At 47.3% G+C, this 54,626-nt stretch carries 70 protein-coding genes, 2 rRNA genes and 2 other annotated features; of the genes, 1 reads left to right on the top strand and 71 read right to left on the bottom strand.

The features are described 5' to 3' along the window. Nucleotides 1-382: 382 nt before the first annotated feature. From MUN34_RS15025 to MUN34_RS15035, 3 genes are all read right to left on the bottom strand, one after another. Complete coding sequence (locus tag MUN34_RS15025; RefSeq protein ID WP_026826929.1) at nucleotides 383-988, bottom strand: KinB-signaling pathway activation protein; 606 nt, start codon at nucleotides 986-988, stop codon at nucleotides 383-385. Between the two features lie 3 nt (nucleotides 989-991). Then, nucleotides 992-2,023: an Mrp/NBP35 family ATP-binding protein gene (locus MUN34_RS15030; protein ID WP_247858215.1), complete on the bottom strand. Its 1,032-nt coding sequence runs from the start codon at nucleotides 2,021-2,023 to the stop codon at nucleotides 992-994. 180 nt (nucleotides 2,024-2,203) lie between these two features. Next, entirely contained in the window at nucleotides 2,204-2,836 is a 633-nt protein-coding gene (locus MUN34_RS15035; RefSeq protein WP_247858217.1) for a M15 family metallopeptidase, read from the bottom strand. A gap of 100 nt (nucleotides 2,837-2,936) precedes the next feature. On the opposite strand from MUN34_RS15035, the gene MUN34_RS15040 reads away from it, so the two are divergent. Beyond that, entirely contained in the window at nucleotides 2,937-3,227 is a 291-nt protein-coding gene (locus tag MUN34_RS15040) for a hypothetical protein (protein ID WP_026826926.1), read from the top strand. Nucleotides 3,228-3,318: 91 nt separating this feature from the next. Here MUN34_RS15040 and rpsI read toward each other — a convergent pair whose 3' ends face one another. From rpsI to MUN34_RS15380, 68 genes are all read right to left on the bottom strand, one after another. Beyond that, on the bottom strand, nucleotides 3,319-3,711 hold the full coding sequence (gene rpsI / locus MUN34_RS15045) for a 30S ribosomal protein S9 (RefSeq protein ID WP_014969171.1): 393 nt from the start codon (nucleotides 3,709-3,711) through the stop codon (nucleotides 3,319-3,321). A 24-nt stretch (nucleotides 3,712-3,735) separates the two neighbouring features. Continuing rightward, nucleotides 3,736-4,173: a 50S ribosomal protein L13 gene (rplM, locus tag MUN34_RS15050; protein WP_012369041.1), complete on the bottom strand. Its 438-nt coding sequence runs from the start codon at nucleotides 4,171-4,173 to the stop codon at nucleotides 3,736-3,738. Nucleotides 4,174-4,328: 155 nt separating this feature from the next. Continuing rightward, nucleotides 4,329-5,078, bottom strand: coding sequence for a tRNA pseudouridine(38-40) synthase TruA (truA, locus tag MUN34_RS15055; protein WP_247858218.1), 750 nt, complete (start codon nucleotides 5,076-5,078; stop codon nucleotides 4,329-4,331). Then, nucleotides 5,078-5,869, bottom strand: coding sequence for an energy-coupling factor transporter transmembrane component T family protein (locus MUN34_RS15060; RefSeq protein WP_026826924.1), 792 nt, complete (start codon nucleotides 5,867-5,869; stop codon nucleotides 5,078-5,080). The genes truA and MUN34_RS15060 overlap by 1 nt, the downstream gene beginning before the upstream one ends. Beyond that, complete coding sequence (locus MUN34_RS15065) at nucleotides 5,866-6,723, bottom strand: energy-coupling factor transporter ATPase (protein WP_026826923.1); 858 nt, start codon at nucleotides 6,721-6,723, stop codon at nucleotides 5,866-5,868. The genes MUN34_RS15060 and MUN34_RS15065 overlap by 4 nt, the downstream gene beginning before the upstream one ends. Continuing rightward, nucleotides 6,711-7,541 carry an energy-coupling factor ABC transporter ATP-binding protein gene (locus MUN34_RS15070; RefSeq protein WP_026826922.1) on the bottom strand — a complete coding sequence of 277 codons (831 nt, stop codon included), beginning with the start codon at nucleotides 7,539-7,541 and terminating at the stop codon, nucleotides 6,711-6,713. The genes MUN34_RS15065 and MUN34_RS15070 overlap by 13 nt, the downstream gene beginning before the upstream one ends. A gap of 95 nt (nucleotides 7,542-7,636) precedes the next feature. Continuing rightward, a complete protein-coding gene (gene rplQ / locus MUN34_RS15075) occupies nucleotides 7,637-8,008 on the bottom strand; it encodes a 50S ribosomal protein L17 (protein WP_012369036.1) in 372 nt (123 codons plus the stop codon). A gap of 33 nt (nucleotides 8,009-8,041) precedes the next feature. After that, a complete protein-coding gene (locus MUN34_RS15080; RefSeq protein ID WP_012369035.1) occupies nucleotides 8,042-8,986 on the bottom strand; it encodes a DNA-directed RNA polymerase subunit alpha in 945 nt (314 codons plus the stop codon). Between the two features lie 137 nt (nucleotides 8,987-9,123). Next, nucleotides 9,124-9,519 carry a 30S ribosomal protein S11 gene (gene rpsK, locus MUN34_RS15085; protein WP_012369034.1) on the bottom strand — a complete coding sequence of 132 codons (396 nt, stop codon included), beginning with the start codon at nucleotides 9,517-9,519 and terminating at the stop codon, nucleotides 9,124-9,126. Between the two features lie 16 nt (nucleotides 9,520-9,535). After that, entirely contained in the window at nucleotides 9,536-9,901 is a 366-nt protein-coding gene (rpsM, locus tag MUN34_RS15090; RefSeq protein WP_012369033.1) for a 30S ribosomal protein S13, read from the bottom strand. Nucleotides 9,902-9,920: 19 nt separating this feature from the next. After that, a complete protein-coding gene (gene rpmJ, locus MUN34_RS15095; protein ID WP_003156543.1) occupies nucleotides 9,921-10,034 on the bottom strand; it encodes a 50S ribosomal protein L36 in 114 nt (37 codons plus the stop codon). A 33-nt stretch (nucleotides 10,035-10,067) separates the two neighbouring features. Then, entirely contained in the window at nucleotides 10,068-10,286 is a 219-nt protein-coding gene (gene infA, locus MUN34_RS15100; RefSeq protein WP_012369032.1) for a translation initiation factor IF-1, read from the bottom strand. Between the two features lie 150 nt (nucleotides 10,287-10,436). After that, nucleotides 10,437-11,189, bottom strand: a complete 753-nt coding sequence (gene map / locus MUN34_RS15105) for a type I methionyl aminopeptidase (RefSeq protein ID WP_012369031.1) — start codon at nucleotides 11,187-11,189, stop codon at nucleotides 10,437-10,439. Then, entirely contained in the window at nucleotides 11,189-11,836 is a 648-nt protein-coding gene (locus tag MUN34_RS15110) for an adenylate kinase (protein WP_026826920.1), read from the bottom strand. The genes map and MUN34_RS15110 overlap by 1 nt, the downstream gene beginning before the upstream one ends. 72 nt (nucleotides 11,837-11,908) lie before the next feature. Continuing rightward, nucleotides 11,909-13,198, bottom strand: a complete 1,290-nt coding sequence (secY, locus tag MUN34_RS15115) for a preprotein translocase subunit SecY (RefSeq protein ID WP_012369029.1) — start codon at nucleotides 13,196-13,198, stop codon at nucleotides 11,909-11,911. Beyond that, entirely contained in the window at nucleotides 13,198-13,638 is a 441-nt protein-coding gene (gene rplO / locus MUN34_RS15120; RefSeq protein ID WP_012369028.1) for a 50S ribosomal protein L15, read from the bottom strand. The genes secY and rplO overlap by 1 nt, the downstream gene beginning before the upstream one ends. A 36-nt stretch (nucleotides 13,639-13,674) precedes the next feature. After that, a complete protein-coding gene (gene rpmD / locus MUN34_RS15125; RefSeq protein WP_012369027.1) occupies nucleotides 13,675-13,860 on the bottom strand; it encodes a 50S ribosomal protein L30 in 186 nt (61 codons plus the stop codon). Nucleotides 13,861-13,878: 18 nt separating this feature from the next. Then, entirely contained in the window at nucleotides 13,879-14,379 is a 501-nt protein-coding gene (gene rpsE, locus MUN34_RS15130; protein WP_012369026.1) for a 30S ribosomal protein S5, read from the bottom strand. Between the two features lie 22 nt (nucleotides 14,380-14,401). Continuing rightward, nucleotides 14,402-14,752 carry a 50S ribosomal protein L18 gene (rplR, locus tag MUN34_RS15135; protein ID WP_012369025.1) on the bottom strand — a complete coding sequence of 117 codons (351 nt, stop codon included), beginning with the start codon at nucleotides 14,750-14,752 and terminating at the stop codon, nucleotides 14,402-14,404. Nucleotides 14,753-14,789: 37 nt separating this feature from the next. After that, nucleotides 14,790-15,326 (bottom strand): 50S ribosomal protein L6, encoded by a 537-nt coding sequence (rplF, locus tag MUN34_RS15140; protein ID WP_026826919.1) that lies wholly within the window; start codon nucleotides 15,324-15,326, stop codon nucleotides 14,790-14,792. Nucleotides 15,327-15,357: 31 nt separating this feature from the next. After that, nucleotides 15,358-15,756 (bottom strand): 30S ribosomal protein S8, encoded by a 399-nt coding sequence (gene rpsH, locus MUN34_RS15145; protein ID WP_012369023.1) that lies wholly within the window; start codon nucleotides 15,754-15,756, stop codon nucleotides 15,358-15,360. A gap of 31 nt (nucleotides 15,757-15,787) precedes the next feature. After that, a complete protein-coding gene (rpsN, locus tag MUN34_RS15150; protein WP_026826918.1) occupies nucleotides 15,788-16,057 on the bottom strand; it encodes a 30S ribosomal protein S14 in 270 nt (89 codons plus the stop codon). A 14-nt stretch (nucleotides 16,058-16,071) separates the two neighbouring features. After that, nucleotides 16,072-16,611: a 50S ribosomal protein L5 gene (gene rplE / locus MUN34_RS15155; RefSeq protein ID WP_012369021.1), complete on the bottom strand. Its 540-nt coding sequence runs from the start codon at nucleotides 16,609-16,611 to the stop codon at nucleotides 16,072-16,074. A gap of 31 nt (nucleotides 16,612-16,642) precedes the next feature. After that, nucleotides 16,643-16,954: a 50S ribosomal protein L24 gene (gene rplX, locus MUN34_RS15160; RefSeq protein ID WP_014969156.1), complete on the bottom strand. Its 312-nt coding sequence runs from the start codon at nucleotides 16,952-16,954 to the stop codon at nucleotides 16,643-16,645. Nucleotides 16,955-16,988: 34 nt separating this feature from the next. After that, the gene (gene rplN / locus MUN34_RS15165; RefSeq protein ID WP_012369019.1) at nucleotides 16,989-17,357 is read right to left on the bottom strand and encodes a 50S ribosomal protein L14; all 369 of its coding nucleotides are present in this window, start codon (nucleotides 17,355-17,357) and stop codon (nucleotides 16,989-16,991) included. Between the two features lie 48 nt (nucleotides 17,358-17,405). Then, nucleotides 17,406-17,669, bottom strand: a complete 264-nt coding sequence (gene rpsQ / locus MUN34_RS15170; protein ID WP_026826917.1) for a 30S ribosomal protein S17 — start codon at nucleotides 17,667-17,669, stop codon at nucleotides 17,406-17,408. Nucleotides 17,670-17,700: 31 nt separating this feature from the next. Further along, a complete protein-coding gene (rpmC, locus tag MUN34_RS15175) occupies nucleotides 17,701-17,904 on the bottom strand; it encodes a 50S ribosomal protein L29 (protein WP_012369017.1) in 204 nt (67 codons plus the stop codon). Further along, complete coding sequence (gene rplP / locus MUN34_RS15180) at nucleotides 17,891-18,328, bottom strand: 50S ribosomal protein L16 (protein WP_012369016.1); 438 nt, start codon at nucleotides 18,326-18,328, stop codon at nucleotides 17,891-17,893. The genes rpmC and rplP overlap by 14 nt, the downstream gene beginning before the upstream one ends. 33 nt (nucleotides 18,329-18,361) lie before the next feature. After that, nucleotides 18,362-19,018 carry a 30S ribosomal protein S3 gene (rpsC, locus tag MUN34_RS15185; protein WP_012369015.1) on the bottom strand — a complete coding sequence of 219 codons (657 nt, stop codon included), beginning with the start codon at nucleotides 19,016-19,018 and terminating at the stop codon, nucleotides 18,362-18,364. Nucleotides 19,019-19,030: 12 nt separating this feature from the next. Next, nucleotides 19,031-19,363: a 50S ribosomal protein L22 gene (gene rplV, locus MUN34_RS15190; protein WP_012369014.1), complete on the bottom strand. Its 333-nt coding sequence runs from the start codon at nucleotides 19,361-19,363 to the stop codon at nucleotides 19,031-19,033. A gap of 20 nt (nucleotides 19,364-19,383) precedes the next feature. Further along, on the bottom strand, nucleotides 19,384-19,662 hold the full coding sequence (gene rpsS / locus MUN34_RS15195) for a 30S ribosomal protein S19 (protein WP_012369013.1): 279 nt from the start codon (nucleotides 19,660-19,662) through the stop codon (nucleotides 19,384-19,386). A 63-nt stretch (nucleotides 19,663-19,725) separates the two neighbouring features. After that, nucleotides 19,726-20,556, bottom strand: coding sequence for a 50S ribosomal protein L2 (gene rplB, locus MUN34_RS15200; protein WP_012369012.1), 831 nt, complete (start codon nucleotides 20,554-20,556; stop codon nucleotides 19,726-19,728). A 32-nt stretch (nucleotides 20,557-20,588) separates the two neighbouring features. Then, entirely contained in the window at nucleotides 20,589-20,873 is a 285-nt protein-coding gene (rplW, locus tag MUN34_RS15205; RefSeq protein ID WP_014969151.1) for a 50S ribosomal protein L23, read from the bottom strand. Then, complete coding sequence (gene rplD / locus MUN34_RS15210) at nucleotides 20,873-21,496, bottom strand: 50S ribosomal protein L4 (protein ID WP_012369010.1); 624 nt, start codon at nucleotides 21,494-21,496, stop codon at nucleotides 20,873-20,875. The genes rplW and rplD overlap by 1 nt, the downstream gene beginning before the upstream one ends. 29 nt (nucleotides 21,497-21,525) lie before the next feature. Further along, nucleotides 21,526-22,152: a 50S ribosomal protein L3 gene (gene rplC, locus MUN34_RS15215; protein ID WP_012369009.1), complete on the bottom strand. Its 627-nt coding sequence runs from the start codon at nucleotides 22,150-22,152 to the stop codon at nucleotides 21,526-21,528. Between the two features lie 68 nt (nucleotides 22,153-22,220). Further along, on the bottom strand, nucleotides 22,221-22,529 hold the full coding sequence (gene rpsJ, locus MUN34_RS15220) for a 30S ribosomal protein S10 (protein WP_014969149.1): 309 nt from the start codon (nucleotides 22,527-22,529) through the stop codon (nucleotides 22,221-22,223). A 317-nt stretch (nucleotides 22,530-22,846) separates the two neighbouring features. Continuing rightward, nucleotides 22,847-24,034: an elongation factor Tu gene (gene tuf / locus MUN34_RS15225; protein WP_026826916.1), complete on the bottom strand. Its 1,188-nt coding sequence runs from the start codon at nucleotides 24,032-24,034 to the stop codon at nucleotides 22,847-22,849. 117 nt (nucleotides 24,035-24,151) lie between these two features. Next, a complete protein-coding gene (gene fusA, locus MUN34_RS15230) occupies nucleotides 24,152-26,230 on the bottom strand; it encodes an elongation factor G (RefSeq protein WP_147512551.1) in 2,079 nt (692 codons plus the stop codon). 124 nt (nucleotides 26,231-26,354) lie between these two features. After that, nucleotides 26,355-26,825: a 30S ribosomal protein S7 gene (gene rpsG, locus MUN34_RS15235; RefSeq protein WP_014969146.1), complete on the bottom strand. Its 471-nt coding sequence runs from the start codon at nucleotides 26,823-26,825 to the stop codon at nucleotides 26,355-26,357. A gap of 49 nt (nucleotides 26,826-26,874) precedes the next feature. Then, nucleotides 26,875-27,297 (bottom strand): 30S ribosomal protein S12, encoded by a 423-nt coding sequence (gene rpsL / locus MUN34_RS15240; protein WP_012369004.1) that lies wholly within the window; start codon nucleotides 27,295-27,297, stop codon nucleotides 26,875-26,877. A gap of 125 nt (nucleotides 27,298-27,422) precedes the next feature. Next, nucleotides 27,423-27,674 (bottom strand): ribosomal L7Ae/L30e/S12e/Gadd45 family protein, encoded by a 252-nt coding sequence (locus tag MUN34_RS15245; RefSeq protein ID WP_012369003.1) that lies wholly within the window; start codon nucleotides 27,672-27,674, stop codon nucleotides 27,423-27,425. An 80-nt stretch (nucleotides 27,675-27,754) separates the two neighbouring features. Further along, nucleotides 27,755-31,354: a DNA-directed RNA polymerase subunit beta' gene (gene rpoC / locus MUN34_RS15250; RefSeq protein ID WP_282104424.1), complete on the bottom strand. Its 3,600-nt coding sequence runs from the start codon at nucleotides 31,352-31,354 to the stop codon at nucleotides 27,755-27,757. A gap of 20 nt (nucleotides 31,355-31,374) precedes the next feature. After that, nucleotides 31,375-34,932 carry a DNA-directed RNA polymerase subunit beta gene (rpoB, locus tag MUN34_RS15255; RefSeq protein WP_026826913.1) on the bottom strand — a complete coding sequence of 1,186 codons (3,558 nt, stop codon included), beginning with the start codon at nucleotides 34,930-34,932 and terminating at the stop codon, nucleotides 31,375-31,377. Nucleotides 34,933-35,162: 230 nt separating this feature from the next. Then, nucleotides 35,163-35,759, bottom strand: coding sequence for a class I SAM-dependent methyltransferase (locus tag MUN34_RS15260; protein ID WP_247858219.1), 597 nt, complete (start codon nucleotides 35,757-35,759; stop codon nucleotides 35,163-35,165). Nucleotides 35,760-35,842: 83 nt separating this feature from the next. Beyond that, nucleotides 35,843-36,208 (bottom strand): 50S ribosomal protein L7/L12, encoded by a 366-nt coding sequence (gene rplL / locus MUN34_RS15265; RefSeq protein WP_012368999.1) that lies wholly within the window; start codon nucleotides 36,206-36,208, stop codon nucleotides 35,843-35,845. Between the two features lie 76 nt (nucleotides 36,209-36,284). Then, nucleotides 36,285-36,791, bottom strand: a complete 507-nt coding sequence (gene rplJ / locus MUN34_RS15270) for a 50S ribosomal protein L10 (RefSeq protein ID WP_012368998.1) — start codon at nucleotides 36,789-36,791, stop codon at nucleotides 36,285-36,287. 50 nt (nucleotides 36,792-36,841) lie between these two features. Next, nucleotides 36,842-36,996, bottom strand: a sequence feature (ribosomal protein L10 leader region). A gap of 54 nt (nucleotides 36,997-37,050) precedes the next feature. Continuing rightward, complete coding sequence (rplA, locus tag MUN34_RS15275; protein WP_034769418.1) at nucleotides 37,051-37,737, bottom strand: 50S ribosomal protein L1; 687 nt, start codon at nucleotides 37,735-37,737, stop codon at nucleotides 37,051-37,053. Nucleotides 37,738-37,853: 116 nt separating this feature from the next. After that, nucleotides 37,854-38,279 (bottom strand): 50S ribosomal protein L11, encoded by a 426-nt coding sequence (gene rplK, locus MUN34_RS15280; protein WP_012368996.1) that lies wholly within the window; start codon nucleotides 38,277-38,279, stop codon nucleotides 37,854-37,856. 149 nt (nucleotides 38,280-38,428) lie between these two features. Next, nucleotides 38,429-38,980: a transcription termination/antitermination protein NusG gene (gene nusG, locus MUN34_RS15285; protein ID WP_026826909.1), complete on the bottom strand. Its 552-nt coding sequence runs from the start codon at nucleotides 38,978-38,980 to the stop codon at nucleotides 38,429-38,431. 19 nt (nucleotides 38,981-38,999) lie between these two features. Then, nucleotides 39,000-39,170: a preprotein translocase subunit SecE gene (secE, locus tag MUN34_RS15290; protein ID WP_014969138.1), complete on the bottom strand. Its 171-nt coding sequence runs from the start codon at nucleotides 39,168-39,170 to the stop codon at nucleotides 39,000-39,002. A 44-nt stretch (nucleotides 39,171-39,214) separates the two neighbouring features. Continuing rightward, entirely contained in the window at nucleotides 39,215-39,361 is a 147-nt protein-coding gene (gene rpmG, locus MUN34_RS15295) for a 50S ribosomal protein L33 (RefSeq protein ID WP_012368993.1), read from the bottom strand. Nucleotides 39,362-39,518: 157 nt separating this feature from the next. Continuing rightward, the gene (gene sigH, locus MUN34_RS15300) at nucleotides 39,519-40,160 is read right to left on the bottom strand and encodes an RNA polymerase sporulation sigma factor SigH (RefSeq protein ID WP_026826908.1); all 642 of its coding nucleotides are present in this window, start codon (nucleotides 40,158-40,160) and stop codon (nucleotides 39,519-39,521) included. Nucleotides 40,161-40,349: 189 nt separating this feature from the next. Then, nucleotides 40,350-40,880 carry an NYN domain-containing protein gene (locus MUN34_RS15305; RefSeq protein ID WP_026826907.1) on the bottom strand — a complete coding sequence of 177 codons (531 nt, stop codon included), beginning with the start codon at nucleotides 40,878-40,880 and terminating at the stop codon, nucleotides 40,350-40,352. Then, nucleotides 40,877-41,641, bottom strand: coding sequence for a 23S rRNA (guanosine(2251)-2'-O)-methyltransferase RlmB (gene rlmB / locus MUN34_RS15310; RefSeq protein WP_026826906.1), 765 nt, complete (start codon nucleotides 41,639-41,641; stop codon nucleotides 40,877-40,879). The genes MUN34_RS15305 and rlmB overlap by 4 nt, the downstream gene beginning before the upstream one ends. 91 nt (nucleotides 41,642-41,732) lie before the next feature. Then, on the bottom strand, nucleotides 41,733-42,137 hold the full coding sequence (locus MUN34_RS15315; RefSeq protein WP_026826905.1) for a Mini-ribonuclease 3: 405 nt from the start codon (nucleotides 42,135-42,137) through the stop codon (nucleotides 41,733-41,735). Then, nucleotides 42,134-43,531, bottom strand: a complete 1,398-nt coding sequence (cysS, locus tag MUN34_RS15320) for a cysteine--tRNA ligase (protein WP_247858221.1) — start codon at nucleotides 43,529-43,531, stop codon at nucleotides 42,134-42,136. The genes MUN34_RS15315 and cysS overlap by 4 nt, the downstream gene beginning before the upstream one ends. Continuing rightward, a complete protein-coding gene (cysE, locus tag MUN34_RS15325) occupies nucleotides 43,485-44,168 on the bottom strand; it encodes a serine O-acetyltransferase (RefSeq protein ID WP_034769411.1) in 684 nt (227 codons plus the stop codon). Before cysE ends, cysS begins: the two co-directional genes overlap by 47 nt. A 45-nt stretch (nucleotides 44,169-44,213) precedes the next feature. Further along, nucleotides 44,214-44,432 (bottom strand) — a binding site (T-box leader). Beyond that, on the bottom strand, nucleotides 44,433-45,878 hold the full coding sequence (gene gltX, locus MUN34_RS15330; protein WP_026826903.1) for a glutamate--tRNA ligase: 1,446 nt from the start codon (nucleotides 45,876-45,878) through the stop codon (nucleotides 44,433-44,435). 45 nt (nucleotides 45,879-45,923) lie between these two features. Next, the gene (ispF, locus tag MUN34_RS15335) at nucleotides 45,924-46,406 is read right to left on the bottom strand and encodes a 2-C-methyl-D-erythritol 2,4-cyclodiphosphate synthase (protein ID WP_247858226.1); all 483 of its coding nucleotides are present in this window, start codon (nucleotides 46,404-46,406) and stop codon (nucleotides 45,924-45,926) included. A gap of 2 nt (nucleotides 46,407-46,408) precedes the next feature. Continuing rightward, complete coding sequence (gene ispD / locus MUN34_RS15340; RefSeq protein WP_026826901.1) at nucleotides 46,409-47,092, bottom strand: 2-C-methyl-D-erythritol 4-phosphate cytidylyltransferase; 684 nt, start codon at nucleotides 47,090-47,092, stop codon at nucleotides 46,409-46,411. A gap of 58 nt (nucleotides 47,093-47,150) precedes the next feature. Continuing rightward, on the bottom strand, nucleotides 47,151-48,239 hold the full coding sequence (locus MUN34_RS15345; protein ID WP_247858223.1) for a PIN/TRAM domain-containing protein: 1,089 nt from the start codon (nucleotides 48,237-48,239) through the stop codon (nucleotides 47,151-47,153). A gap of 131 nt (nucleotides 48,240-48,370) precedes the next feature. Then, a complete protein-coding gene (radA, locus tag MUN34_RS15350; protein WP_026826899.1) occupies nucleotides 48,371-49,747 on the bottom strand; it encodes a DNA repair protein RadA in 1,377 nt (458 codons plus the stop codon). A 79-nt stretch (nucleotides 49,748-49,826) separates the two neighbouring features. Continuing rightward, on the bottom strand, nucleotides 49,827-52,274 hold the full coding sequence (clpC, locus tag MUN34_RS15355) for an ATP-dependent protease ATP-binding subunit ClpC (protein ID WP_026826898.1): 2,448 nt from the start codon (nucleotides 52,272-52,274) through the stop codon (nucleotides 49,827-49,829). After that, a complete protein-coding gene (locus MUN34_RS15360; RefSeq protein WP_247858224.1) occupies nucleotides 52,274-53,347 on the bottom strand; it encodes a protein arginine kinase in 1,074 nt (357 codons plus the stop codon). The genes clpC and MUN34_RS15360 overlap by 1 nt, the downstream gene beginning before the upstream one ends. Beyond that, nucleotides 53,340-53,768, bottom strand: a complete 429-nt coding sequence (locus tag MUN34_RS15365; RefSeq protein ID WP_026826896.1) for a hypothetical protein — start codon at nucleotides 53,766-53,768, stop codon at nucleotides 53,340-53,342. The genes MUN34_RS15360 and MUN34_RS15365 overlap by 8 nt, the downstream gene beginning before the upstream one ends. 16 nt (nucleotides 53,769-53,784) lie before the next feature. Then, entirely contained in the window at nucleotides 53,785-54,240 is a 456-nt protein-coding gene (locus tag MUN34_RS15370; RefSeq protein WP_026826895.1) for a CtsR family transcriptional regulator, read from the bottom strand. A 138-nt stretch (nucleotides 54,241-54,378) separates the two neighbouring features. After that, nucleotides 54,379-54,494 (bottom strand): 5S ribosomal RNA (gene rrf / locus MUN34_RS15375). Nucleotides 54,495-54,542: 48 nt separating this feature from the next. Continuing rightward, nucleotides 54,543-54,626: ribosomal RNA gene (locus MUN34_RS15380) — 23S ribosomal RNA — on the bottom strand; the annotation flags it as partial.

Genomic DNA, 54,626 nt, shown 5'->3' on the forward strand with positions numbered 1-54,626 from the left:
GCCAGCGTTCGTCCTGAGCCAGGATCAAACTCTCCATAAAGTGTTTGACTTGCTCGTTGTTGTGACCGGAGTCACGTTGACGAAGCTTGCGCTTCATTCATTGTTTGTATCCGAAGATACGTTTTTTTGCCTCATCGTTCAGTTTTCAAAGTCCGATATGTCGTTTGACGACTTTTAAATCTTACAGTAAAGTATTAACTGGTGTCAATAACTTTTTTCATAAGTTTTTTTCGTTTTCGACGTGTCTGTGTGGCGTGTGCCTCAGCGACATGTATTAATATATCAACTCTTGTTTTTTTCGTCAACTGTTTTTCTAAAAAAATATTAAAAAAAGACGGACGCCGCTCTGACCGGATAAAACGGTAGAACGGCGCCCTTTCTTTTACGCTCTTTTGCCAGACGCAGCATTCGCTGAATTTGGTTTTTCCTGCAGTCGATGCAACATCAGAATTTGATACGCATTACAAACGAGTAATGTGGCAAGCGCTGCCCATAACATCCGTTTGTCTTGTGTCGCCTGAAGAGCCGGCACCCATTCAATCAATGTGATGACTGTCATCAAAAAGAGTGTCGGCACGAATGCCGTGAAGTTTGTCTCGCGCGCTTTCGTCCGAGCGACAAAAAACGCGATGAGCAGTAAGACAACCATCTCTCCAATGTACAGGTTCGTTTTTTCAAATCCGAAAGCAAGTCCCCGAAGGTAGATCCCGTCGAATAACGCAAATGCGATTAAGACGATTTGGACCCGATCCCATAGCTTAGCCCCCCGGAAAATATCGAGTCCGACCCGGTGAAGGATCAGATATGAAAAGAATCCCATCAAACTGATGGCTGTCCATGTACTGCTGTAAGCCAAGGCCGTAACATATCCGCTGATCGATTGGTTACGGACATAACCTGGTTCAGCGACAAGGTTAAACACGAAGCCGGCGAGCGTCCCGATCAGGAGCGTCATCCAAAACAGCTTCAAAAATCCTCTAGTCTTCATTCATTATCCCTCTACTTTTTCGATGACACGCGCTGCGAGTTCATTATAGTGTGTTTCAAATGGATGGTCGTCACGGTAAATCGACGGTGCAAAGTCCGTTTCATTTGCATACGGCTGTCCAAGTGGAATCTTAGCTAGAATATCTGTTTTTAACGCTTCTGACAACTTCTCTCCGCCGCCTGAACCAAACACATACTCTTTTTCGCCAGTCGTCTTGCTTTCGAAATACGCCATATTCTCGATGATTCCGAGCAAACGGTGGTTTGTTTTGATCGCCATCGCCCCTGCACGTGCAGCAACGAATGCCGCAGTTGCGTGCGGTGTCGTGACAATCAGTTCCTGACAGCTTGGCAACATCGAATGAATATCGAGTGCCACGTCGCCTGTACCCGGTGGTAAATCAAGCAGTAAGTAATCGAGGTCGCCCCACTCGACGTCAGAGAAGAAGTTGTTTAACATCTTTCCGAGCATCGGGCCACGCCAGATGACAGGTGCATTGTCTTCGACGAAGAAGCCCATCGAGATGACTTTAACGCCAAATCGTTCAGGTGGAATAATACGGTCGTTGACGACCGTCGGACGGGTTTCGATTCCCATCATGTCCGGTACACTGAATCCGTAGATATCCGCGTCGATCAAGCCAACTTTTTTTCCTGCCCGTGCGAGGGCAACTGCCAAGTTGACGGAAACCGTCGATTTTCCGACACCGCCTTTACCGGAAGCTACCGCAATGAATGTCGTGCCTGATTCCGGTTTGAGGATTGATGGTGTCGTCGCGGCTTGAATACCGTGATCGCCGAGTGCCTCAAAACGTAAGCCGACCGTCTTGAATCCTTTTCCCTTCAACTCTTTGACGATCTGTTGCTGTAACGCGAGCTGTTCGCCCGATCCTGCTTGTGCCAGTGCGATTTTGAGACTGACATAGTCTCCTTTGATGCGGACATCGCGAATCCCGTTCGTATCTGTAAGCGAGCGTTCAATCGTCGGATCGATCAATTGCCCGACCACCTCGCGAATTTCTTGTTCATTCAACATAGTGTCTTCCCCCTGAGAACGTTCGATTTAATCCATTTCAGTATAACAAAAATAAGATAGCGCTTGCACATTTCGACTCGGAAAGCATGACATTTCCTTGAAGACTCGTAAGGAAGTTACCTGAAAGATGAAAAAAGAGAGATCCCCCTCTTCACAATTGTAAAAAGGGGATCTCTACGTTTAAAACATCCGGTTCCATGTCGCAGGTCCGACGACACCATCAACCGCTAATCCTTGCCGGTCTTGATAGGCACGTACTTTATCGGCGGTCTCCGCATCAAAACGTTTCGTGACAGTCGCCTTGACCGCTCGCTGAATCCGTTCGATGTCCCTGCTGTTCATGTTTATGGCTCCTTTATAGAGAGGTTGCCCCGGATAAGGCACTAAGACATCCGTCGTCGTTTTGTTCAGCTCAAAGTGCGGATAGTCTTTAAACCCACCCCAGTCTCCGCCCCAGGAAAAACCTTGCCGCTTCATCGCCTGGACGATTTGCTGAAAGTTGGCATCGGTATTAAAAATTGCTTCTGTCCCGTCCACGGAATATTGAAACAGATCCACGGCAATCCCTCGGTTATGATTTGATTGTCCCCCACGCGCATTCGTGACGACTGCGCCCGGCATCGTCCGTCCTTGCGCATACAGCTTCTCCTGCTCGGCGTAGGACCGGAATCCTTGGGCCACCCCGACATAAATCCCTTTGACATGAAGCTCCCGGATGACTTGACGTGTCTTTCGCGCAACTTCCGGCGACAGTCCCGGAACATTCAGTTTTCGGTTGGCCCGTTCTAATAACCAACTGACTGATACGGTCATCGTTCACCACACTCCTTTGTAGACTGTTCCCGAAAACAGAATTCGGTATACTTATCGATGGACATGTCCTCACAAATCATTCGGAAAAAGGAGTTTTTTGATGAAAAAGATGGTTGCCTTCTCAGGTATCTTGACTGTTCTCTTACATACTGGTTATGCAATTTACTTTAATACGGTGCATGAGGCGAACGCGGCTTATCAGCCCACTCTCCCCGAGAACAGCACGGTATTAAGTCAGGACACGTCTTTTGTTGGTAAAGTTGGTTCACAAACGACGTACGATCCTATTTCTTTTTTAAAGGATCTTTTCCTGTGGAGCATTCCACTGACATTCATTGGTTTGATGGCACTTTTATTCCTCATCCGAACCATCCGACGTCGTACATTCTGAACAACAGACCGCTTTTTGACCGCTACCGGTCAGAAAGCGGTTTTTTTTGCATAAAAAAATCTCCCACCCGTAAGGATGAGAGATAAAACGATTAACGTTTTGAGAACTGAGGTGCACGACGTGCTGCTTTGAGACCGTATTTTTTACGTTCTTTCATACGAGCATCGCGTGTGAGGAAACCTTTAGCTTTAAGTGTGCCACGGAAGTCTGGATCCGCTTGAAGAAGAGCACGTGAGATACCGTGACGGATTGCGCCTGCTTGACCAGTGAAGCCGCCGCCTTTGACCGTTACCATGATATCGTATTTGCCTTCTGTTTCTGTGAGTACAAGTGGTTCTTTTGCAGTCATGATTAATGTTTCATAACCGAAGTATTCGCTGATATCGCGCCCGTTAACTGTGACTTTACCGTCTCCAGCAACGAGGAAAACGCGAGCTGCCGCGCTTTTACGGCGACCAGTGCCGTAGTAACGTACATCTGCCATCGTGTAGTTCCTCCTAAATTCGTATTAACCGCGAAGTTCGTAAACTTCTGGTTGTTGTGCTTCTTGCTTATGAGTATCTCCAGCGTAAACGTGGAGTTTGTTGAACATTTGACGACCGAGGCTACCTTTTGGAAGCATCCCTTTGATCGCGAGTTCAAGCATACGCTCAGGTTTGTTAGCGAGTAAGTCGCGTGCGACAGTCTGCTTCAAGCCGCCTGGATGACCAGAGTGACGGTAGTAGACCTTTTTGTCGAGTTTGTTACCAGTTAATACGATTTTCTCAACGTTGATGAGGATAACGTGATCCCCACAGTCAACGTGTGGTGTGAACGTAGGTTTGTGCTTACCGCGGAGAAGTGAAGCCACTTCGCTCGAAAGACGACCGAGTGTTTTGCCTTCTGCGTCGATAAGGAGCCATTTGCGTTCTACATCAGTAGCTTTCGCCATGAAAGTTGTGCGCATGTAAAATACCTCCTAAGGAATTTAAAAATTTCTTTTTTGATTTTTCATTTATTCACTGTTTGAATCTATCAGAATCTTAGGTGTACGGGGCTAAGATTGTGGTTTCATAATAAATGAAATGCCAATAAACATTGTATGTTTTTTAGCGGCTAATGTCAAATGCCTTTTTTAGACTCTGGGTAGAAAACTTCCCAAAGGTATAACCCGTGCGGTGGTGCCGTCACACCAGCGACGTTTCGATCCTTCGCTTCGAGCATTCGTTTGATGTCTTCCGGAGTAAATCGACCGCGTCCGACATCAAGCAACGTGCCGACCATGATCCGAATCTGATTGTAGAGAAAACCGCTTCCCTGAAAACGAAAAATCAGTTCTTCTCCTTGTTCAATCAGTTCCGCTTCATAAATCGTCCGAACACGATTGTCCGTCTCTGTCTTCGCGACACAGAACGAACTGAAGTCATGAGTCCCGACTAAATGCGCTAATCCCAGACGAATTTGCGCAACATCGAGCGAATACGGAATCAGGACGGAGTGATGACGTCGAAACGCATCTTCCGTCCGGCGCACGAAGTACCGATACTCTTTCCCTACTACATCATACCTTGCTTCGAAGTCAGAAGCGACCTCTTTACAGTCACGAACGCGAATATCGTCCGGTAATAACGTATTTAGGGCCTTCACCATGCTTGCAGGTGCAATCGCCAGTTCCGTATCAAAATGAATGACTTGTCCCTGTGCGTGCACACGCGCATCCGTACGCCCGGAACCAATCACCTTGACCGGGTGCTTATGCATCCGCTCAAGCGTCTTCTCGAGGACTTCCTGAATCGTCAGACCGTTCGGTTGTACTTGGTACCCGGAATAGTCCGTCCCGTCATACTGAATCGTACATTTAAAGCGTCGCATCAAAAGCCTCCCCGTAAATAGACTAGAAGCAGTCCGAGGACGATCAGAAGGACAATCAGCCCCGTGTCGCGACCTGTCCATTTGGACTCACGGAGTCGTGTCCGTCCTTCGCCCCCCCGGTATCCCCGGGCTTCCATCGCTGTCGCAAGATCTTCTGCCCGTTTAAACGCCGAGATGAAAAGTGGAATCAGCAAAGGAATAATGGCCCGCAAACGTTCTTTGATCGGACCCGCCGATAAATCGACACCGCGTGCCTGCTGTGCCTTCATGATTTTTTCCGTCTCCTCTGCCAAGGTCGGCAGGAAACGAAGGGAAATCGACAACATCAAGGCAATCTCGTGCGTCGGGACACGGACGACTTTAAATGGTTTGAGTAACAACTCAATCGCATCCGTCAGTTCGATTGGTGACGTCGTCAACGTGACGAGTGTCGTAATCGATACGAGGTAAAAGAACCGGAGCGAAACGATGATGGCAAGACGCAATCCTTCTTCATAAATCTTGAACCAGCCAAATTCAAACAGAATGGCCCCTTCACGCGTAAACAACAGCTGAATGATAAACGTAAAGACGATTAAGAATAAAATCGGTCGCAGCCCTTTTAAGACGTAACGGATTGGTAATTTACTACTCGCTAAAGCAAAAAACGTAAACAGCAATAAAAAAATATTCGTTGCTGCATTATTGGCTAAAAACACAAGAGGAATAAAACAAAAGGCAAAAATGATTTTCGCGACGGCCGACGAACGATGTAAATACGACGACCCTGGTATATGTTGTCCTACGATCATCGTCCGTCCCCCCGTACATGCAAAATCCATTCAATCAATTCCGCTTCCGTCTGAAGCGACGGGCGTGGCTGTTTCAATTGATCGGCCATCCTCCAAGCAAACGCCAAAACGTGGGGTAAATCGAGATGGAATTGACGCAGTAACGTTTCTTGACGGAATAGACCCATTGGTTCTCCGTCATACGCGACTTGTCCCTCTTCCATGACGACGACCCGGTTCGTATACTCAAGGACTTGATCCATATCGTGTGTAATCAACAGCAAGGTCATTCCTGATTGCGCATGCAGCTCAGCGAAAAGAGACAGCATCTGCTTTCGTCCTTGCGGATCAAGTCCTGCTGTTGGTTCATCGACGATCAACACGTCTGGTTGACTAGCGAGTACGCCCGCAATCGCAACACGCCTCATTTGCCCACCAGACAGGTCAAACGGAGAACGTGACCAGAAGACTTCATCGAGTCCCACGGTACGTAAGGCATCTTTCGCTAACCGTTCTGCCTCTGCCGGTGTATGACCAAAGTTCATTGGACCAAACATGACATCTTTCAAGACGGTTTCTTCGAACAATTGATATTCCGGATACTGAAAGACAAGACCCACCCGTTTACGGAGCGCCTTTAAATCTTGTTTTCGTTTTGGTTCGATGATGATGTCATCAACCTGTACCTTACCGGCAGTTGGTTTCAACAAGCCGTTGATATGTTGGACGAGCGTGGATTTTCCGGAACCGGTATGCCCCACAAACGCAACAAGCGCCCCTGACGGAATCTCAAGATTCACATCACGCAGCGCGACTCGTTCAAACGGACTATTGAGTTGGTACGTATAATTCAATTCCTGGATTAAGATTGGCATAAGCGGTTCACCAAGTCTCTTTCATCTAGTATCGTGTCCTCATAAGTAAGACCACGTGCCGAAAGTTGCTCCTGCACCCGGACGACGAATGGAACATCTAGTCCAATCTGCTCAAGAAACGCGGATTGTGCAAACACCTCTTGCGGTGTGCCTTCTAAAACGATTTGCCCCGCATCCATGACAATGACACGACTGGCCCTTAAGACTTCATCGAGTTCATGTGTAATGGCAACGACGGCCATCGGGTGTTGCTCATATAATTCCTGGACGGTCGACATAACCTCAGTTCGTGCAATCGGATCAAGCATCGATGTCGCTTCATCGAGCACGAGAACATCAGGGCGCATCGCAAGCGCCGAGGCGATTGCGACACGCTGCTTCTGTCCGCCGGATAGTTGATGGGGTTCCCGATCAACAAAATCCGTAAGGCCAACGCGCGCTAGACTGTCGTCGATACGACGAACCATTTCCTCGCGTGGCACACCCCAGTTTTCAAGGGCAAATGCCACGTCGTCGCGCACGGTCGTGCCAACGAACTGATTATCCGGATTTTGAAAGACGATACCGATTGCGCGGCGCATCTCCCATAGTTGCTCCGGTACTGCACTCGAGAATGTCTCGTTGACAGTAACCGTTCCTTCTTCAGGAAGCAACAATCCGTTAAACAGCTTCGTCAGCGTTGATTTTCCAGAGCCGTTGTGTCCAACGATCGCGACCCATTCCTGCGAATGAATCGAAAGAGAGACATTCCGTAAGGCTGGTTGTTCTTGTTCCGGGTAACGGTACGTCACCTGTTCCAACTCAATCAGCTTTGTCATGTCTGCTCCTCCTTCATCAAATCAAAATAATTTCATTTGTAACAAAAGGGCAGAAGCGAGTTACGCACTGCCCTTTTATTCGAATCATTTAAAAATTAAACGAGTTCGATGATGACCATTTCTGCGCCGTCACCACGACGTGGTCCCATTTTCATGATACGTGTGTAACCACCTTGACGCTCAGCAAAACGTGGAGCAACATCAGCAAACAATTTTTGGATTGCATCTTGTGTTTTACCAGCTTCGTTTTGACCAGCAGCTTCGCGACGAACGAACGATGCAACTTGACGACGAGCGTGGAGATCACCGCGTTTACCTAAAGTGATGAGTTTCTCAACGACTGGACGAAGTTCCTTCGCTTTTTGTTCTGTAGTTTGGATACGCTCATTGATGATGAGATCAGTCGCAAGGTCACGCAAAAGTGCCTTACGTTGTGAGCTTGTACGGCCTAATTTCGAGTATGCCATGGATGGATTCCCTCCTTCGTGCAATTAATAGTTTTAGTCTTCTTTACGTAGGCCCAGTCCGAGTTCATCGAGCTTCGCTTGAACTTCTTCGAGTGATTTACGTCCGAGGTTACGAACTTTCATCATCTCGTCTTCGCTCTTGTTCGCGAGTTCTTGAACCGTATTGATGCCGGCACGTTTCAAACAGTTGTACGAACGAACTGAAAGATCGAGTTCTTCGATCGTCATTTCAAGTACTTTTTCTTTCTGATCTTCTTCCTTTTCGACCATGATTTCGGCATGGAGCGCTTCGTCTGTAAGACCAACAAAGATGTTTAAGTGTTCTGTCATGATTTTTGCACCGAGTGACACTGCTTCTTCCGGGCGGATTGAACCGTCCGTCCAAACATCAAGCGTCAACTTATCGAAGCTCGCATCTTGACCAACACGTGTTTTTTCAACTTGATAGTTTACACGTTGAATTGGCGTGTAAATCGAATCAATTGGAATGACGCCGATTGGCATATCGTCCCGTTTGTTATCTTCAGCCTGAACGTAACCACGGCCACGACGAGCTGTCAGACGCATATGAAGTGATGCACCTTCTGCAAGTGTTGCGATGTGGAGTTCTGGGTTGAGGATTTCGACGTCGCTGTCATGCGTAATGTTCGCAGCAGTAACAACGCCGGCGCCTTGAATATCGATCTCAAGTGTTTTCTCTTCTTCCGAGTAAACTTTGAGGGCGAGTTTCTTAAGGTTCAAGATGATTTGGGTAACGTCTTCTACAACGCCATCAATCGTCGAGAACTCATGAAGAACGCCATCGATTTGGACTGCAGTAACTGCAGCACCCGGAAGTGAAGATAATAGGATACGACGCAATGAGTTGCCAAGCGTTGTACCGAATCCACGTTCAAGCGGTTCTACCACGAATTTACCAAACGTAGCGTTATCGCTTAATTCGACCGTTTCAATCTTCGGCTTTTCGATTTCGATCATCTGAACCCCTCCTTGAATATCGTCATGTTGGCCATCGCGTTCAATCGCCAACCGTCTTGTGTACGTTTCTACTGCCTTGCTTGGTCAAACGATCAACGAAAGTCTACTCGAATTCCCGCTTTGCAGTACAAGACGGGTTACACGCGACGACGTTTTGGAGGGCGGCAACCGTTGTGTGGAACTGGAGTTACGTCACGGATCGCTGTTACTTCAAGACCGATTGCTTGGAGCGCACGGATTGCAGCTTCACGACCTGCACCAGGACCTTTAACGTTAACTTCTACAGTACGCATACCGTTATCCATTGCTGTTTTCGCAGCAGTTTCAGAAGCGAGTTGCGCAGCAAATGGAGTTGATTTACGTGAGCCTTTGAAGCCCATGTTACCTGCAGTTGCCCAAGAGATTGCATTCCCTTGCATGTCAGTGATCGTAACGATTGTGTTGTTGAATGTTGAACGGATATGCACGATACCAGATTCAATATTCTTTTTGACTTTACGTTTACTACGAACATTCTGTTTACGTTTTGCCATCTTAGTTTACCCTCCCTTACTTCTTCTTGTTCGCTACTGTACGGCGTGGGCCTTTACGAGTACGCGAGTTGTTTTTAGTGTTTTGACCACGAACTGGAAGACCACGACGGTGACGAACACCACGGTAGCAACCGATTTCGATCAAACGTTTGATGTTGAGTGAGATTTCACGACGAAGGTCACCCTCAACTTTTACTTTATCTAATCCATCACGGAGTTGGTTGAGTTGTTCTTCAGTCAATTCACGAGTACGAGTATCTTCAGAGATACCAGCTTCTTTCAAGACTTTCTGAGCAGTCGTTTTACCAACACCATAGATGTAAGTGAGTGAGATAACGATGCGTTTCTCACGTGGAATATCTACACCAGCAATACGTGCCATGTGTGCACCTCCTTGTTTATTACCCTTGTTTTTGTTTATGCTTAGGGTTTTCGCAAATAACCATTACTTTGCCTTTACGGCGGATAACTTTACATTTTTCACAGATCGGTTTAACCGAAGGTCTTACTTTCATTGTGAATACCTCCTCCTGAAAAAATCGGAGTTTTTATTTGAAACGGTATGTGATCCGTCCGCGAGTCAAGTCGTATGGTGACAACTCAACCGTTACTTTATCTCCTGGTAGGATCCGAATGAAGTGCATCCGAATTTTTCCTGAGACGTGCGCGAGGACCGTGTGGCCGTTTTCTAACTCCACCTTAAACATCGCGTTTGGAAGCGGTTCGATAACCGTACCTTCCACTTCGATTACATCTTGTTTCGCCATCAATTATACCCCTTTCTCTATAAAGTTGATTGGGAGCCCAGACGATTTGTAGCGCTTAGGGGCTTTCTACAGTAGCCGTGAGAGAATCATCGGTCACAAACACGAGTGGATAGCGGCTTATAGAAAGGTGACACCAATAACGCGCACAGCTCACTCTGCATCGACCGTTAAGATCTCGTAGCCTTCGTCTGTGATGGCGATGGTGTGCTCAAAGTGGGCGCACATGCTACCGTCCACTGTCACTACCGTCCAATTGTCGGATAGCGTGCGAACATAGCGTTTTCCGACATTAACCATTGGCTCAATCGCCAAGGTCATGCCAGTTTTCAGGCGCGGCCCTTTCCCCGGTGGTCCATAATGTGGAATTTGCGGATCTTCATGCAAATTTTGTCCCACGCCGTGGCCCACATATTCGCGGACTACAGAAAAATTCGCTGCTTCAACATGTGACTGAATCGCATGCGAAATATCTGTCAGGTGCACGCCAGCTTTGGCGCGCTCCAATCCTTTATACAGAGATTCTTCAGTTACGTCAAGTAACCGCTTCGTCTCTTCAGAGATTGTACCTACCGGATATGTCCAGGCTGAATCTCCGTGATATCCGTTATACTCCGCCCCGATATCAATCGAGATGATGTCTCCATCGTGGAGTACGCGGTCACCCGGAATACCATGGACAAGTTCTTCATTTACTGAAGCACAGATGCTGCCAGTAAACCCATTATAACCTTTAAACGATGGTGTTGCCCCTTGACTTCGAATATAGCGTTCAGCAATCGCATCGAGTTGCCCCGTTGTGATCCCTGGACGAATATGAGCTTTCAGCTCCTTATGCGTCCGGGCGACGATTTGTCCCGCCTGACGCATGATGTCGATTTCACGCGGCGCTTTCGTAATGATCATTACTGATCACCAAGAAGTGCTTGAACATCGGAATAAACTTCATTAATCGGACGATCACCGTCCAAATTACGAAGATACCCTTTTTCAGCGTAAAAGTCAATCAAAGGTTGCGCTTGAGCGACGTTGACTTCAAGACGACGGCGAACCGTTTCTTCTTGATCATCTTCACGTTGAACAAGTGCTGATCCGTCGATATCACAGACACCCTCCACTTTTGGCGGGTTATAGATGACATGATACGTTGCTCCACATGTCGGGCAAATCCGGCGGCCTGTCAAACGAGGGACAAGTTTCTCCGGGTTCACACCGATGTGAACGACGTGATCGATTTGTTTATTTAGATCCGCAAGCAATACTTCAAGAGCATCTGCTTGTTTCACTGTGCGTGGGAAACCGTCAAGAAGAAAACCATTTGCACAGTCTTCTTTGGCGAGACGTTCACGTACGATGCCGATTGTGACTTCATCCGGAACGAGTTCCCCTTTATCCATGTACGATTTCGCTTCCTGCCCGAGCGGTGTTTGATCTTTGATCGCCGCACGGAACATGTCGCCTGTCGAGATGTGTGGAATGGCGTAGTCTTCGATAATTTTCGCAGCCTGCGTCCCTTTTCCAGCACCCGGCAAGCCCATCAATACAAGATTCATGTCGGTAGCCTCCACTTCTATAGACTCTATAGACACAACAGAAAGGAAAGGGATGGTCCCCTTCCTCCCGCCTTATCGGATAAAGCCTTTGTAGTGTCGTTTAACCAGTTGACTTTCAATCTGTTTCATCGTCTCAAGACCTACACCGATGACGATCAACAGGCTTGTTCCACCAATCTGCACCGAGTTCGGTAAACCAGCGAACTTAATAAAGAACGTTGGCGTCACCGCGATGACAGCGAGGAAGAGTGAGCCGAAGAATGTCAGACGGTACAGGATCTTCGTGATGTACTGTTCCGTTTGCTTACCAGGACGAATACCAGGAATGTATCCGCCTTGCTTTTGAAGGTTCTCTGCCATTTGTTCCGGGTTAACCTGAACGAATGTATAGAAGTAAGAAAATGCAATGATCAGTGCCACATAGATCGACATACCGATTGGACTCGTATAGTCGAAAATGTCACGGATCTTCGTCGCATTTTCCGGACTTGCAAAGAAACTTGCAACCGTTGGTGGCGTCACCATGAACGATACAGCGAAGATAACTGGGATAACACCAGCAGCATTCAGTTTAATCGGCAAGTGTGTCGATTGACCGCCTACTGGTGCACGGTTCACCGTACGCTTAGCGTACTGGATCGGAATCTTACGGGCAGCTTGCTGCACATAGATGACTCCGACGATGACCGCGATGATGATTAAAAGCAACAGTACGATATAAAGCACATTGACAAACAAAGCATCCCCTGCATTTTGGAGCTTTGTTTCATAGATCTGACGGAACGCGTTCGGGAAGCCTGCGACAATCCCAGCGAAGATGATCATTGATATCCCGTTACCAATGCCCTTCTCCGTGATGAGTTCACCGAGGAACATCAAGAATGCGGTACCCGCCGTCAAAACAAGTGCAATCATAACGTACGTCCAGGTGCCGTATTGCTCATCGACAAGACCTGGGTAGATACGGTTAAATCCAAGCGCGATTCCAAACGCTTGGACTAAGCCGAGTACGATCGTTCCATAGCGCGTTACCGTTGCTAACTTCTTACGGCCCGCCTCTCCTTGTTTTGCCCATTCGGCAAACTTTGGAACAACGTCCATCTGTAAGAGTTGGACAACGATCGAGGCCGTGATATACGGCATGATTCCCATCGCAAAGAGTGAGAAATTCTGCAAAGCATTCCCGCCGAAGGAATTCAAGAAACCAAGAATACCATTCTGGTCAATCTTGAATACTTCAGTGTTTACCATTGGGACTGGGATATGTGCACCGATACGGAACACGATAATCAGAGCCAAGGTAAAGAGAATGCGCCGACGAATGTCGGCTACGCGCCACATATTGGAGATCGCTTGAAACATTAGATCACCTCAACCGTACCGCCGGCAGCTTCGATCGCTTGCTTCGCAGCTTCGGAGAACTTGTGAGCTTTTACTGTCAGTTTCTTTTCAATCTTACCGTTAGAAAGGATCTTCACGCCATCTTTCATACCTTTGACTGCGCGAGTCTCGATAAGAAGTTCTGGTGTTACTTCCGTTCCATCTTCAAAACGGTTAAGTGTGTCAAGGTTGATAACCGCGAACTCTTTACGAGTCGGGTTGTTGAAGCCGCGTTTTGGTAAACGACGGAAAAGTGGGTTTTGTCCACCTTCGAAACCTGGACGAACACCACCGCCTGAACGAGCTTTTTGACCTTTGTGACCACGGCCAGAAGTCTTACCGTTACCAGAAGACATACCGCGACCTACACGGTTGCGTTCTGAACGTGAACCAGCAGCTGGTTTCAATTCATGGAGTTTCATAGTGGGGCACCTCCTCATAAAATTATATCAAACGTATTACTCTTGAATTTCTTTAACTGTCAATAAGTGTGACACGTGGTTAATCATCCCACGCATAGCAGCGTTGTCAGGTACGACAACAGTTTGGTGCATCTTACGGAGACCAAGCGTACGAGTAGTAACGCGTTGGTTCTCCGGACGACCGATCATGCTGCGTGTGAGGGTAACTGCGAGTTTCGCCATCTGTATTCCCTCCCTTTCTTAACCGCGAAGTTCTTCGACGGTTTTACCGCGGAGTTTCGCAACGTCTTCAGCACGTTTAAGTGAAGTGAGACCTTTAACAGTCGCACGAACCATGTTGATTGGAGTGCTTGATCCAAGTGATTTCGAAAGAATGTCGTTGATTCCCGCTAATTCGAGAACCGCACGAACTGGGCCACCAGCGATGACTCCAGTACCTTCAGAAGCAGGTTTCAAGAAGACGTGACCTGCACCGAAAATTCCGTTGATTTCGTGTGGAATTGTAGTGTTAACGATTGGAACGTTAACCATGTTTTTCTTTGCATCTTCGATTGCTTTACGGATCGCTTCAGGCACTTCCTGAGCTTTACCCGTACCGAAACCTACGTGACCATTCTTGTCACCTACGACGACGAGTGCAGCAAAACGGAAGCGACGGCCACCTTTTACTACTTTCGCGACGCGGTTTACAGTAACAACGCGTTCTTCGAGTTGATCCATGTTAATTTCTAACTGGCGCATGTAGAGGTTCCCTCCTTTTCTATTAGAATTTGAGACCAGCTTCACGAGCTGCTTCAGCTACTGCTTTGATACGTCCATGATAGAGATATCCTCCACGGTCGAAAACGACTGTTTCAATACCTTTTTCAAGAGCGCGTTCAGCTGCAAGCTTACCAACTGCTGATGCAGCGTCAGTCGTGTTGCCTTTTTCAAGGTCGAGTGATGATGCAGATGCGAGTGTTGCATGTGTTGCATCGTCAATGACTTGTACGTAAATGTTCTTGTTCGAACGGAATACATTCAAGCGTGGACGAGCTGCAGTCCCGATGATTGTACGACGTACACGACCATGACGCTTTTTACGCGTAGCATTTTTGTTTGCCTTTGAGATCATTTATGCCACTCCTTTCCGGTCAATTCGTATCAACGAATTACTTACCTGTTTTACCTTCTTTACGACGAACGACTTCATCACTGTAACGAATTCCTTTACCTTTGTACGGTTCAGGCTGGCGGTACGAACGGATCAATGCAGCAACGTGTCCAACACGCTCTTTGTTGATTCCGCGGACGATGATTTGCGTATTCGTAGGAACTTCGACTTCAATGCCTTGTTCCGGAGTGTACTCGATTGGGTGTGAATAACCGAGGTTGAGTACGATTTTGTTACCTTGCTTTTGTGCACGGTAACCAACACCTTGGATATCGAGTGTCTTAGCGAAACCGTTGTTTACACCTTCGACCATGTTCGCGATAAGCGCACGAGTCGTTCCGTGGATTGTACGGTTAGCTTTCTCGTCGTTTGGACGAGTGACAGTCAATTCATTACCTTCTACGTTGATAGCCATAGTCGGGTTGAACTCACGTGTGAGTTCACCTTTAGGACCTTTTACTGTAACTGTGCTGTTTTCAACTGTTACTGTAACGCCTGCTGGGATAACGACTGGCTTTTTACCAATACGTGACATTTAAGACACCTCCGTTCTTTTTATGCGTGAATTACCAGATGTATGCGATCACTTCGCCGCCGACTTTTTGTTGGCGAGCTTCTTTGTCTGTCATAACACCTTTAGATGTTGAAACGATAGCGATTCCGAGACCACCGAGTACTTTCGGGATTTCATCAGCTTTCGCGTAAACGCGAAGACCTGGTTTCGAGATACGTTTGAGTCCAGTGATGACGCGTTCGTTGCTTGCGCCGTACTTAAGGAATACGCGGAGCGTACCTTGTTTGCTGTCCTCGAGATATTCAACATCGCGGATGAAACCTTCACGTTTGAGGATTTCAGCGACTTCACGTTTGATTGTAGAAGCTGGCATTTCCAACTTCTCATGGCGAACCATGTTTGCATTACGAATGCGTGTAAGCATATCTGCAATCGGATCTGTCATAACCATGCGATGTACCTCCTTTCACAACTTTAATGAATTACCAGCTTGCTTTTTTAACACCAGGGATTTGACCTTTATGAGCAAGATCACGGAACTTAATACGGCTGATACCGAATTTACCAATGTAACCGTGTGGACGGCCAGTGATACTGCAACGGTTGTGTAAACGAACCGCTGAAGAGTTACGTGGGAGTTTGCTCATGCCGATGTAGTCGCCTTGTGCTTTCAATTCTGCGCGTTGTTCAGCGTAGCGCTCTACGAGTGCTTGGCGTTTTACTTCACGTGCGATCATTGATTTCTTAGCCATGTGTGCGGCCTCCCTTATTTTTGGAATGGCATGCCGAGTGCTGTGAGAAGCTCACGTGACTCTTCATCCGTATTAGCAGTTGTAACGATAACGATGTCCATACCACGGACTTTAGATACGCGATCGTAGTCGATCTCTGGGAAGATCAATTGTTCCTTCACGCCTAGCGTGTAGTTACCACGGCCATCGAATGATTTCTTCGATACACCACGGAAGTCACGTACACGTGGAAGTGACACGTTGATCAACTTGTCGAGGAACTCATACATGCGCTCTCCACGAAGTGTTACCTTCGCGCCGATTGGCATACCTTCACGAAGTTTGAAACCAGCGATTGATTTCTTAGCTTTCGTGATGAGTGGCTTCTGACCAGTGAGGAGCTGAAGCTCTTCAACTGCCATGTCAAGTGCTTTCGTGTTCGTAACAGCGTCACCAACACCCATGTTGATTACGATTTTATCGACTTTCGGCGCTTGCATTACAGAAGTATAGTTGAATTTCTCCATCATTACTTTGACGATTTCGTCTTGGTATTTAGCTTTTAAACGGTTCATCAGAAAGTGGACCTCCTTTCTTTAAATCTTCTTATTTATCTAAAGCTTCGCCCGATTTTTTAGCGATACGTACTTTCTTGCCGTCAACCACAGTGAAACCAACGCGTGTTGGGTTTCCTGTCTTAGGGTCGATGAGCATAACGTTCGATACGTGAATCGGTGCTTCTTTCTCGACAATTCCGCCTTGCGGGTTGAGTTGAGAAGGTTTTGAGTGTTTTTTGATCATGTTAACGCCTTCGACGATAATGCGATCTTTTTTAGGCATAGCAGTAAGGACAACACCTTGTTTGCCTTTATCTTTACCAGTCATAACCTGAACTTTATCACCTTTTTTGACATGCATCGTTAGAGCACCTCCTTGTAGGAATTCTTTGGAATTAAAGTACTTCCGGTGCCAACGAGACGATCTTCATGAAGTCTTTTTCACGAAGTTCGCGTGCGACTGGTCCGAAGATACGTGTGCCACGTGGGCTTTTATCATCTTTGATGATGACTGCTGCATTTTCGTCAAAACGGATGTACGAACCGTCTTTACGACGAACGCCACGTTTAGTACGAACGACTACTGCGCGTACAACTTCACCTTTTTTGACAACGCCACCTGGTGTTGCTTGTTTAACTGTGCAAACAATTACATCACCGATGTTAGCAGTTTTGCGACCAGATCCACCGAGGACTTTGATCGTCAAGACTTCACGAGCTCCTGAGTTGTCTGCTACTTTCAAGCGAGATTCTTGTTGAATCATACGATTGTACCTCCCTCCGGATGTTTATTCATCCGAACTAATTAGAGTTTAGATGATTACTGCTTTTTCGACGACTTCTACGAGACGGAAACGTTTGTCTTTAGAAAGTGGACGTGTTTCTTGAATGCGTACGACGTCACCGACTTTAGCTGTGTTGTTTTCATCATGCGTTTTGTACTTCTTAGAGTAGTTTACGCGTTTGCCGTAGAGCTTATGCTTTACTTTAGTCTCAACTGTAACTACGATCGTTTTATCCATTTTGTCAGATACGACGCGTCCAGTTAACACTTTGCGGTTGTTAGTGCGTTCCATTGAGTGTTCCTCCTCTCAGAATCCGAGTGAATTATGCGTTGTTGATGCCGAGTTCGCGTTCACGAAGAACGGTTTTCGCGCGTGCAATCGACTTGCGCACTTCACGGATACGAGCAGGGTTCTCAAGCTGACCAGTCGCAAGTTGGAAACGAAGGTTGAACAACTCTTCTTTCCACGAACCGACTTTACCGTTGAGCTCTTCTGTAGTTTGCTGACGGAGATCAGTTGCTTTCATTCGTATCACCACCATTTTCTTCACGTTTTACGAACTTACATTTTACTGGAAGTTTGTGTGATGCAAGACGGAGAGCTTCGCGTGCGATCTCTTCCGATACTCCTGCGATTTCAAACATTACTTTCCCCGGTTTGACGACTGCAACCCAGCCCTCCGGAGCACCTTTACCTGAACCCATTCGGACTTCAAGAGGTTTTTTAGTGTATGGTTTATGTGGGAAAATCTTGATCCACACTTTACCACCACGTTTCATATAACGAGTCATCGCGATACGCGCTGATTCGATTTGACGGCTTGTGATCCAGCTAGCTTCTTGAGCTTGGATACCGAACTCGCCGAAGTGTACTGTAGTACCACGTTTCGCTTTACCACGCATGTTGCCGCGGTGAACACGACGATATTTTACACGTTTTGGTAACAACATGTTGTGTTGCCTCCTTCCCTAGACGGATGTGGATTATTGTTCGTTAGATGCTGCTTTTTTCGTAGGAAGCACTTCACCGTGGTGGAGCCATACTTTTACGCCAATTTTGCCGTAAGTTGTATCAGCTTCTGCAGTACCGTAATCGATGTCTGCACGGAGTGTATGAAGTGGAACTGTTCCTTCTGAATACTTCTCTGAACGAGCGATATCAGCGCCGCCAAGACGACCAGAAACTTCAGTCTTGATTCCTTTGATACCTGAACGCATAGAGCGTTGGATTGATTGCTTCATTGCACGACGGAACGATACACGGCCTTCAAGTTGGCGTGCGATGTTCTCAGCGACAAGTTTAGCAACTGCATCCGGGTTTTTCACTTCAACGACGTTAACGTGAACGCGTTTGCCTTTTGCAAGGTTAGTGATGTCTGTACGAAGTGTTTCGATTTCAGAACCGCCTTTACCGATAACCATACCAGGTTTAGCAGTGTGAAGTGAAATGTTCAAGCGGTTTGCTGCGCGCTCGATTTCAACTTTAGAGACACTAGCGTCTTTAAGACGTTTTTCGATATATTCACGAACTACGTAGTCTTCATGAAGGAGATCAGCATAGTCTTTATCTGCGAACCAACGTGATTCCCAGTCTTTGATGATACCTACGCGAAGACCAGTTGGGTTAATCTTCTGACCCACGGTAATCCCTCCTTATTTTTCAGATACCACGATGTGAACGTGGCTCGTACGTTTGTTGATGCGGCTTGCGCGACCCATTGCACGTGGGCGGAAACGTTTGAGCGTTGGACCTTCGTTGACGTAAGCCTCTGTTACTACGAGGTTTTCGATGTTCATGTCGAAGTTGTGCTCAGCGTTCGCGATTGCCGATTTCAATACTTTCTCAACGATTGGCGTTGCTGCCTTGTTCGTGTAAGCAAGAATCGAAAGTGCTTCACCGATTTGCTTCCCGCGGATTAAGTCTACTACTAGACGTGCCTTACGAGGAGCAATGCGAACCATATTAGCCGATGCTTTTGATTGCATAATGAGTACCTCCCCTCAGATTAACGTTTAGTCTTCTTATCGTTTCCAGCATGTCCTTTATAAGAACGTGTTGGCGCGAATTCACCAAGTTTGTGACCGACCATATCTTCTGTCACGTAAACCGGTACGTGTTTACGACCATCGTAGACAGCGATCGTGTGACCGATGAACTCTGGGAAGATTGTAGAACGGCGTGACCAAGTTTTGATAACATGCTTGTCACCAGCTTCGTTGGCTTTATCAACCTTAGCGAGCAAATGGTGATCTGCAAATGGACCTTTTTTCAAGCTGCGACCCATAGTTGTACCTCCCTTTGGCATGATTCAGGAACGGTTCCTGCGAACCGTTCAGAAATCACGTAATTATTTTTTAGAACGACGGACGATATATTTATCGCTCGCTTTGTTTTTCTTACGAGTTTTGTATCCGAGTGCCGGTTTACCCCAAGGAGTAAGTGGGCCCGAACGACCGATTGGAGCACGTCCTTCACCACCACCGTGTGGGTGATCAACTGGGTTCATTACAGAACCACGAACTGTAGGACGTTTTCCGAGCCAGCGTGAACGACCAGCTTTACCGATATTGACGAGCTCGTGCTCTTCATTACCGACAGCGCCGACTGTTGCACGGCAAGTAGCAAGGATCATACGTGTTTCGCCTGATTGGAGACGAACGATCGCGTATTTACCATCTTTACCGAGAAGCTGAGCAGAAGTACCAGCTGAACGAACGAGCTGACCACCTTTACCTGGCTTAAGTTCGATGTTGTGGATCAATGTACCAACTGGGATGTTTGAAAGTGGAAGAGCGTTACCGACTTTAATGTCAGCCTCAACTCCTGACATGACTTGCATGTCAACTTTCAATCCTTTAGGTGCGAGGATGTAGCGTTTTTCACCATCGATGTAGTGGACAAGAGCGATGTTTGCAGAGCGGTTCGGATCGTACTCGATTGTAGCGATACGGCCAGCGATGCCATCCTTGTTCCGTTTGAAGTCGATGATACGGTATTTACGTTTGTGTCCGCCACCTTGGTGACGTACTGTCAAGCGACCTTGGTTGTTACGTCCGCCCTTTTTCGAAAGCTTTTCAGTTAACGATTTTTCAGGACGTGAAGCCGTAATCTCAGCAAAGTCAAGCGCAGTCATATTACGACGACCGTTAGTGGTCGGTTTAAACTTTTTAATTCCCATCGAGAGTTCCCTCCTTTTCTACAGAGTACCGATTAACCGAGGTAATCGAGTTCTTTGCTATCTGCAGTAAGCGTGACGACCGCTTTTTTGCGGCGTGCTGTGTAACCAGCGTGACGACCTACGCGTTTTGCTTTTGGTTTTGAGATAAGTGTGTTGATTTTTTCAACTTTAACGCCGAAGATCGCTTCAACTGCATCTTTGATTTGTGGCTTAGATGCCTTTACGTCTACTTCGAACGTGTACTTTTTCTCAGCCATTTGGTTCACTGAGCGTTCAGTAATTACAGGACGTTTGATAATGTCGTGTGCGTTTGCCATTATGCAAGCACCTCCTCTACTCTCGCAACAGCATCCTTCGTGAAGATGACTTTGTCGTGTGCGACAAGATCAAGGACGTTTACTCCAGCAGCGTCAACGACTGTGACACCAGGAATGTTGCGTGTTGAAAGAACGACTGTCTCGTTGTAATCAGCAGTAACGACGAGGACTTTACGTTCGATTGAAAGAGCAGCGAAGACCGAAATCATATCTTTCGTTTTCGGAGCATCGATTGTCAATCCTTCAAGAACGATGAACTCGTTGTTAGCGACTTTCGAAGAAAGTGCTGAACGTAATGCGAGACGACGAACCTTTTTAGGAAGTTTATAAGCGTACGAACGTGGTGTTGGACCGAAGACTGTTCCACCGCCAACCCATTGTGGCGAACGGATCGAACCTTGGCGTGCACGACCAGTACCTTTTTGTTTCCATGGTTTACGGCCGCCACCGCGAACTTCCGAGCGACCTTTTGTATCATGTGTACCTTGGCGACGTGAAGCTTGTTGCATGACGATTGCATCGTATACGACTGCTTCGTTTGGCTCGATTCCGAAAACGGCATCTGCCAACTCGATGTCTCCAACTTGTGTACCTGTTTGGTTAAGCAAAGCTACTTTAGGCATTCGTTATTCCTCCTTTCCTTGCAAACAAATTAGTTGCCTTTTACCGCAGTTTTGACGACAACTTGGCTCTTACGTGCGCCTGGGATAGCACCCTTGACGAGGAGTAAGCCGCGTTCTACATCAACTTTTACGATTTCAAGGTTTTGAACAGTGACTTGCTCTCCACCCATGCGTCCTGGGAGCAATTTCCCTTTGAATACACGGTTTGGAGCGACAGGACCCATTGAACCTGGGCGACGGTGGTAACGCGAACCGTGAGCCATTGGACCACGTGATTGGTTGTGACGCTTGATTGCTCCAGCGAAACCTTTACCTTTCGACGTACCTGTTACATCAACCATTTCGCCTGCAGCGAAAGTATCTGCTTTAATCTCTTGACCGATTTCGAAATCTGTTACAGATGTACGGATTTCTTTAATGAAGCGCTTAGGTGTCGCACTAGCTTTCGCTGCGTGACCTTTTTGCGGTTTGTTTTGACGACCTTCTTTGATATCACCAAAGCCGAGTTGGACTGCTTCGTAACCGTCCACTTCCATTGTCTTCAATTGAAGAACAACGTTACCCTCTACTGAAACAACAGTAACTGGTACTACTTCGCCTGACTCGTTGAAGATTTGTGTCATACCGAGTTTAGTTCCTAAGATTCCTTTAGCCATGAGATACACCTCCTAATATTGAATGATTTTGATCTTCTGGCTAGTATCAACTATTTATAGAAGAAAAATTAAAGTTTGATTTCGATGTCAACGCCCGATGGAAGTTCAAGACGCATAAGCGCATCAACTGTTTTCGGTGTTGGGTTAACGATGTCGATCAAACGTTTGTGTGTACGCATTTCGAACTGCTCACGAGCATCTTTATACTTGTGAACGGCACGAAGTACTGTGTAGATCGCTCTCTCTGTTGGGAGTGGGATCGGACCAGATACAGTAGCACCAGAACGTTTTGCTGTTTCGACAATTTTCTCAGCCGATTGATCAAGCACGCGGTGATCGTATGCTTTCAAACGGATCCGAATTTTTTCATTTGCCATGTTGTTTCCCTCCTTTTCGCCTATTTTATAAATAGACATTCTCCGCGGAAATTTCCACACTAGCCATGGCAATGCCGCCTGGTGTGTCATAACCTCCCGCTTCATCGCGTTGTGTTTGTGACCAACATATTCTAGTGTACTTAATTCCACGCAGGAAAGCAAGTAAAATAAAATAGAATATGTTTTCAAGTCTCTCACCACTCGCACAAACACTTTCCTCAGTATATAAGATGTCCGACCATGTTGCAAGACTGTTTTCAAAGAAATGAAAAAAGGTCTTCCGTCACGGGAGACGGAAGACCTTTTTGTCTTAAAAATTACTCAACGATTTCTGTAACTGATCCAGCGCCTACTGTACGGCCACCTTCACGGATTGAGAAACGAGTTTCTTTTTCAAGAGCGATTGGCGCGATGAGTTCAACAGTCAATTCGATGTTGTCCCCAGGCATTACCATTTCAGTTCCTTCAGGAAGTTGGCACATACCAGTTACGTCAGTTGTACGGAAGTAGAACTGTGGACGGTAGTTACCGAAGAATGGCGTGTGACGGCCACCCTCTTCTTTTGAAAGGATGTAAACTTGCGCTTTGAAAGTTTTGTGCGGTGTGATTGTGTTTGGTTTCGCGAGAACTTGTCCACGCTCGATATCGTCACGTGATACACCACGGAGAAGTGCTCCGATGTTGTCGCCAGCTTCAGCATAGTCAAGAAGCTTACGGAACATCTCTACACCAGTACATACTGATTTTTTAGTTTCTTCGTGAAGACCAACGATTTCAACTTCGTCGTTGACTTTAAGAACTCCACGCTCAACGCGGCCAGTAGCTACTGTACCACGACCAGTGATTGAGAAAACATCCTCAACTGGCATCATGAAGTCTTTTTCAGTGTCACGAGTTGGCTCAGGGATGTACTCATCAACAGCTGTCATGAGTTCCATGATTTTTTCTTCCCATTTAGCTTCGCCGTTAAGCGCGCCGAGAGCAGATCCTTGGATAACTGGGAGGTCATCGCCTGGGAAGTCATACTCAGAAAGAAGTTCGCGGATTTCCATTTCAACGAGTTCAAGAAGCTCTTCGTCGTCAACCATGTCGACTTTGTTCATGAATACTACGATGAAAGGAACACCTACTTGACGTGAAAGCAAGATGTGCTCACGTGTTTGTGGCATTGGACCATCAGTTGCAGAAACAACGAGGATCGCGCCGTCCATTTGTGCAGCACCAGTGATCATGTTTTTAACATAGTCAGCGTGACCTGGGCAGTCAACGTGTGCATAGTGGCGTTTTTCTGTTTCGTACTCGATGTGAGCTGTTGCGATAGTGATACCGCGCTCGCGCTCTTCTGGAGCACCATCGATTTGGTCAAACTTAGTAGCAGTTTTACCTTGTGATTTTGCAAGTACAGCTGAGATAGCTGCTGTTAAAGTTGTTTTACCGTGGTCGACGTGGCCAATTGTACCAACGTTAACGTGCGGTTTAGAACGGTCGAATTTTTCTTTACCCATTCTGAATTCCTCCTCTATGTGTCTAATAATATTTTATAACTAGGAAGGTGAATCGTCGAATAACGTACACCTTCCTTAGCTTACACTAATCATAAAAGCGTGACAACCTGTGAAGGATTAGCCGTTTGCTTTTTTGATGATTTCTTCAGCAACTGATTTCGGTACTTCTTCGTAGTGATCGAAGTGCATCGAGTACGTTCCGCGACCTTGTGTGCGTGAACGAAGACCAGTAGCGTAACCGAACATCTCTGAAAGTGGAATCATCGAACGAACGACTTGAGCGTTCCCGCGAGCTTCCATACCTTCAACGCGTCCACGGCGTGATGTAACATCACCCATGATGTCTCCCATGTATTCATCTGGGATGACGATTTCAACTTTCATCATTGGCTCAAGGATAACAGCGCCGCTCTTATCTTTAAGTTGTTTGACGGCCATTGAAGCCGCGATTTTAAATGCCATCTCGTTTGAGTCGACATCGTGGTACGATCCGAAAACGAGTGCCGCTTTAACGTCAACTACTGGATAACCAGCAAGGATACCGTTTTGAAGCGCTTCTTCGATTCCGTGTTCAACCGCTGGGATGTATTCACGTGGAACAACACCACCGACGATTTTGTTGTTGAACTCAAAGCCAGCACCTTCTTCGTTTGGCTCGAATTCTACGACGACGTGACCATACTGACCACGACCACCTGATTGACGAGCAAACTTAGAATCGATTTTCGCCGCTTGGCGAATCGTTTCACGGTAAGCTACTTGTGGAGCACCAACATTTGCTTCGACTTTGAATTCGCGACGCATACGGTCAACGATGATGTCGAGGTGAAGCTCACCCATACCTGAGATGATCGTTTGACCAGTCTCTGGGTTTGTTTCAGTGCGGAATGTTGGATCCTCTTCAGCAAGCTTAGCGAGTGCTTGACCCATTTTATCTTGGTCAGCCTTCGTTTTTGGTTCGATTGCGACCGAGATAACTGGTTCTGGGAATGTCATTGATTCGAGAACGACGTTGTCTTTCTCTGCACAAAGCGTATCTCCAGTAGTAGTATCTTTAAGACCTACAGCTGCTGCGATGTCACCAGCGAAGACCATTGGGATCTCCTCACGGCTGTTCGCGTGCATTTGAAGGATACGTCCAAGACGCTCACGTTTCCCTTTAGTTGAGTTCTTGACGTAAGATCCTGCCGAAGCTGTACCAGAGTACACACGGAAGAACGTCAATTTACCAACATACGGGTCAGTCATAACTTTGAATGCAAGTGCAGAGAATGGCGCTTCGTCAGTTGACTCACGAATGATCTCTTCATCTGTATCCATGTTAATTCCTGTGATTGCTTTTACGTCGACTGGTGATGGGAGGTAGTCAAGGACTGCGTCAAGCATAAGCTGAACACCTTTGTTCTTGAATGCCGAACCAACGAGAACTGGGTAGAAATCAACTGTAAGAGTCGCTTTACGGATACCCGCTTTAAGCTCTTCAATTGTGATTTCCTCGCCCTCGAGGTATTTCATCATCATTTCTTCTTCGTAATCTGCAACTGCTTCGATTAATGATGCACGAAGTTCTTCAGCTTCTTCTGCGAATTCTGCAGGGAAACCTTCAGTTTCTTCGATATCAGTACCGAGGTCGTTACCGTACATGTATGTTTTCTTTTCAACGAGGTCGATGATTCCTTTGAATTCATCTTCTGCGCCGATTGGGATTTGGATTGCGTGTGCGTTCGCTTGAAGGCGGTCGCGAAGCGTTCCAACCGAGTACAGGAAGTCTGCACCGATTTTATCCATTTTGTTAACGAAAACGATACGTGGTACGCCGTAAGTTGTAGCTTGGCGCCATACTGTCTCAGTTTGTGGCTCAACACCAGACTGAGCATCAAGTACTGCTACCGCACCATCAAGTACACGGAGTGAACGTTCAACTTCAACAGTGAAGTCTACGTGTCCAGGTGTATCGATGATGTTTACGCGGTTACCTTTCCATTGTGCAGTTGTTGCTGCAGATGTAATCGTGATTCCACGCTCTTGCTCTTGCTCCATCCAGTCCATCTGTGAAGCACCTTCGTGCGTTTCACCAATCTTGTGGATACGACCCGTGTAATAGAGGATACGCTCAGTCGTTGTTGTTTTACCAGCATCGATGTGGGCCATGATCCCGATATTACGGGTGTTCTTAAGGGAGAATTCTCTTGCCATCTTTAAACATTCTCCTTTCGCATTTTAGTTTAGTGTCCGTGTGTTGCCACACGTCATGACTATACCCGAAAGCCACCTCATATTTCCATACAAAATGGCATAGATGAGGTGGTTGATTCCGGATTTACCAGCGGTAGTGAGCAAACGCTTTGTTCGCTTCCGCCATTTTGTGCATATCTTCGCGCTTCTTAACTGAAGCACCAGTGTTGTTTGCAGCGTCCATGATTTCATTAGCAAGACGAGCATCCATTGTTTTTTCGTTACGGAGACGTGAGTAGTTCACGAGGTAACGAAGTGCAAGTGTCGTACGGCGCTCAGGGCGGACTTCGACAGGAACTTGATAGTTAGCTCCACCTACACGGCGTGCTTTAACTTCAAGAACTGGCATGATGTTGTTCATCGCCTCTTCAAAAACTTCCATTGCATCGCGACCTGAACGTTCAGCGACAGCTTCAAAAGCTTTGTATAAGATTTGTTGAGCAGTACCTTTTTTACCATCTAACATAAGACGGTTGATAAGGCGGGTAACGAGTTTAGAGTTGTAGATCGGATCAGCCATTACATCACGGCGTTCTACTTGACCTTTACGTGGCATTCCGAGTCCCTCCTTTCATATAGTGAGGTGATATCTTCTGATATCTAGATTATTTTTTTGCTGCTTTTGGACGTTTAGTACCATATTTCGAACGACCTTGCATACGGCCGTCAACTCCAGCTGTATCGAGTGCACCACGAACGATGTGGTAACGTACCCCTGGTAAGTCTTTTACGCGACCGCCGCGAATAAGAACAACACTGTGCTCTTGCAAGTTGTGGCCGATACCTGGGATGTAAGCTGTTACTTCCATTGTGTTCGTTAAACGTACACGTGCGTACTTACGAAGAGCCGAGTTCGGTTTCTTCGGAGTCATTGTACCTACACGAGTACAAACACCACGTTTTTGTGGTGAGCTGATGTCAGTACGAGCTTTGATAAAGCTGTTGTACCCTTTGTTCAGCGCTGGCGAATCTGATTTCACAACTTTTGATTGACGTCCTTTACGGACTAATTGGTTGATAGTAGGCATCTTTGAGATCCTCCCTTCCTGAATTCATGACAAGTTTCAAAACCACCGAGCCGGGTGGTTCATCGAAAGTCATAATGAAACGTTTTGCGTGGCTCAGGCATTCCATCGCCACACAAAACGTATTATCAAACTTTCTTAATAGCAACAGCAGTTGCTGCAACGTCGATTCCACAAGCCTTACCAAGCTCAAGCTTAGAAGGAACGTTCACGACTGGAACGTTTGCTTGTTTCGCCGCATCGAGCAATGCTTGCTTTACGTGTTCATCTGCGTCATCTGCGATGATCACTTCCGACGCCTTGCCAGATCGCAATGCTTTGAGCGTTTGCTTTTGACCGACAAACTTCAAATCTGCGCCGACTACTTTTTTGTAAGACATGAAGATATCCTCCAAAATAACACAGCCGGTTGGCAACACTATATCATAGTAGCACCGCCATACCGGCGTGTCAAGGCGTTTTATTCTACAGGAGAATCTGCTTCTACAGGTGCTTCGCCTGCGATCTCGAGACCGATTTGGCGGTAACGTGTCATTCCTGTACCAGCTGGAACAAGTTTACCGATAATAACGTTCTCTTTCAAGCCGCGAAGGTAGTCGCTCTTCCCTTTAATCGCCGCATCCGTAAGGACACGAGTAGTTTCCTGGAACGAAGCAGCTGATAGGAACGAATCCGTCTCAAGCGACGCTTTTGTGATACCGAGGAGAACTGGTTTAGCCGAAGCGAGTGCTTTACCGGCACGGAGCGCTTCTTTACATGCTTCTTTGAATGTGCTGATATCGACTAGCGAACCTGGTAAGAGTGATGTCTCACCAGACTCGATGACGCGGACGCGACGGATCATCTGACGTACCATGACCTCGACGTGCTTGTCACCGATCTCAACCCCTTGCATCCGGTATACTTTTTGAACTTCTTGAAGAAGATAGTTCTGTACGCCTGATACACCTTTGACGTTCAAGAGTTCTTTCGGGTCGATTGAACCCTCTGTGAACACTTGTCCGGCAATGACTTCTTCACCGAGTTGAACACGAAGACGTGATCCGAAAGGAATCGTGTATGTCCGTGTTTCGCTCAGACCTTGAATCGTCAACTCACGCTTATCACGCGACTCCGTAAAGTCGATGACTTGTCCGTCGATTTCCGAGATGACCGCTTGACCTTTCGGGTTACGGGCCTCGAACAACTCCTGGATACGCGGGAGACCTTGTGTGATATCGTCTCCGGCAACCCCACCTGTGTGGAAGGTACGCATTGTAAGCTGCGTTCCTGGCTCACCGATTGATTGTGCCGCGATGATTCCGACTGCTTCGCCGACTTCGACGTCATTACCAGTCGCAAGGTTACGTCCATAACATTTCTTACAGACACCATGACTTGTGTTACAAGTGAAGGCTGTACGAATCTCAACGTTGTCGATGCCTGCGTCCGTGATAGCACGCGCGATATCTTCGTCGATAAGTTCGTTTGTTGAAACAAGGACTGCTCCTGTTTCCGGGTGAACGACTTTTTCGAACGCCGTACGGCCAACGAGTCGGTCGTAGAGGTTTTCGATTTCTTCCGTTCCTTCGCGGAGTGCTGTAACACGGATACCACGATCCGTTCCACAATCATCTTCGCGAATGATAACATCTTGCGCGACGTCAACGAGACGACGAGTCAGGTAACCTGAATCGGCAGTCTTCAAGGCTGTATCGGCAAGACCTTTACGTGCACCGTGCGTCGAGATGAAGTATTCCTGAACCGTCAGACCCTCACGGAACGAAGATTTGATCGGGAGCTCGATGATCCGTCCACTTGGAGCGGCCATGAGTCCACGCATCCCTGCAAGCTGCGTAAAGTTTGACGCGTTACCACGGGCACCAGAGTCACTCATCATGAAGATCGGGTTCAAACGGTTGAGGGATTTCATCAGACGAGACTGAATTTCATCCTTCGCGTCATTCCACGATTTAACGACACGCTCATAGCGCTCTTCTTCTGTGATGAGACCACGGCGATACGATTTCATAACGCGGTCAACATTATCTTGTGCTTCGACCAGGATTTCCTGTTTATCCGGAAGTACGATGATATCCGCGATACCAACCGTAATACCCGCACGTGTCGAGTGTTTGAAACCAAGGTTTTTCATTCGGTCAAGCATGCGGCTCGTCTCAGTCGTTTCAAAACGCTTGAAGACTTCTGCGATGACATTTCCGAGGAATCCTTTTTTGAATGGTTCGATGATCGGACGGCTCTTGATTTCAGCCGCGATATCTGTTCCTTTTTCAAGGAAGTACTGATCAGGCGTTGCTTCCTGCAGATTGTTCATCGATGGTTCATTCAAGTATGGGAACGTCGTTGGGAGGATCTCGTTGAAGATCAACTTACCGACCGTCGTAACCAATAATTTCTCGTTTTGCGCTTCCGTGAATGTCGGGTTCTTCAGAACGCCGGCTGGAATCGCAACACGTGTGTGGAAGTGGACATACCCGTTTTGGTAGGCAATCAACGCTTCGTTCACCGTCGAGAAAGTTTTCCCTTCGCCGATTGCGTTTTCACGCTCAAGCGTCAGGTAGTAGTTACCGAGGACCATATCCTGCGATGGTGTAACAACAGGCTTACCGTCTTTCGGGTTCAAGATGTTTTGTGCAGCGAGCATGAGAAGACGGGCTTCTGCTTGTGCTTCTGCTGAAAGTGGTACGTGAACCGCCATTTGGTCACCATCGAAATCGGCATTGTATGCCGTACATACGAGTGGGTGAAGGCGAATCGCGCGACCTTCGACGAGTGTCGGTTCGAACGCCTGGATACCGAGACGGTGAAGAGTCGGGGCACGGTTCAAGAGAACCGGGTGCTCACGGATGACTTCTTCTAACACATCCCAAATTTCAGGTTGAACACGTTCGATTTTCCGTTTTGCACTCTTGATGTTTGGTGCGATGCCACGTGAGACGAGCTCTTTCATGACAAACGGTTTGAAGAGTTCAAGGGCCATTTCTTTCGGAAGACCACATTGATACATCTTCAGGTTTGGACCAACGACGATAACCGAACGACCAGAATAGTCGACTCGTTTACCGAGTAAGTTTTGACGGAAACGTCCTTGTTTCCCTTTCAGCATGTGTGAAAGAGATTTTAATGGACGGTTACCCGGTCCAGTAACCGGACGACCACGACGACCGTTATCGATCAAGGCATCGACCGCTTCTTGCAACATCCGTTTTTCATTCTGAACGATGATGTTCGGAGCGCCAAGGTCAAGAAGACGCTTGAGACGGTTGTTACGGTTGATGACACGACGGTATAAGTCGTTTAAGTCAGATGTCGCGAAACGTCCACCATCAAGCTGGACCATCGGACGGAGTTCCGGTGGGATGACAGGAAGTACTTCAAGAACCATCCACTCCGGATTGTTGCCTGAGTTGCGGAAGGCATCGAGGACTTCAAGACGTTTGATCGCACGTGTACGACGTTGTCCTTGAATCATTCGAAGATCTTCACGTAAGCCAGCTACTTCTTTTTCGAGTTCAACGTCACGGAGCAATTTGCGAACTGCTTCCGCACCCATTTCAGCGGTAAACGAACTACCGAATTTCTCGCGATATGCGCGGTACTCTTTTTCTGAAAGAAGTTGTTTTTTCTCGAGTGTCGATTCGCCTGGATCTGTGACGACGTACGACGCGAAGTAAATGATCTCTTCGAGTGCACGTGGTGACATATCAAGGACGAGACCCATACGACTTGGGATTCCTTTAAAGTACCAGATGTGCGAAACCGGTGCTGCAAGTTCAATATGACCCATGCGTTCACGACGGACTTTCGACTTGGTTACTTCAACACCACAACGGTCACAAATGATTCCTTTATAACGGATTCGTTTGTATTTCCCGCAGTAACATTCCCAGTCTTTTGTTGGACCAAAAATCCGTTCACAGAACAAGCCGTCTTTCTCTGGCTTGAGCGTACGATAGTTGATCGTTTCCGGCTTCTTCACTTCCCCGAAAGACCACGAACGGATCTTTTCAGGGGAAGCGAGGCCGATTTTCATATATTCAAATCTATTAACATCTACCAAGGGGTGGACCTCCCTTTCGCTTATTCCTCTTCAGTAACAACTGGTGCGACAGGCGCTTGAACTTCTTCGAGTGCTGGAGTCGCGTTCGGGATGTTGTCGTCGTCGTCGTCTTTCATTTCGATCTCTTCATCTTCGGCAGACATCATCTTAACATCCATACCCAGGGATTGAAGCTCTTTAATGAGGACTCGGAACGATTCCGGCACGCCCGGTTGTGGTACATTTTCGCCTTTAACGATCGCTTCATATGCTTTAACACGACCGATTGTATCATCGGACTTGATTGTCAGGATCTCTTGGAGCGTATAAGCGGCACCATATGCTTCAAGTGCCCATACTTCCATCTCACCGAAACGCTGTCCACCGAACTGGGCTTTACCACCGAGCGGCTGCTGCGTAACGAGCGAGTAAGGACCCGTCGAACGTGCGTGAAGTTTATCATCGACCATGTGGGCGAGTTTGATCATATACATGACACCAACCGAGATGCGGTTATCGAAGGCTTCACCAGAACGTCCATCATACAGGATCGTCTTAGCGTCGCGGTCCATACCGGCCTCTTCAATCGTTGCCCAAACATCTTCCTCACGTGCACCATCGAATACCGGCGATGCAACTTTGATTCCGAGTTGGCGTGCAGCCATACCAAGGTGAAGCTCGAGCAACTGCCCGATGTTCATCCGTGATGGTACACCAAGTGGATTCAACATGATGTCGATTGGTGTGCCGTCTGGCATGTACGGCATGTCTTCTTCTGGCAGGATACGTGAGATAACACCTTTGTTACCGTGACGTCCCGCCATTTTATCTCCTTCGTGAATCTTACGCTTCTGAACGATGTACGCACGGATCAACTGGTTGACACCAGGTGACAGTTCGTCGCCGTTATCACGATCGAAGATTTTCACGTCAAGGATGATTCCGTCGCCGCCGTGTGGAACACGAAGTGACGTATCACGAACTTCACGTGCTTTTTCACCGAAGATTGCATGAAGCAGACGTTCTTCAGCTGTCAATTCCGTTACGCCCTTAGGTGTAACTTTACCGACTAAGATATCCCCGTCTTTAACTTCAGCACCGACACGGATGATTCCGCGGTCGTCGAGGTTTTTCAGGGCGTCGTCGCCGACGTTTGGAATGTCACGAGTGATCTCTTCCGGTCCGAGTTTTGTATCACGTGATTCACACTCATATTCTTCAATGTGAATCGATGTGTAGACGTCGTCTTTCACGAGACGTTCGCTCATGATGACAGCATCCTCGTAGTTGTAACCATCCCATGTCATGAAACCGACGAGTACGTTACGACCAAGCGCAAGTTCCCCACCGTCCATCGATGGACCATCTGCAAGAATCTCGCCTTTATCGACAGGATCTCCTACTTTGATGATTGGTTTTTGGTTATAGCACGTTCCTTGGTTAGAACGAATGAATTTTTGGATCTTGTAACGGTCAAGCTCACCTTGAACGATGTTGCCATCGACTTCCGTCGTACGACGGACAAGGATTTCACGTGCCGTTACACGCTCAGCGATACCTGAATGTTTTGCAACAACAGCAGCACCTGAGTCTTTCGCAGACACGTACTCCATCCCAGTACCGACAATCGGTGATTCCGGGTCAAGAAGAGGTACGGCCTGACGTTGCATGTTCGCTCCCATGAGGGCACGGTTCGAGTCATCGTTCTCTAAGAACGGGATACATGCCGTCGCTGCCGAAACAACCTGTTTCGGTGAAACGTCCATGTAATCGACACGAGGTGGTTCGACAGATAAGTTTTGTCCACGGAAACGTGACAAGACGTGTGTATCTTGGAACGTCTTCTCTTCCGTCAACAACATGTTTGCCTGTGCGACGACGTAGAGATCCTCTTCGTCGGCCGTCATGTAGTGAATTTCATTCGTGACGACACCCGTTTCCGGATCGACACGACGGTATGGTGCTTCGATGAAACCATACTCATTGACTTTCGCGAACGAAGACAGTGAGTTGATCAGCCCGATGTTCGGACCCTCAGGCGTTTCAATCGGACACATACGGGAATAATGCGAATAGTGAACATCTCGGACTTCAAAGCCAGCGCGCTCACGTGTGAGACCACCGGGTCCAAGTGCAGATAGACGACGTTTGTGCGTCAACTCAGCAAGCGGGTTCGTTTGGTCCATGAACTGTGATAACTGCGAGCTACCGAAGAACTCTTTAATCGATGCGATAACAGGACGAATGTTGATCAATGCCTGTGGCGTGATCGCATTCTGGTCTTGAATCGACATCCGCTCCTTGACGACACGTTCCATACGAGAAAGCCCGATCCGGAACTGGTTTTGGAGCAATTCACCGACTGAACGGAGACGACGGTTACCGAGGTGGTCGATATCGTCTGTCGTTCCTACTTCATGCAACAAGTTGAAGAAATAGTTGATGGCAGCAATCATGTCAGCAGGCGTGATGTGCTTGATGTCACGATCGATGTTACCGTTACCGATGATATTGATGATGCGTTCACCTTCAGCATCGTCCGGTGCGAACACCTTGATCGATTGTAAGTTGAAGGCTTCGCCTTGCGTTACGCCGCCAGTTGGCGTCGCTTCGATGTAACCGACAGATCCTTCAAGGAATGGCAAGACTTTGTCGAGCATACGACGGTCAAGAACCGTTCCTTCTTCTGCGATTACTTCTCCTGTTTCCGGATCCACAAGCGTTTCCGCGAGTTTCTGCCCGAACAGACGATTCTTCAGATGAAGCTTCTTATTGATTTTATAACGACCAACGTTTGCCAAATCATAACGTTTCGGGTCAAAGAACCGTGACACGAGAAGTGCTTTCGCATTTTCGACAGTCGGTGGCTCTCCCGGACGTAGACGCTCATAAATCTCGATGAGGGCTTTTTCCGTTGTTTCTGTATTATCTTTTTCAAGGGAGTTACGGAGGTACTCATCATCTCCAAGGAGATCGATGATTTCCTGATCCGTACCGAAACCAAGAGCACGTAAAAGAACCGTTACTGGAATCTTACGCGTGCGGTCGATTCGGACGTATACGATATCTTTCGCATCTGTCTCAAGTTCGAGCCATGCTCCACGGTTCGGGATGACCGTTGCCGAAAATCCACGTTTACCGTTTTTATCTAACTTATTGTTGTAATACACACTTGGCGAACGAACAAGCTGAGAAACGATAACTCGTTCCGCACCATTAATAATGAATGTTCCCGACTCCGTCATAAGCGGGAAGTCACCCATAAAGACTTCTTGTTCCTTCAATTCACCCGTCTCTTTGTTTTGAAGACGGACTTTTACGCGTAGTGGTGCCGAATAGGTCACATCGCGTTCTTTTGATTCATCAATCGAATACTTCGGCTCTCCGAGCGAGTAGTCGATGAATTCTAATACGAGATTTCCCGTAAAGTCGGAAATCGGCGAGATATCATGAAACATCTCACGAAGACCTTCCCGTAGGAACCATTCGTATGAATTCGTTTGAATCTCAATTAGGTTTGGAAGTTCTAAAACTTCGCTGATACGTGCATAGCTTCTTCTCTGACGGTGACGACCGTACTGAACAAGTTGACCAGTCAACTGATTCACCTCTCAGACCCAGTTCTTCTTCTTGAGAAGGACGGGTGTAATATCGAACATTGAAGCCATTTTTTGACCGATAAGCGCAAAAAAGCGACGTCTTGTCTACTCAATCATCTGTAGTCGAGAACGCCAGCTGCTTCAAACTGCTTATCCAAAAATCACTCCAATGGCATTTTATAATACTATCATAGACATTAGACAAGGTCAACGACAAATCACTCGATTTGTCAAGACCGAATTGATTTAAATATCGAATACCCTTTATCGCGGGTAACCGTCTCACATGAACCAAATACTTCTTCCATCAACTTCTTCGCTGATGGGCCACCTTGTTTCTTTTGAATGACGACCCATAAGGCACCGCCAACTTCCAAATGGTCATACGCTTCCCGTAAAATCCGGTGAACGACCGTCTTTCCCGCCCGAATCGGTGGATTCGTCACGATCGCTGCAAACGTCTGTCCAACCACGCCAGCATATCCGTCACTTACACCGGTCGTCACGGAAACACCATTCGCACGTGCATTGTCAGCCGCAAGCTCAAGCGCCCGCTCGTTTACATCTACTAAAACTGCTTCCCGTTCGGTCGTTTTCGCAAGCGAAATGCCCATCGGACCATATCCGCACCCGACATCCAAGATTGCCCCTGGTACATCCGGCTCCACGAAGGCTTCAATTAGTAAACGCGAACCGAAATCAACGCCGCCTTTTGAAAACACTCCATGATCCGAAGTGAAGCGGAACGTTTCACCACGTAAGACGAATTCCCACGACTTTGGATCCCGTTTCGAGGAGGGATCATTTGTGTAATAATGATCTGCCATGTTTCCTTCCCCTCTCTATATTAAAGTTGAAAACAAAAGAAGCCCGCAAAGCGAGCTTCTTTTGTTTTACGTGAAGAAGAAAATTACTTAACTTCTACGCTTGCGCCAGCTTCTTCAAGCTTAGCTTTGATTGCGTCAGCGTCTTCTTTCGAAACGCCTTCTTTAACTGGAGCTGGAGTTCCGTCAACGAGTGCTTTCGCTTCTTTAAGACCGAGGCCTGTCAATTCGCGAACTGCTTTGATGACGTTGATTTTACCAGAACCTGCGCTAGTAAGGATTACGTCGAATTCAGTTTGCTCTTCAGCTGCTGCTGCGCCTGCACCTGCTGCTGCTACTGGAGCTGCTGCTGATACGCCGAATTCTTCTTCGATTGTTTTTACGAGTTCGTTAAGTTCAAGAACAGTCATGCCCTTGAGGTCTTCGATAAATTGCTCTTTGTTGAAAGCCATTATGGTTTTCCTCCTTTGATTTAACCCGCGTTGGGGTGTGAAAAATTGTGTGTTTGCCTATCCCGCTAAGCGGACATTAAGCAGATTGTTCTTCTTTTTGCTCTGCAATTGCGTTCGTTGCCACCGCAAGACCACGGATTGGCGCTTGAAGCACGCTGAGAAGCATCGAAAGGAGACCTTCGCGTGATGGAAGTTCCGCAAGGGCTTTGACATCTTCTACTGAAGTGACTTTGCCTTCGATGATACCACCTTTAAGCTCAAGAGCTTTGTGGTCTTTCGAGAAGTTGTTTAAGATCTTAGCTGGAGCGATAACGTCTTCATTGCTGAAGGCGATCGCAGTAGGACCTGTAAAGACTTCGTCAAGACCCTCAAGATTGCTTTGAACTGCAGCACGGCGGAGGAGACCGTTTTTGTAAACTTTGAATTCAACACCCGCTTCGCGGAGTTGTTTACGAAGTTCTGTTACTTCGTCTACTGTGAGACCACGGTAGTCGACGACGATTGTTCCAGCGCTCGCTTGCATTTTCTCAGCGATCTCAGATACGAGATCCGCTTTGACAGCGATAACTTTTTCGTTTGCCATTTCTGTTGCACCTCCTGGTAAATGGAATGTACCGGCGCGAGGGGCTGCTCGATTTCAAATAAAAAGCCTCCGTCTGCAAGGCAGAGGAGGCGTAATCGTCAAAAAGGATACCTGAACAAACAGGCTCTCTGAGCAAGAACACCTCGGAAGGGTTTATGCTCAATCAATGAGCACCTTCTGTCTACGGTATGTCGAATATATCAACGTTTTATACTGTAACAGCGTTCTTAGAACGTTGTCAAGTTCGTTTTAGACGAAATTATTTCGCAAAGTCAGCTGAAGATACTTTTACACCAGGACCCATTGTTGAAGCGATCGCGATGTTCTTAAGGTAGATACCTTTAGCAGTAGCAGGCTTAACTTTAACGAGAGTTTCGATGACTGTGTTGATGTTCTCAACCAATTTAGCGTCATCAAATGATTTTTTACCGACTGGAACGTGGATGTTACCAGATTTGTCGACACGGTACTCAACTTTACCAGCTTTGATATCGTTGATTGCTTTCGTGACGTCAAATGTAACTGTTCCTGTTTTCGGGTTAGGCATGAGGCCTTTAGGTCCGAGAACACGGCCGAGTTTACCAACTTCACCCATCATGTCAGGTGTCGCAACGATAACATCGAAGTCGAACCATCCTTGTTGGATTTTAGTGATGTACTCAGAATCACCAGCGAAGTCTGCTCCAGCAGCTTCCGCTTCTTTTAATTTCTCACCTTTAGCAAAGACGAGAACTTTTTGTGTTTTACCAGTACCGTGTGGCAATACGACTGCTCCACGGATTTGTTGATCTGCTTTCTTCGGATCGACTCCGAGACGAACAGCAAGTTCGATTGTTTCATCGAATTTCGCAGTTGCAGACTTTTTAGTCAAGTCTACCGCTTCAGCGAGTTCGTATGAAACCGTACGATCGATAAGTTTAGCAGCTTCTTTATACTTCTTACCCATTTTAGGTTCCTCCTTTGTGGTTGTGCGGAAAATCCTCCCACATAATGAAAGGGTAGCAAGGCTTCAAGTAACTATCCGCCTGCGACCCTCATCGTTGTTCATTGCAATCAAAAGACTCAGTCTTCGATTACGATACCCATAGAACGTGCAGTACCTTCAACCATCAACATCGCTGTTTCAACAGATGCTGCGTTGAGGTCTGGCATTTTCGTTTCAGCGATTTCGCGAACTTTGTCACGTTTGACAGTCGCTACTTTCTTACGGTTAGGCTCGCCTGAACCGCTCTCGATTCCAGCTGCTTTCTTCAAGAGAACTGCTGCTGGTGGAGTTTTAGTAATAAACGTAAATGAACGATCTTCAAAAACCGTGATGACTACAGGAATAATCAAGCCGGCTTGGTCTTGTGTACGAGCGTTGAACTCTTTACAGAAGCCCATGATGTTCACACCTGCTTGACCGAGTGCCGGTCCAACTGGTGGAGCTGGGTTTGCTTTGCCCGCAGGAATTTGAAGTTTAACTAGTTTCATAACCTTCTTCGCCACGAGACACACCTCCTTAATTCTTTAATGTGGTTTAATTGGACGTTGCGCGTCCTCCCACTCATTCTATTCGACGAGTAATTTACCGAAATAAGCACAACATCAAACAGGAAAAATTGTACCATTAAAATAAAAGTTTCGCAATAGGAAACTTAATCTATTTTCTCAACTTGTGAGAAATCAAGCTCTACTTTCGTTTCACGACCGAACATATCGACAGAAACCTTCATTTTTTCTGTTTCTGTTTCAAGTTCTTCGATCGTACCTTCCAGGTTCGCAAAGACACCTTCTTTGATCCGTACGATTTGTCCCATTGTAAAGTCATAACGACTCTTCATGTCGACAAGTCCCATTGATCCAAGGATGTTTTCTGCTTCTTCAGGAAGAAGTGGTGTCGGTTTCGAACCGCCGCCGACCGAACCGAGGAATCCCGTGACGTTCGGTGTGTTACGGACGACATACCAAGAATCATCCGTCATGACCATTTCCACGAGGACATACCCCGGGAAGATCTTGATTTCACGTTCTTTGATTTTCGTTTCACCTTTTTTGTTTGTTACTTCTTCCTGTACCGTTTCGATTGGAACGAGTACACGGAAGATTTTCTCGTCCATGTTCATGGATTCAATCCGACGTTCAAGATTTGCCTTGACGTTATTTTCGAATCCAGAGTACGTTTGGACAACAAACCACTGCTTATCCATGGTACGTCACCTCTTCTTTTTACTTAATCAACCAACTCATGAATGCGCTGAGCCCTGAATCGATACCGAAGATGAAGACACCCATAAAAATGACCATACCGATTACAGTCAGTGTATACTTCGTCAGTTCTTTTCGTTTCGGCCAGCTCGTCTTTTTCAGTTCATTCCATACGTCACGCAAAAATTTCATCGTACTTTCCCTCCAGGATGTAGTAAATGGGGATAGATGAAGCCTTATTTCGCTTCTTTATGAATCGTATGCGCGTTACAGCGGCGACAGAACTTCTTCAGTTCCAAGCGGATGCTGACATCCTCTTTTTTCATCGTCGTGTAGTCGCGGGCACCGCAAATATCACAAGCAAGGCCTACTTTCTTCGCCATCTCAAACGACCTCCTTCTTTGCCACTCCTTCTCTTCAAGAAGAGAATCCTCTCTCCAAAAAAGAGCGTAAAAAAAAACGCCTATGAGCGGCGTCTCGCTAGTAAGGCGCTATTTATACAGTAGCACACCCGGATACCGGGGTCAATCCACCTCTCAATCAGACGGTCAGTTTTCGTGCTTCGAGATACCGTTCCAGCTTTTTCTTCACACGTTGAAGGGCATTGTCGATTGACTTGACATGACGATCGAGATCATCCGAAATTTCCTGATAGGTTCTTCCGTCGAGATATAGTGCCAGCACCTTTCGTTCCAGATCACTGAGGATTTCATCCATCTTATTTTCAATATCCGCATACTCTTCCCGGTTGACGATCAAGATTTGTGGATCTGACGGAGCAGTCGATGTGATGATATCGAGTAACGTCCGTTCCGATTCATCATCGTAAATCGGTTTATCGAGCGAAATGTATGAATTAAGCGGAATATGTTTTTGACGTGTCGCAGTTTTGATCGCCGTAATCATTTGTCGGGTAATACAGAGCTCAGCAAATCCTTTGAAGGAAGCCAGCTTATCCGTCCGGTAATCCCGGACTGCCTTATACAGACCGATCATCCCTTCCTGGATGATATCTTCCCGGTCCGCTCCGATTAAGAAGTAAGACCGTGCTTTTGCGCGCACGAAGTTGCGATACCGCTCGATCAGAAATTCGAGCGCATCACTGTTGTCAAACACCTTCGCTTGTTCCACAAGCGCCTCATCGGTCATGCACTCAAACTGGTCGAACGAAACCAAACTCATCCGTCATCCCTCCAAGCTTCTCTAACAAACTAATCGATTGTTTCTAATTATACAATAATTTCCTGTCCTGCGACAATGAAAATTGGCATGACCTCTTTTTTTACGCTGTTGGTCTTGTGACGAGTCGACACCTGAAGGTCAAAAAAAAGCGGATTCCACGATTGAATCGTGAATCCGCTTTTCCTTTTTTCATGAATCTGAATTTTTACGACGCCGGATTTCTTCGAGGCGTTCAATGACGTCAGTCGGCAGATCGATTGTCGAACGTGGTTTTTTACTGGTCTTCGACGTAATCGTCTGACCGCGGATGACGGCGACTGCCGCTTTCCAGTCCCGGCGTAATTCCTGCGCCGAGACGCGGAGGGCACCGAGTGTAAAGATGACCCACTGTTCGGTGAAATCGTTTGTCGCAACCGTCAGCTTGACCCGGATATCCTGTAACCAGTCCGCCGCTGTTTTCTCAATCCATTCATCCGCCGTTTCGTTTTCCCGTGTATAAATGACTTCGATGCCGCTTTTCTTAATCCGGGATTCTCTTCCCGGTTGGAGATAGGCATCAAAGACAATCGTCACACTGATTCCTGTCACGGCTTGGTACTCGGCCATCGCATCGACCAATCGTTCCCGTGCTAATTCAAAATCCTGCTCCCGCAATGTCCGGAACTCCGGCCATGCGCCAATGATATTGTAGCCATCAACGATCAGACGGTCGTATTTCATCGCGAATACGGCTTTCTTGTCCGGTAGACCTCATATAACAACAACGAGGCGGCAACTGATGCGTTGAGTGACGTGACATGTCCTGCCATCGGGAGATGGACAAGGAAATCACATTTTTCGCGGACGAGCCGGCTCATACCTTTTCCTTCGCTACCGATGACGATTCCAAGCGGCATCGTTCCGTCGAGCGTCCGGTAGTCGTCGCTCTCGCGGGCATCCGTTCCAACGAACCAGATCCCTTTTTTCTTTAAGTCTTCCATCGTCCGTGTCAGATTCGTCACACGAACGACCGGGATATGTTCGATTGCACCGGTCGAAGCTTTCGCGACGACCTGTGTCAATCCGACAGATCGGCGTTTCGGAATGATGATCCCGTGGGCACCGACGGCGTCCGCCGTCCGGAGAATCGATCCGAGATTATGCGGGTCTTCAAGTTCATCGAGTAAAATCATCAACGGTGTCTCGTCTTTCTTTTCTGCCAGTGCAAAAATATCGTCGAGTTCCGCATACTCGTATGCCGCGACGGCAGCCACGACACCCTGGTGATTGTCACTTCCCGTCAGACCGTGTAATTTCGAGCGCGGAACGATTTGCGTCTGGACACCTGCTTCTTTTGCCATCGCATGAATGACGGCAAGCGGTCCTTTCTGCTGCCCTTCCTGGATAAAGAGCTTGTTCATCTCACGCCCTGTCCGTAAGGCTTCGAGAACGGGATTCCGTCCGTATAAGAAATCCTGTCCTTCCTCAAGCGGCTCGATCACGATGGTCTCTTCTTGTTTTGCTTCAACTTTCTTCTGTCTCGTTTTTTCGCCATGTGACTTATCTTTTGGTTTACGCGCCGGTTGGAACGGTTTATTTTCCGTCCGTTGCTTCGGCTTCGAGTAATTCGAACGCTTGTCCGATGAGTTCTTCAAGACGATCCCCTCCTTCTGCAAGATAGATATATCCGAGCAATGCTTCAAACGCCGTTGCATAACGGTACGTATGAACATCCGTACTTTTCGGGACAGAACCGGATTTCGCGTTCTTCCCGCGCCGGACGACGGCTTGTTCTTCTTCTGTTAACGTATTTTCATTTAACCAGTGTGTCACGACGAAGGCTTGCGCCTGAGCGCGGACATACCGGATGGCCGCTTGATGCAACTCACCCGGTTTGACATATCCCTTTTCAAGCAACCGTTCCCGGACGTGCATTTCGTAGACGACATCGCCCATATAAGCGAGTGCCAGTGCATTTAATTGTTTGTAGTTCTTCATCCGCGCTTCCACCGCATCCCTTGCGCTGTATCCTCAAGCAGGATGCCTTGGTCACGCAGTTGATCACGGATCGCGTCTGCCCGGGCGAAGTCCCGTTCTTTTCGTGCTGTGTCACGATCGCGAATCAGCTGTTCGACTTCTTCATCGAGCAACCCTTTTTCAATCGTCAACGTGACACCGAGGACCGTCGACAGTTCATGGAACACTGCCAAGAATCGTTCCAGCACTTCTGTTGCGACCTGGTCTTCTCCAAGGTAGAGGTTCGCTTCCTTCGACAGATCAAACAAATCGGTCACAGCGTTCGCCGTATTGAAATCATCATCCATCGATGTGATGAAGTGCTGTTTGATTTCTTCGATCCGGTTCAACCATTTGTCAGTTGCTGTTCCAAGATTAGCCGTCATCGTCAAACGATGTTCGACGTTTGCGACCGATTCACGGATTCGTGCCAACCCGTTTGCTGCCTGATCAATCAGGTCACGGCTGTAGTTGATCGGATGACGGTACTGGACCGACAGCATGAAGAAACGTAAGACCATCGGATCGACGGCTTGAATCGCTTCGTGGACCGTTAAGAAGTTGCCCAGTGATTTTGACATCTTTTCATTTTCGATGTTAAGGAACCCGTTATGCATCCAGTAGTTCGCAAACTTCTGTGAGTTGCAAGCTTCCGATTGGGCAATCTCATTTTCATGGTGCGGGAATTTAAGGTCTTGTCCGCCCGCATGAATATCAATCGTATCCCCGAGATACTTTTTCGCCATCGCTGAGCACTCGATGTGCCAGCCGGGACGGCCTTCTCCCCATGGACTCGTCCATGCCGGTTCACCCGGTTTCGCTGCTTTCCATAGGACGAAATCGAGCGGATCTTCTTTTTTCTCGCCGACTTCGATCCGCGCACCCGAGCGGAGTTCATCAATCGACTGTTGACTTAGCTGACCGTAATCTTTAAAGCTGCGTGTCCGGAAGTAGACATCTCCGCTTGACGCATAGGCATTCCCTTTTTCGACGAGCACTTCGATGAAAGCGATGATATCGTCCATCGTTTCCGTGACGAGCGGATGAATATCCGCTTTTTGGACATTCAACGCACCTGTATCCGCGTGATAGGCTTCGATGAATCGTTTCGTCAGTGCATGGTAATCTTCTCCGAGCTCATTCGCTGTCCGGATGATTTTATCGTCGACATCCGTGAAGTTCGAGACATATTTAACGTCATAGCCCCGGTACGTAAAGTAGCGGCGGACCGTATCAAAGACGATGGCCGGACGGGCATTCCCGATATGGATGTAGTTATAGACGGTTGGTCCACAAACATACATCTTGACCTTTCCTTCTTCGAGCGGTTTAAACGGTTCCTTTTTTCCGGTCATGCTGTTGTAAAGTTGTATCATGGCGGTGTCCTCCTTTTATTCGTTCAATCTCACGTTTTAATTGTTCAAGTTCCAGTTCAACCCGTTCCTGGCATTCACGAACCGGATCGGGTAATTGATGATCAAGCGGTGCATCGACTTTTATTCCGTCTTGTATCACGACACGTCCGGGAATTCCGACAACTGTCGCATTTGACGGTACATTTTTTAGAACAACGGAGCTTGCGCCAATCTTCGATGAATCACCAATCGTGATATCACCGAGTACGCGTGCTCCGGCTGATACGAGGACACCATTTCCGAGTGTCGGATGCCGTTTGCCCGTTTCTTTCCCTGTTCCCCCCAGTGTCACACCTTGGAACAGGGTGACATCGTCGCCGATAATCGCCGTTTCCCCAATGACGACTCCCATACCATGGTCGATGAAGAGACGCCGGCCGATTGTCGCACCGGGATGAATCTCAATTCCCGTCAGGAACCGGCTGAATTGCGACAACAGCCGTGCGGCAAGATGCAAATTCATCTTCCACATACGATGAGCCAACCGGTGCATCCAGACGGCATGTAATCCCGGATAGGTCAAGACGACTTCCATCGTACTCCGGGCTGCCGGATCCTGTTTAAATACATTGCGGATATCTTCACGCATCCGTGTCATGTTCGTTCTCCTCTCCATAAGAAAAAGCGCCCCCGTGCATCGCTGCACAGAGACGCCAATCAGCGCGGTCCCACTCTGTTTGGATGAACTGAATCATCCCTCTCCGGTCCGTTAACGCCGGAGATACGTCTACGCCTACTCTCACTGATTTCGGGTAGCACTCAGAGGGGCATTTCGAAAGCGCGTCCGTTCAAGCTTTCTCACCACTCAAGCTTGTCTCTGTACAACGGACATCGTTCCTACTTTCCTCATCTACGCTTTATTTTATGCGTCTAGACGCGCAAGTACGCGGTCTTTTCCTAATAATTGAATCGTGTTCGGAAGCTCTGGTCCGTGTGTTTGTCCGGTCGTTGCGACACGGATTGGCATGAACAGATTTTTCCCTTTTTGTCCGGTTGCTTTTTGGGTTGCTTTGATTGCCCCTTTAATGGCTTCCGGTGTCCATTCTTCAAGTGTCCGCAACTGGTTCGCGAATTCACTCAAGACTGCAGGAACGGTTTCTCCTGCCAAGACAGTGTTTGCCTCTTCATCATACACCAGTTCATCCTCAAAGAACATCTCTGAAAGCTCGACGATTTCTGCGCCATGTGTCATCTGTTCCCGGTATAATCCGACCAGGTTTTGTGCCCAGACAAGTTCTTCTTCCGTCGGTTCGCTTGACACACGTCCCGCGTCTTGCAGGAATGGCAGGCTTGCTTCGAATACTTCTTCGAACGATTGGTGTTTCATGTATTGACCGTTAATCCAAGCCAGTTTTTGTTGGTCAAAGACAGCTGGACTTTTTGAAAGACGGGACGCATCGAAAATTTCGATGAACTCTTCTTTTGTGAAGATTTCCTGTTCACCGACCGGCGACCACCCAAGTAACGTCACGAAGTTAAGTAACGCTTCCGGCAAGTAACCGAGATCTTTATACTGCTCGATGTATTGGATGATCGACTGATCACGTTTCGAGAGTTTTTTGTGTTCTTCGTTGACAATCAATGTCATGTGACCGAATGTCGGATAGTCCCAACCGAACGCATCATAAATCATCATCTGCTTCGGTGTGTTCGAGATATGGTCGTCTCCACGCAGGACGTGGCTGATTTCCATCAAGTGATCATCAACGACGACAGCAAAGTTGTACGTCGGAATCCCGTCTTTTTTAACGATGACCCAATCGCCGAAGTCTTTTGATTCGAACGAGACGTCTTCTTTGACGATATCGTTCCATGTGTAGGTGACGCTTTCCGGAACACGGATCCGAATCGACGGTGTCCGGCCTTCTGCAACGAACGCCTCTTCTTGTTCTTGCGTCAGGTTGCGGTGTGCACCTGAATAACGTGGTGCTTCCCCACGGGCGATTTGCGCTTCCCGTTCTGCTTCGAGCTCTTCCGATGTCATATAACAGCGGTAAGCCAGTCCTTTTTCAAGTAACTCGTCTGTGTATTTTTTGTACAGATCGAGTCGCTCCATTTGGAAGTAAGGACCATAGTCGCCACCGCGACCCGGACCTTCATCCCAGTCGATGCCGAGCCATTCTAGATACTTCATCTGACTTTCCACACCACCATCGATGTTTCGTTTCTGATCCGTATCCTCAATCCGTAAAATCATCTTGCCGCCTGCGTGTCGTGCAAACAGGTAGTTAAACAATGCTGTTCGTGCGTTTCCAATATGAAGGTGTCCCGTTGGACTTGGTGCATAACGTACACGTACTTCTGCCATTACCGATCCACTCCTTTAGTCTAAAATTCGCTTACCTAGTATACCTTATTCTTCGATTCGTTTCAGCAAAATCACAGCCTGACATGCGATTCCTTCTTCACGTCCCGTAAAGCCGAGCCATTCCGTCGTCGTCGCCTTGACGTTGATCTGTTCGATATCCGCGTCAAGAAGTTCCGCGATCCGTGCCCGCATCGTATCGATGTATGGACGTAACTTTGGAGCTTGTGCAATGACGGTCGCGTCTAAATTGCCCAGTTCATAACCTTGTACTTTGACGAGTGCATAAACGTGTTGCAACAATTTTGCTGAGTCGGCGTCTTTAAATTCCGGGTCCGTATCGGGGAAGTGTTTCCCGATATCGCCCGCTGCGATCGCACCAAGAGCCGCGTCAGCAATCGTATGTAACAGGACGTCAGCATCCGAATGACCGAGTAACCCTTTCGTATGCGGAATCTCGATTCCACCTAAAATCAGTTTGCGATCCTCTGCAAAGGCATGTACATCAAATCCTTGTCCAATTCGAATCATCATCATTTCCCTCGTTTCGTTAGAATGGCTTCTCCAAACAATAAATCGTCCGGTGTCGTCACTTTAATGTTCTCATATTGTCCGGTGACCCAAGTCACCGTTCCTCCGTCCCATTCTATCAAACTTGCGTCATCCGTACCTAAAAATTCCGTCGCCGCTTTGGCATGAATGCTTCGAATCTTCTCTAAATCAAAGGCTTGCGGTGTTTGGGCTGCCATCAGCTGATCGCGGGGGACCGTCTCGACAATCACGTCGCCGTCAATCCGTTTGACGGTATCCTTAATCGGCACCCCTAAAATCGCAGCTCCGGTCTGTTCAGCTGCTTCGACGACCTGCTGAATCGATTCGACAGTCACGAACGGTCGTGCTCCGTCATGAATCAAAACGATACCCGGTTCTGTCACCGCCTCTAGTCCACGCTGCACACTTTCCTGGCGTTCCCGCCCGCCCGGGACGAGACGGATCGATGTCTTGTATTGTGCCGTGATACGTTCGAACCACGATTGCTCCGCTGGATTAATCGCAAGAATAATTTCAAGACAAGCCGGATCCTGCTCAAAGACATCCAGTGTCCATTCGATGATGGAACGGTTTCTTAACGTCAGCATCAACTTGTTTCGATCGGCCCCCATCCGTTTCCCTGCTCCGGCGGCCGGAATGACAATCCGATATGTGTGCTCTTTCATCTAATTCCCTCTTTTCCCATAAGTAAAGACTGCCAAAATAGATTTGGCAGTCCGCTGTTTATTTTTCCTGGGGTTTCGCGAAAATCATTCGTCCTGCAGACGTCTGCAGCACACTTGTCACGACAACACCAATCGTTTTCGAAATCAAATGTTTTCCCTCTTCAACGACGACCATCGTTCCATCCTCGAGGTACGCAATTCCCTGTTTTTGCTCTTTTCCTTCTTTGATGACAAGAACCGTCATCTCTTCACCGGGAATCACCACCTGTTTGACGGCATTCGCCAAATCGTTAATGTTCAAGACCGGTACGTTCCGCACTTCACAGACCTTATTTAAGTTGTAGTCGTTCGTGACGACGATTCCTTTGATCAGTTCTGCCAGTTTAATCAACTTGATGTCAACTTCCGGAACATCCTCAAAATCACCGTCATAAATTTCAACTTCCATCCCGGGAATCGATTGCAATTCCTTCAGCACATCGAGTCCACGACGTCCGCGGTTTCGCTTCAGTGTATCTGATGAATCCGCAATATACTGCAACTCACCGATGACGAATTGCGGAACAATCAGTTTACCTTCCACAAATCCGGTTTTCGCGATATCGGTAATCCGGCCGTCGATGATGACACTCGTATCGAGAACTTTACTGTTCGATTTTGCCACAACAACAGGCTCAGCTGCTTTTTTCTCCGTCTGATTGTTACTGTTACGCAAGAAGACTTTCGTCAATTCGTGACGCTTCCGGTAACCGACCGTAAATCCGAGGTAACCGAACAAAACTGCGACAATCACGGTTAACACATTACTGAGTAATGGAATACCGACTAGTTCAATCAGCATGCTGACAAGAAATGCCATGACAAGACCAACCAATAAGCCGAATGTGCCGAAAAATAAATCGGCGACCGGTGCTTTCACTAACTTTTCTTCTAAAAACCGGAGAAGTCGAATCACAGAATCCGTAATGAATAATCCAATTAATAAAAATATGAGTGCACCAATCGTTCCTGTTACATATGTGGTCATCAACCATTCCGGGAAAGCCATCTTCGTCGCCGCTTCAATCAACTGAAATAATTGAGGAAGCAACAAGATACCAAGCGCAAGACCTAGTAATGCAAAAAAGATCCTGATGACGATTTTCAATCTTCCCACCTCCTTTTATTATTTTAAGTTCATTGTAACATGTATTTATTTGAATCACCTACGCCTTAAGATGGGGAAACTGTTTACAGGTCTGTTACACCTTCCCCATCTTTTGCCGTAGTTGAAACCGCTTAAAACGGAATCGTTTCCCGTAATGCTTCATCCACGCTCTCGACTCCGATTACCGTGATACCGGGCGGATACGTCCAGCCACCCAGATTGTTTTTCGGAATGATCGCCCGGGTGAAACCAAGCTTCGCCGCTTCCGCGACCCGTTGTTCGATCCGTGATACGCGTCTGACTTCTCCGGTCAATCCGACTTCTCCGATGACGACATCTGTCGGTCGGGTCGGCTTATCGCGGAAACTGGATGCGACTGCGACACAAATTGCTAAATCGATCGCCGGTTCATCGAGTTTGACGCCACCTGCCGCCTTGAGATACGCATCTTGCGTCTGGAGCAACAAGCCCGACCGTTTTTCTAAAACAGCCATCAGCAAAGCGACTTTATTCTGATCGATTCCGGTCGCCATACGGCGTGGATTACCGAACGATGTCGGAGAAATCAAAGCTTGTAGTTCCACAAGAACTGTCCGCGTTCCTTCCATTGAGGCGACGATGGTCGAACCGGACACACCGGATGTCCGTTCTTCCAGGAAAATCTCAGATGGATTCAAGACTTCTTCAAGACCTGATTCCCGCATTTCAAAAATGCCGATTTCATTCGTCGAACCAAAGCGGTTTTTGACGGCACGTAAAATCCGGAACGTATGGTGGCGTTCCCCTTCAAAGTACAGCACGGCATCGACCATATGCTCAAGCAGACGCGGTCCGGCAATCGATCCCTGTTTGGTCACATGACCGACGATGAAGATCGCAATACCACGACTCTTGGCAATTTTCATCAGCATCGCTGTACATTCCCGGACTTGCGTGACACTGCCTGGAGCCGACTGAATCTCATCAATATAGACGGTCTGAATCGAGTCGATAATCAGGAAGGCCGGGTTTTCTTCATCGACGACCCGTTCGATCATATTCATGTCCGTCTCGCTCAAGACAAACAGGTCCTGTGTCGGTAAGCCGAGTCGTTCCGCCCGTAATTTTGTTTGTTTAAGCGATTCTTCCCCTGAAATATACAAGACTTTCTCTCCACGCGCGGCGAGTCGTGCACTTGTCTGAAGTAAAATCGTCGACTTCCCGATTCCGGGATCTCCACCAACAAGAACCATCGAGCCCGGTACAATCCCACCGCCGAGAACCCGGTCAAATTCACCGCTGCCCGTAAAGACGCGGCTTTCTTCCTGTGACAAGATATTCGATAACCGTTCCGGTTTTAATTGTTTTGTCGTCGTGTGCACGAAGGCAGAACCCCGCCGTGCCTTTTTCTCTTCTATGACTTCTTCGACCATCGTGTTCCATTCCCCACAGCCGGAGCAACGGCCCATCCATTTCGGAGATTCCGTTCCACAACTTTGGCAAACAAACTTCGTCTTTAGTTTAGCCAATTGATTCATCCTTTCTTTTTATCAAGAAAAAAATCCAGCTTTCGCCTCATACTTGCGAAAGCTGGACCCTGTTGATCAATTATTCGGTCGTTGCTGGTTCAGCTTGATGACGGCGGACGATAAATTCACCATCTTCGACATCAAGTGCCACCCGCTCACCTTTTTGAATATCACCAGCAAGCAAGGCTTCTGACAAACGATCCTCTGCTTCCCGTTGAAGAGCACGACGGATTGGACGGGCTCCGTATTCCGGATCATATCCGATATCCGCGATTTTCGAGAGCGCGGCCGGCGTCAACTCGAAATGCACTTGTTGTTCCGCCAGACGTTTTTCAAGTGTTTTTGCCATTAATTTGACGATTTCCTCGATGTGTTTTTTCTCAAGTGAGTGGAAGACGATCGTTTCGTCAATCCGGTTCAAGAATTCAGGACGGAAGGCTTTTTTCAGCTCATCCATGACTTTCCCCTTCATATCTTTGTACTCACGATCCGTATCATCCGAGACTGCAAAGCCAACGTATTTGTTGCGTTTGAGTGCACTTGCTCCGACATTTGACGTCATGACGATGATCGTATTTCGGAAGTCGACTGTCCGACCTTTTGAATCCGTCAAGCGACCGTCGTCTAGCACTTGAAGCAAAATGTTGAAGACTTCAGGGTGTGCTTTCTCAATTTCATCAAGCAAGATGACAGAGTATGGTTTCCGGCGTACTTTCTCCGTTAACTGACCGCCTTCTTCATATCCGACATATCCCGGAGGAGAACCGACAAGGCGACTTGTCGCATGTTTCTCCATGTACTCGGACATATCGATTCGGATGATGGCATCTTCGTCACCGAACATCGCTTCCGCGACAGCCCGGGCAAGTTCCGTTTTACCGACACCGGTTGGTCCGAGGAAAATAAATGAACCAATTGGACGTTTTGGATCTTTTAAACCAGCGCGTGCACGACGGATTGCTTTTGAAATCGATTTAACGGCTTCATTTTGACCGATGACACGTCCATGAAGAATTTCTTCAAGACGCAATAAGCGGTCGGTTTCTTCTTCTGCAATCTTCGTGACCGGAACACCTGTCCAGTTGGCGACGACTTGTGCGATATCGTCTTTTGTCACTTCTAATTTTTCGTTGCCTTGCTTGTTCTGCCATTCTTCTTTTAAGCGTTCCAATTCATCACGCAATTTTTGTTCTGTATCACGGAGACTGGCTGCTTTTTCGAATTCCTGGCTTTGAACGGCTTCGTCTTTGTCTTTACGAATACCTTCAAGCTTCGCTTCGACTTCTTTTAAGTTCGGTGGTGCTGTATATGAGCGTAAACGAACTTTTGAAGCGGCTTCATCAACCAAGTCGATTGCTTTATCCGGTAGGAAACGGTCTGAGATGTAACGGTCCGAAAGTGTTACCGCTTCTTGAATCGCTTCATCCGTAATCGTCACACGGTGGTGTGCTTCATAACGGTCACGAAGACCAAACAAGATTTGTGTCGCTTCATCTGTTGTTGGTTCAGCAACTTGAATCGGTTGGAAACGACGTTCGAGTGCCGCATCTTTTTCGATGTATTTCCGGTACTCATCCAGTGTTGTCGCACCGATACATTGCAATTCACCACGTGCGAGTGACGGCTTGAGGATGTTCGAGGCATCAATTGCTCCTTCTGCTCCACCGGCACCAATTAATGTGTGCAATTCGTCGATGAAGAGAATGATGTTTCCAGCCTGACGAATCTCGTCCATGACTTTTTTCAAACGGTCTTCGAACTCACCACGGTATTTTGTTCCTGCGACGAGTGTTCCCATATCGAGAACCATGACGCGTTTATTCCGTAACGTCTCCGGCACTTCATTGTTGATGATTTGTTGGGCAAGACCTTCGACGACGGCTGTTTTACCAACACCCGGCTCTCCGATCAAGACCGGATTGTTTTTTGTCCGACGGCTTAAGACTTCAATGACACGTTGGATTTCTTTTGCACGACCGATGACTGGATCAAGACGTGTCTCCCGTGCTTGTTGTGTCAAGTCGCGTGCGAGACCGTCAAGCGTCGGTGTCGCGACACCAGAGCCTGCTTGCGACGCATTAGCTGTCGTTTCGCTGTTGCCAAGCAATTGGAGCACTTGCTGACGGGCTTTAGAAAGGCTGATACCAAGGTTGTTTAAGACACGTGCTGCGACGCCTTCTCCTTCACGGATTAAACCAAGCAGGAGGTGTTCTGTACCAACGTACGAATGGCCTAGTTTACGGGCCTCATCCATCGACAGCTCGATGACTTTTTTCGCGCGTGGTGTATAGTGAATCGTTGTCGCACCGTCTTGACCGCGACCGATTAAAGCTTCAACTTCCATTTGAATCTTATCTGAACTGAGTCCAAGTGCTGTCAAGGCTTTCGCAGCAATCCCGTCTCCTTCACGTACAAGTCCGAGTAAAATATGTTCTGTCCCGATATTATGGTGACCAAGACGTACCGCTTCTTCTTGTGCAAGTGCGAGTACGCGTTGAGCACGTTCTGTGAATCGTCCAAACATCATTACGCAAAACCTCCTTGTGTGTGATCCCTGTTTGTCTGTTCGGTTAACATCTGACGAATGATGCTCGCTCGTTCGATGTCCCATTCTCTTGATGTTAATTGTTTCCCGAAATGCTTTTGTAGAAAACCTGTTTGTAGCGATACAAGCAAATGATGGAATAAGTTTGGCGAAAGTTCGACTGCCAAACCTAGGCTATCGGCTAACCGGACATCTGATAAGCGTTCTGTTGCTTCCCGTGCCGTAATTAATCGGGCCGATCGTAAAATTCCGGATGACCGGTAGAGCCGGTCTTCTAGTTCTTCTTGATACGTCTCCAATAATCCTTTTCTTGCAGCCTGTTCTGCTTCAATTAATGCTTCAACTGCAAATTGATAATCCGTAATCAGCATATCTTCACTGGCTCCAAGTGTCCGTTGATTCGACAATTGAAACATTCGGCCTGAAGCATCGCTTCCTTCGCCGTAACGCCCACGAATCGCAAAACCTAGCTGCCGCAGGTGTTTAATATACCCTTGGATTTGATTTGTCAGAACGAGTCCCGGTAAATGCAACATGACCGAAGCCCGTAAACCTGTGCCGACGTTACTCGGACAAGTCGTCAAATACCCCAGCGTATCATCAAAAGCTATCTTGAAACGTTCACTGATTAAACGGTCGACTTGCTTTGCCACCCGAAATGCTTCTTCTAACTGCAGACCCGGTAGAAGAGTTTGAATACGGAAATGGTCTTCTTCATTCACCATGACACTGATTTGCTCATCTTCGCTTATAAAAAGTCCGGTTCGGGGATGCGTCGCAAGAGCAGGACTGATCAAATGTTTTTCCACTAAAGCAGTTCGTGTTAAGGCATCGACTTGATCGACTCGCCCGAATTGAAATCCTTTTAGTCCGGATAATTGACGTTCTGTTTCGTTGATTAACGCATTTGCCTGATTTTCTGTCATTCTTGTCGAAAATGGATAATGGGCCACATTACGCGCTAAGCGAATCCGTGTCGAAACGACGATATCATCGTAAGGTGCCTGCTGATCCATCTTTTGACTAAGAGGTTGCGTCAATAGTTCTTCAAACATGGCGCAAATCCTCCTCCACATTCACAATCTGCTGCTTGATGAGTTCTGCTTCTTCATAGTCTTCCGATAAGATCTTACGGTTTAATTGTTCTTTGAGTCGACTCAACTGTTGTGCCAATCGTTTCTCGACCGACTCTTCTTCAGGACGTGAGCCATAATGTTTCGTATGACCGTGTTGAAACTGACGAATCATCCCATCTACTTCTTCTTTAAAAAACGAATAGCATGTTGCACAACCAACTTTTCGTAAATGTAAAAGTTGGTGACGTGTCATCCCACATGAAGGACAAGCGGTTTCTTGATAGGCTTTTGCCAATTCTTTTACACAAACCGAACAAAGGACTTGTTCAGTTCCCTCTTGATCTTGTGGGAGTTTGACACGGACGACAGCTTCTCGTTCACCACACCGCTGACAACGCATACACATTCCTCCCGTGTCACAGTCGTTTAATGGTTTGCAAGACGGTCTGCATCAAATGAGCCCGCATCCGACGTTGATCCTCAAGTGCCATTGGTAGACTTTCCTTCTGCAACAACGATTGAATCAAAATCGCTTCTCGTCGTGTCAAAAGCTGTTCATTTACTAAACGAATCAGGTAATCTTCTGCAGCTTGTTCTGTTAAATCGTTTCCAACCCACCGGCTGATCTCATCTAACAGATCATGACTATCTAAAATGACAATCTTTTGAATGCGGATATACCCACCGCCACCACGTTTACTTTCAACAAAATAACCTTTTTCAATCGTAAAACGGGTGTTGATGACATAATTGATTTGTGAGGGTACACAATCAAAACGTTCTGCAATTTCCTGGCGCTTGATTTCAATTTTTTTCTCATCATGTAAAATCTGCTTTAAATAGGCTTCGATGATATCTGTGATGTTTTGCATGGGCACCACCTCTCTGACCATCTTTGACTATTGTTTGATTTAATAGTAATCATCTTAAAAGTGAAATGCAAACATTTAGGCTTTTCATTTTGTGTACACAAAAAGACCGACCTGCAGATGCAGATCGGTCTCTTACTTGCCTGGCAACGTCCTATCCTCACAGGGGGAAGCCCCCAACTACTTTCGGCGTTCAAGTGCTTAACTTCCGTGTTCGGCATGGGAACGGGTGTGACCACTTGGCTATCGTCACCAGACGACGGGCTCGCGCCCTCAAAACTGAAGTCATCAACAAGATCATCTGCTAGAACAAGGCCTCGACCGATTAGTATCACTCAGCTCCGCATGTCGCCATGCTTCCACCCGTGACCTATCTACCTCATCGTCTC

Source organism: Exiguobacterium sp. 17-1 (genome assembly GCF_023096305.1).
Taxonomy (GTDB): domain Bacteria; phylum Bacillota; class Bacilli; order Exiguobacteriales; family Exiguobacteriaceae; genus Exiguobacterium_A; species Exiguobacterium_A sibiricum_A.

Excerpts from the sequence above, each read along its gene's own strand:
- rpsE (WP_012369026.1), bottom strand. The coding sequence starts at position 14,379 with ATGCGCCAGTTAGAAATTAACATGGATCAACTCGAAGAACGCGTTGTT.
- clpC (WP_026826898.1), bottom strand. The coding sequence starts at position 52,274 with ATGATGTTTGGACGATTCACAGAACGTGCTCAACGCGTACTCGCACTT.
- MUN34_RS15030 (WP_247858215.1), bottom strand. The coding sequence starts at position 2,023 with ATGTTGAATGAACAAGAAATTCGCGAGGTGGTCGGGCAATTGATCGAT.
- secE (WP_014969138.1), bottom strand. The coding sequence starts at position 39,170 with ATGAAATTTTTGCGTGACGTATGGAATGAACTGAAAAAGACGAGCTGG.
- MUN34_RS15070 (WP_026826922.1), bottom strand. The coding sequence starts at position 7,541 with ATGACAAAGCTGATTGAGTTGGAACAGGTGACGTACCGTTACCCGGAA.
- rpmC (WP_012369017.1), bottom strand. The coding sequence starts at position 17,904 with ATGAAAGCAACTGATCTCCGTCAGCAAACTACAGAAGAGCTCAACGGT.
- MUN34_RS15260 (WP_247858219.1), bottom strand. The coding sequence starts at position 35,759 with ATGGCAGATCATTATTACACAAATGATCCCTCCTCGAAACGGGATCCA.
- rplR (WP_012369025.1), bottom strand. The coding sequence starts at position 14,752 with ATGATCTCAAAGGCAAACAAAAATGCTACGCGTAAAAAGCGTCATGGT.
- rpsI (WP_014969171.1), bottom strand. The coding sequence starts at position 3,711 with ATGGCAGATGTACGTTACTACGGCACTGGTCGCCGTAAAAGCGCGGCA.
- rpmJ (WP_003156543.1), bottom strand. The coding sequence starts at position 10,034 with ATGAAAGTAAGACCTTCGGTTAAACCGATCTGTGAAAAATGTAAAGTT.
- MUN34_RS15110 (WP_026826920.1), bottom strand. The coding sequence starts at position 11,836 with ATGAATCTTGTATTGATGGGCTTGCCGGGTGCTGGAAAAGGGACGCAG.
- fusA (WP_147512551.1), bottom strand. The coding sequence starts at position 26,230 with ATGGCAAGAGAATTCTCCCTTAAGAACACCCGTAATATCGGGATCATG.
- nusG (WP_026826909.1), bottom strand. The coding sequence starts at position 38,980 with ATGGATAAGCAGTGGTTTGTTGTCCAAACGTACTCTGGATTCGAAAAT.
- map (WP_012369031.1), bottom strand. The coding sequence starts at position 11,189 with ATGATCATTACGAAAGCGCCGCGTGAAATCGACATCATGCGTCAGGCG.
- MUN34_RS15245 (WP_012369003.1), bottom strand. The coding sequence starts at position 27,674 with ATGTCTTACAAAAAAGTAGTCGGCGCAGATTTGAAGTTTGTCGGTCAA.
- rplO (WP_012369028.1), bottom strand. The coding sequence starts at position 13,638 with ATGAAACTCCATGAATTGAAACCAGCTGCTGGTTCACGTTCAGAACGC.
- MUN34_RS15065 (WP_026826923.1), bottom strand. The coding sequence starts at position 6,723 with ATGCCAATCTTAATCCAGGAATTGAATTATACGTACCAACTCAATAGT.
- MUN34_RS15305 (WP_026826907.1), bottom strand. The coding sequence starts at position 40,880 with ATGAAATACGACCGTCTGATCGTTGATGGCTACAATATCATTGGCGCA.
- MUN34_RS15080 (WP_012369035.1), bottom strand. The coding sequence starts at position 8,986 with ATGATCGAAATCGAAAAGCCGAAGATTGAAACGGTCGAATTAAGCGAT.
- MUN34_RS15025 (WP_026826929.1), bottom strand. The coding sequence starts at position 988 with ATGAAGACTAGAGGATTTTTGAAGCTGTTTTGGATGACGCTCCTGATC.
- MUN34_RS15060 (WP_026826924.1), bottom strand. The coding sequence starts at position 5,869 with ATGATCGTAGGACAACATATACCAGGGTCGTCGTATTTACATCGTTCG.
- cysS (WP_247858221.1), bottom strand. The coding sequence starts at position 43,531 with ATGATACAACTTTACAACAGCATGACCGGAAAAAAGGAACCGTTTAAA.
- rplL (WP_012368999.1), bottom strand. The coding sequence starts at position 36,208 with ATGGCTTTCAACAAAGAGCAATTTATCGAAGACCTCAAGGGCATGACT.
- rplC (WP_012369009.1), bottom strand. The coding sequence starts at position 22,152 with ATGGCTAAAGGAATCTTAGGAACTAAACTCGGTATGACACAAATCTTC.
- secY (WP_012369029.1), bottom strand. The coding sequence starts at position 13,198 with ATGTTTCAAGCGATCTCCAATATGTGGCGCGTAGCCGACATTCGTCGG.
- MUN34_RS15035 (WP_247858217.1), bottom strand. The coding sequence starts at position 2,836 with ATGACCGTATCAGTCAGTTGGTTATTAGAACGGGCCAACCGAAAACTG.
- sigH (WP_026826908.1), bottom strand. The coding sequence starts at position 40,160 with ATGAGTTTGGTTTCGTTCGACCAGTTTGAGTGCATGACCGATGAGGCG.
- gltX (WP_026826903.1), bottom strand. The coding sequence starts at position 45,878 with ATGGCAGAAGTACGTGTACGTTATGCACCAAGTCCAACGGGACACCTT.
- ispD (WP_026826901.1), bottom strand. The coding sequence starts at position 47,092 with ATGAAAGAGCACACATATCGGATTGTCATTCCGGCCGCCGGAGCAGGG.
- ispF (WP_247858226.1), bottom strand. The coding sequence starts at position 46,406 with ATGATTCGAATTGGACAAGGATTTGATGTACATGCCTTTGCAGAGGAT.
- rplV (WP_012369014.1), bottom strand. The coding sequence starts at position 19,363 with ATGCAATCAAAAGCATCGGCTAATATGGTTCGCATTGCTCCTCGTAAG.
- rplJ (WP_012368998.1), bottom strand. The coding sequence starts at position 36,791 with ATGGCAAACGAAAAAGTTATCGCTGTCAAAGCGGATCTCGTATCTGAG.
- MUN34_RS15315 (WP_026826905.1), bottom strand. The coding sequence starts at position 42,137 with ATGAAGAACTACAAACAATTAAATGCACTGGCACTCGCTTATATGGGC.
- cysE (WP_034769411.1), bottom strand. The coding sequence starts at position 44,168 with ATGACACGGATGCGTGAAGATATCCGCAATGTATTTAAACAGGATCCG.
- rpsS (WP_012369013.1), bottom strand. The coding sequence starts at position 19,662 with ATGGGTCGCAGCTTGAAAAAAGGTCCATTTGCAGATCACCATTTGCTC.
- rpmD (WP_012369027.1), bottom strand. The coding sequence starts at position 13,860 with ATGGCGAAACTCGCAGTTACCCTCACACGCAGCATGATCGGTCGTCCG.
- rpsL (WP_012369004.1), bottom strand. The coding sequence starts at position 27,297 with ATGCCTACTATCAACCAATTAGTCCGTAAAGGACGTCAATCAAAAGTT.
- rplE (WP_012369021.1), bottom strand. The coding sequence starts at position 16,611 with ATGAACCGTTTAAAAGCTAAATACCAAGACGAAATCGTCAAAGTAATG.
- rplW (WP_014969151.1), bottom strand. The coding sequence starts at position 20,873 with ATGGCAAACGCACACGACATTATCAAACGTCCTGTAATTACTGAACGC.
- rplD (WP_012369010.1), bottom strand. The coding sequence starts at position 21,496 with ATGCCTAAAGTAGCTTTGCTTAACCAAACAGGTACACAAGTTGGAGAC.
- tuf (WP_026826916.1), bottom strand. The coding sequence starts at position 24,034 with ATGGGTAAAGAAAAATTCGACCGTTCTAAACCGCACGTTAACGTTGGT.
- rplM (WP_012369041.1), bottom strand. The coding sequence starts at position 4,173 with ATGCGCACAACTTTCATGGCGAAAGCTACTGATGTAGAACGCAAATGG.
- rplB (WP_012369012.1), bottom strand. The coding sequence starts at position 20,556 with ATGGGAATTAAAAAGTTTAAACCGACCACTAACGGTCGTCGTAATATG.
- rplN (WP_012369019.1), bottom strand. The coding sequence starts at position 17,357 with ATGATTCAACAAGAATCTCGCTTGAAAGTAGCAGACAACTCAGGAGCT.
- rpsG (WP_014969146.1), bottom strand. The coding sequence starts at position 26,825 with ATGCCACGTAAAGGTCAAGTAGAACGCCGTGATGTAATGGCTGATCCG.
- MUN34_RS15040 (WP_026826926.1), top strand. The coding sequence starts at position 2,937 with ATGAAAAAGATGGTTGCCTTCTCAGGTATCTTGACTGTTCTCTTACAT.
- rpsK (WP_012369034.1), bottom strand. The coding sequence starts at position 9,519 with ATGGCAAAACGTAAACAGAATGTTCGTAGTAAACGTAAAGTCAAAAAG.
- rplF (WP_026826919.1), bottom strand. The coding sequence starts at position 15,326 with ATGTCACGTATTGGTAAAAAGCCAGTCGTTATCCCAGCAGGCGTTACA.
- rplX (WP_014969156.1), bottom strand. The coding sequence starts at position 16,954 with ATGCATGTCAAAAAAGGTGATAAAGTTCAGGTTATGACTGGTAAAGAT.
- rpsH (WP_012369023.1), bottom strand. The coding sequence starts at position 15,756 with ATGGTTATGACAGATCCGATTGCAGATATGCTTACACGCATTCGTAAT.
- rplQ (WP_012369036.1), bottom strand. The coding sequence starts at position 8,008 with ATGGCATACTCGAAATTAGGCCGTACAAGCTCACAACGTAAGGCACTT.
- rplP (WP_012369016.1), bottom strand. The coding sequence starts at position 18,328 with ATGTTGTTACCAAAACGTGTAAAATATCGTCGTGTTCACCGCGGCAAC.
- MUN34_RS15360 (WP_247858224.1), bottom strand. The coding sequence starts at position 53,347 with ATGTTTGAAGAACTATTGACGCAACCTCTTAGTCAAAAGATGGATCAG.
- truA (WP_247858218.1), bottom strand. The coding sequence starts at position 5,078 with ATGCGACGCTTTAAATGTACGATTCAGTATGACGGGACGGACTATTCC.
- rplA (WP_034769418.1), bottom strand. The coding sequence starts at position 37,737 with ATGGGTAAGAAGTATAAAGAAGCTGCTAAACTTATCGATCGTACGGTT.
- MUN34_RS15365 (WP_026826896.1), bottom strand. The coding sequence starts at position 53,768 with ATGCGTTGTCAGCGGTGTGGTGAACGAGAAGCTGTCGTCCGTGTCAAA.
- rpmG (WP_012368993.1), bottom strand. The coding sequence starts at position 39,361 with ATGGCGAAGAAAGTAGGCCTTGCTTGTGATATTTGCGGTGCCCGCGAC.
- infA (WP_012369032.1), bottom strand. The coding sequence starts at position 10,286 with ATGGCGAAACAAGATGTAATCGAAGTGGAAGGTACGGTTATCGAACCG.
- rpsJ (WP_014969149.1), bottom strand. The coding sequence starts at position 22,529 with ATGGCAAATGAAAAAATTCGGATCCGTTTGAAAGCATACGATCACCGC.
- rpsN (WP_026826918.1), bottom strand. The coding sequence starts at position 16,057 with ATGGCTAAGAAATCAATGATCGCACGTGAAGTAAAACGCCAAGCACTC.
- MUN34_RS15370 (WP_026826895.1), bottom strand. The coding sequence starts at position 54,240 with ATGCAAAACATCACAGATATCATCGAAGCCTATTTAAAGCAGATTTTA.
- rpsQ (WP_026826917.1), bottom strand. The coding sequence starts at position 17,669 with ATGGAACGCACTAACAACCGCAAAGTGTTAACTGGACGCGTCGTATCT.
- rpsM (WP_012369033.1), bottom strand. The coding sequence starts at position 9,901 with ATGGCACGTATTGCTGGTGTAGATATTCCACGTGAGAAACGCATCGTT.